The organism is Phocaeicola coprophilus DSM 18228 = JCM 13818, assembly GCF_000157915.1.
In the GTDB taxonomy this organism is placed as follows: domain Bacteria; phylum Bacteroidota; class Bacteroidia; order Bacteroidales; family Bacteroidaceae; genus Phocaeicola; species Phocaeicola coprophilus.
On record NZ_EQ973643.1, the window covers coordinates 600,652 to 647,838 of the forward strand.

Here is a 47,187-nt window from a genome sequence, read left to right on the forward strand (position 1 = left end):
ATAGAAGGAAAACCAATTTGTATTGTCGCACCCTGCGTGGGTGCGTGGATTGAAACAATACACGTGCGCCGAAAAAGACACGTAAGACAAGTCGCACCCTGCGTGGGTGCGTGGATTGAAACTTGTTTCATAAGTTAGCAAGTGTCTAGCTGTATGTCGCACCCTGCGTGGGTGCGTGGATTGAAACTCCGCCCAGCGACGGGTTGGCCCATCGCAGCAGGGTCGCACCCTGCGTGGGTGCGTGGATTGAAACTGATATTGGTGCTGTAAACTTTACGAGAGATAACCGTCGCACCCTGCGTGGGTGCGTGGATTGAAACTACCGCTGAGTTTTTCTTGTAAGGAACATTGCCTGTCGCACCCTGCGTGGGTGCGTGGATTGAAACAACATCAAAAAGCGCATAGCAAAGAAAGCTCTGGGTCGCACCCTGCGTGGGTGCGTGGATTGAAACCGGATGTTGTCAATATTGGAATAGCTGCATCCCAGGTCGCACCCTGCGTGGGTGCGTGGATTGAAACGATTAACAGGGCAGAAGTCCTGGGCGGCAACGTCTGGTCGCACCCTGCGTGGGTGCGTGGATTGAAACCTAACTTTGTATTGCAAGGTGAACTACCGCTAAACTAAAGATTTAGCGGCTTCGGAGATACCAATACCTCCTCTCTTTTCCTGCTTCTTCCTGCCATTGCTTTTTAGGACACGAGGTCGGTCATCCACAAGAGGACAGTCCACAGGCTTGACTTTCCCACGCTCCGTGGGTAGGGCTTTCAAGCCAAATTCCTTGATGTTGCAAGCGGCATTGAAGTCCCGGTCGTGATGTGTACCACATTCCGGGCATGTCCAACTGCGCTCGCTAAGATTCAATCCTTTGTACACATGGCCGCATTTGCCGCAGGTCTTCGAACTTGGGGCAAAGCGGTCTATCTTAATGAGGTTCACACCATACCAACTGCACTTGTATTCAAGCAAAGTTAGGAACATACCGAAAGAAGCATCTCCTACGGCTTGTGCCAAATGGTGGTTACGCTGCATCCCTTTCACGTTCAAATCTTCCATGCAGATAGTGCGCACTTGGCTGTCGTGCGTGAGTGCATGGGTGATTTTGTGAAGGCTGTCCTTACGGCTGTTAGCTATGTGTTCCTGTAGCCGGGCTACACGGATGCGTGCCTTGTTGCGGTTGGCAGAACCTTTCTGTTTGCGGCTCAACCGCTTTTGTAGCAACTTCAAGCGGTCTAAGCTTCTCTGCAAGTTCTTGGGATTGGCAAACGTGCGTCCGTCAGAACATACGGCAAGCGACTTGATGCCCAAGTCAATGCCGACGGTCGTGTCACGCATCGGTTCGGAAGGCTTCATTTCTTGCATGGACGTGTCCACCAGAACGGAAGCAAAGTATCTCCCCGAAGGGGTCATGCTGATAGTGACAGTCTTCACCGTACCCTTGAACCTGCGGTGCAGCACGGCAGGAATATCTTTCGCTTTGGGGATTGTGATTGTTCCTTTTTCAAAATCCACACGGCAATGCTGTGGGCAAAGGAAGCTCTGCTTGTCCTTGCGGCTCTTGAAGCGTGGGAAACCGACAGCCTTGGTGTTGCGAAAGAAATTGGTATAGGCTGTATCAAGATTACGCAAGGAACTCTGCAAGGACTGGGAGTTGACTTCAGAAAGCCACTCATGCTCCACCTTCAGCTCGCTCTTCATCAAATTGGTCAAGTATACGTTGCCGAGCGTTTCCTTGCGTTCCTTGTAGGCTGTGATTTTCAGGTTCAATGCCCAATTATAGACAAAACGGCAGCAGCCGAAGGTCTTTGCAAACAAAACCTTCTGCTCATCTGTCGGATAGATTCTATATTTGTAGGCACGTAACATATGGCAAAAGTAACGATTTAAAATGAGACCATGATACAGAAAGATTACATTTCAAAGAACCACTCGAAGTTTCTCATCAAATATCACGTGATATTTGTATGCAAATACAGGAAGAAGCTACTCATTGGAGCAGTGGAATATGACATGAAGCAAATCATGCAGAACATATCAGACCTGTCAGACTTTAACATTGAGGTCATGGAAACCGACAAAGACCATATTCACATGATGATATGCAGCGAACCAAAACTCTCTCCGCTGCAAATCGTAAGGAGGCTAAAACAAATGTCAACAACTGCCATTTGGAAAAGACATGAAAATTACCTTAGACATGTATTTTACTGGGAAAACACATTTTGGACGGATGGATATTTTGTGTTATCAGTCGGAAATGTCAGTCAGGAAACCATCAAAAAATACATCGAAAAACAAGGGTAGCTGCGCTACCCCACATTTTTCATCCCCTAAACTGAAGATTTAGGGGTTTTCAAATGCGAGTTCCTATAAAACAGATGTTTAGTCGCACCCTGCGTGGGTGCGTGGATTGAAACTCAACTGGATTGACAAAAGGAACCGGAAGTTTCGTCGCACCCTGCGTGGGTGCGTGGATTGAAACTGCAAAAAGTAGAGGCATTGGCTGATTTCTTTGAGTCGCACCCTGCGTGGGTGCGTGGATTGAAACATGTCATGGGGCGATATGGATGAAAATGGGAAACGTCGCACCCTGCGTGGGTGCGTGGATTGAAACAGGAAGCCGGAGTCAATCCGGAAGTGATCATCAAGTCGCACCCTGCGTGGGTGCGTGGATTGAAACAAGACTTATCCCAAATTGAGGATCGGTAAATACAGTCGCACCCTGCGTGGGTGCGTGGATTGAAACAGTGTAGCCAGCGTGACAAACAACAACACGCAGAGTCGCACCCTGCGTGGGTGCGTGGATTGAAACATAATTCTATGGCATAACTGTACCCGCATGGGTGGTCGCACCCTGCGTGGGTGCGTGGATTGAAACGTTGAAAAGTACAAGTACCAGTATATTGACAAGGTCGCACCCTGCGTGGGTGCGTGGATTGAAACATATAGATTTGGTCAGGATAATCCGGTTAATATAGTCGCACCCTGCGTGGGTGCGTGGATTGAAACATATAGATTTGGTCAGGATAATCCGGTTAATATAGTCGCACCCTGCGTGGGTGCGTGGATTGAAACACTAAAACCTACTATATCGGCGAAGCTAAAAAGCGTCGCACCCTGCGTGGGTGCGTGGATTGAAACGCCATCTTGTCCTTCACCTGCGTGTCGATGTCGGTGTCGCACCCTGCGTGGGTGCGTGGATTGAAACGCCATCTTGTCCTTCACCTGCGTGTCGATGTCGGTGTCGCACCCTGCGTGGGTGCGTGGATTGAAACTTTACTCTTTTGATTATTTTTTGTTACATTTGCGTCGCACCCTGCGTGGGTGCGTGGATTGAAACTTTTGTATATAGGTTTTTCACGAAGGATATCCAGCGTCGCACCCTGCGTGGGTGCGCGGGTTAAAACAATTTAATGGTACTCATATTTACTGATAGTCTGCTTCCACCGGTATTATCTCTTGAATCAGGCACGACAGATCCATCATTCCGGCTTCCTCCGGCACTTCCTCCGTTATCAGATCCTCGCTGCTCTTGAACAGGTTCAACGCTTCCTGCATCTGGTCTGTCTGCATTATCCACCTTGTCAGCTTTTTCTTCTGCTGTGGATCGTTCAGCTTGTTCTGGTCCGGATACGGTAGTATTACCGGTGCTTCCCATGTCATTGTCAGATCCGACTTTTTTGTCTGATCGTACGGATTTTCCCCGTTCTCCAGACTTAGGTCTATTGCTGACATTATTGTTTGCTCCACTTCCTTCTGTGTCAGTGGTCCGGGCTCCTCCTTTTGCACCGTTAAAGAGATTCCCCATTTGCTGTAATGAACGTATATCATCTTGAACTCGGCTATATAATTCTTCAAAGCTGTTTACCTGTTTCGCTCTGGCTTTGCTCTTAACCAGTGGAGCTATGAGTTTAAACAGACTAGGTTTTCTTCAATTGATAAAAATATACTTAATACCATTTCTTTCATATATCCTCATTGAGGTTGATAACATCAACCTCATTATAATGCGAGTAAAAATACGCAAAAAAGTTTTATAACTTACTCTGATTAACTTATATATGAAGTAATCCACCTATGACAACCACTGCTCTTTCGTCACCTTTCATAGATTTCTGATTATGAATAGTCATAAATACTTTAAACTACATTTTTAGACTATGCAAAGAAAGCGACAGCTTATTACAGGAGGATGAATACCAGATTACTTTTCGATGTAATCTGCCGGAACAGAAAAAACACGGACAGACAGCCGAAGTTTTTCCTTCGCACCATCTGTCCGTGCTTCCTGCCGAAAGCCGGAATTCGTTATTTCCGGATGGCAGCAATCAGTTCTTCCGGTGTCACCAGAGTCTGTTCACCGGTAGTCATATTTTTCAGGGTTACCTTGCCTTCGTTCATTTCCGTTTCTCCTACCAGAGCAACAAACGGAATGTTCTTGCTGTTGGCATAGCCCATCTGTTTCTTCATCTTCGCACTGTCCGGATAAATTTCCGCACGGATACCGGCTTCTCTTGCCTGCATCAGAACCGGAAGTACATAGGCTGCTTCCGCTTCACCGAAGTTGACAAACAGCAGCTGCGTACCATTAACGGCTTCTTTCGGATACAGATCCAGCTGGTTCAGCACGTCATAGATACGGTCAGCACCAAACGAGATTCCGACTCCCGACATGCCGTCCATACCGAATACACCGGTCAGGTTGTCGTAACGTCCTCCTCCGCTGATACTTCCGATCTGCACGTCGAGCGCTTTCACTTCAAAGATTGCACCCGTATAATAGTTCAGTCCGCGCGCCAGAGTCAGATCCAGTTCCACTTCCGACTTCACATGAAGACCTTCCACTGCATGCAGAATGAATTCGCTTTCTTCCACACCCTTCAGACCGGTTTCGCTGCCGGCCAGCACCTGTTTCAAAGTGGCCAGCTTCTCAGCGTTCGTACCTTTCAGCTGAATGATCGGCTGCAGCTTGGCAATGGCTTCTTCCGAAATACCCTTCGATGCCAGTTCAGCATTGACATTATCCAGCCCGATCTTGTCAAGTTTGTCAATGGCCACGGTGATATCCACTATCTTGTCTGCTTCACCGATAATCTCAGCAATACCGGTCAGGATCTTACGGTTGTTCACCTTAATGGAAACGCGGATGCCGAAACGGTTGAACACCGTGTCAATCATCTGCACCAGTTCCACTTCATTCAGCAGGGAATTGCTGCCTACAACGTCTGCATCACACTGGTAGAACTCGCGGTAACGTCCTTTCTGGGGACGGTCGGCACGCCATACCGGCTGTATCTGGAAACGCTTGAAGGGGAATGTGATCTCATCCCGATGCATCACTACATAGCGTGCAAAAGGAACGGTCAGGTCATAACGAAGTCCTTTTTCACAGAACTTGCTGGCCAGCCTGGCTGCGTTACGGCTCAGCAGTTCTTCGTCAGTCAGTCCGGAAAAATAGTCTCCGGAATTCTGGATCTTGAACAGGAGCTTGTCACCTTCCTCACCGTATTTTCCCATCAGGGTTGACAGGTTTTCCATAGACGGGGTTTCGATCTGCTGGAATCCATACAGATAAAACACTTCACGAATAGTATCGAATATATAATTACGCTTCGCCATTTCTACCGGCGAAAAGTCGCGCGTACCTTTAGGTATTCCCGGTTTTGTTGCCATAATACTTTAAAATTTTGCCGCAAAAATACGGATTTTAACTGGAATAATCGCACAAAAACACCAGAAATCCGGCACACCTTTCCCATGCAGGCAGCCGGACTTTCCGCTTACTCGCGGCGATTGGTAAAGATCGTGATGTAATAGATCAGCGTTGCCAGTGAACCCAGTGCCGCTACCACATATGTATAGGCAGCCGACTTGAGCGCATCCTTTGCCTGACTGTGATTGTAGGAACTCGTCACACCGGCGTTGCTCAGCCAGGCCAGTGCCCGACGGCTGGCATCAATTTCCACCGGAAGAGTAATGAAGCTGAACAAGGTAGTCATGGCAAACAGACAAATGCCGATGAACAGCAGCTGCGGGAACGGTTTGATCATCAGAATGCCGGCAAGCAGAATCCACGACATGATGGACGAAGAAAACTGAACCACCGGAACCAGCGCCGAACGCATCTGCAGGGGAGCATAGGCACGGGCATGCTGGACAGCGTGTCCACATTCGTGGGCAGCAACCGCCGCAGCTGCTACACTGCACGTGTTGAAGACTCCTTCACTCAGATTGACGGTCTTGTTGGCCGGATTATAATGGTCGGTCAGCATTCCGCCCGTACTGACTACCCGCACATCATAGATTCCATTGTCGCGAAGCATCTTTTCCGCAACTTCACGTCCCGTCATCCCGTTGGACAAAGGAATCTGGGAATATTTCTCAAACTTACTCTGCAGGCTGCTCTGCACCAGATAACTGATAACTGCAATGCCTATAAATACAATCCAGATAAACATATTCTTTTTTTCTTAATGGTTTTAAACTGTCAAACAAATTCTTTGCCAAAATACACCAAAAGACATAAAACCACAAATATGACAGGCTGTTTTCATGTATATTAACGTCAGCTGCCGTTTTTTTCGTTACCTTTGCCCTGCTAAAACTCAGTATACGATATGATAGTCTGCATTGCCGAAAAGCCCAGTGTGGCCCATGACATCGCCGAAGTGCTCGGTGCGAAAGTAAGGAAGGAAGGATACTTCGAAGGAAACGGATACCAGGTGACCTGGACATTCGGACACCTCTGTACCCTGAAGGAACCGCATGAATACACGCCTTCCTGGAAGTCATGGAGTCTCGGCAGCCTTCCGATGATTCCTCCCCGCTTCGGTATCAAACTGATTGACGATCCGGGCATCGAGAAACAGTTCCATATCATCGAACGCCTGATGGGACAGGCCGAAATGATCATCAACTGCGGGGATGCCGGACAGGAAGGAGAACTGATCCAGCGGTGGGTGATGCAGAAAGCCGGAGCCAAATGCCCGGTCAAGCGCCTGTGGATTTCTTCCCTGACGGAAGAAGCCATCCGCGAAGGCTTTGCCCACCTGAAAGACCAGCAGGAATTCCAGCCTCTGTATGAGGCCGGACTGAGCCGGGCCATCGGCGACTGGACCCTGGGCATGAATGCAACCCGCCTGTATACCCTGAAATACGGACAGAACAAGCAGGTGCTTTCCATCGGACGCGTACAGACTCCGACACTGGCCCTCATCGTCAACCGCCAGAAAGAAATCGAGAATTTTGTTCCGAAACAATACTGGGAACTGAAAACCCTTTACCGCGATACGCTCTTTTCCGCCATCGTCCGCAAGAGTGATGAAGAACTGGCAGAGGAAGCAGCACAGGAAAAAGAGAACCCGGCTGCCCGCAAGAAAGCGGCTCCCAAAGAGGATGCCAACCGGGGAATTCCTCCCATTACCGACCGGAAAACCGGTGAGGAACTGCTGCAACGCATTCAGAATGCTCCTTTCACCATCACGGACATCACCGCCAAGAAAGGTACGGAAGCGCCGCCCCGCCTGTTCGACCTGACTTCCCTGCAGGTGGAGTGCAACAAGAAGTTCAGCTATTCGGCCGACATGACCTTGCAGCTTATCCAGTCGCTCTACGAAAAGAAGGTGGCTACTTATCCGCGTGTGGACACGACTTTCCTGAGTGATGACATCTACCCCAAATGTCCCAAGATTCTGGAAGGCATCAAGGATTACGCACGGTTCACTGCTCCGCTTGCCGGCAAGCAACTGCTCAAGTCGAAGAAAGTGTTCGACAACTCCAAGGTGACCGACCACCATGCCATCATCCCTACGGGCGTACAGCCGCAGGGACTTACGGATATGGAGAAACGGGTATTCGACCTGATTGCCCGCCGCTTCATTGCCGTATTCTATCCGGACTGCAAGTTCTCCACCACAACGGTGACGGGCGAAGCGGACAGCATCGAATTCAAGGTGAGCGGCAAGCAGATCCTGGATCCGGGATGGAGAGTCATTTTCGCCAAAGATACGGAAGAAGAAAGCAAGGAAGGGGAAGAAGAAAGTGTACTGCCGGCCTTCAGCAAGGGAGAAAGTGGTCCGCACCAGCCTCAGTTGAATGAAAAATGGACCCAGCCCCCGCGTCCCTACACGGAAGCAACACTGCTGCGGGCCATGGAAACGGCAGGAAAGCTTGTCGACAACGACGAACTGCGCGATGCTCTCAAGGAGAACGGCATCGGCCGCCCTTCTACCCGTGCAGCCATCATCGAAACACTCTTCAAGAGACATTATATCCGTAAGGAGCGCAAGAACCTGATTGCCACTCCGACTGGAGTCGAACTGATCCAGCTCATCCGCGAGGAACTGCTGAAATCGGCCGAGCTGACCGGTATCTGGGAAAAGAAACTGCGGGAAATCGAACGGAGAAACTACGACGCAGCCACCTTCCTGTCTGAACTGAAACAGATGGTTACGGATATTGTCTACACGGTGTTGAGAGACAATTCCAACCGCCGGGTAACGGTCATGCCGGAAGAACCGAAGACTCCTGCTGCGAAGCCAGCTGCCCGGGAGAAAAAAACCGAGAAGAAAACAACCACGCGCAAAAAGAAGGATGCACCGTCTCCTGCACCGGCAAACAGCCTGCCGGAAGGTGACGCCATCGTGGGACAGCCCTGCCCTCTCTGCGGAAAAGGAACTATACTGAAAGGAAAAACTGCCTACGGATGTTCGGAATGGAAGAACGGATGTACCTTCCGCAAACCGTTCGATCCGGCTCCCGAATCCCAGGCTTAAACTTCAAAAACGGATGGAAACAGTTATCAGTCACATGCGGTCACTCTATCCTCTGTCCGACAAAACGGTCGAGGAGCTGAAAGCCTGCGTCACGCCCTGCCATTTTCCCAAGCGGCATCTGCTGGTTCGGGAAAACATCTTCTGCAAGTATGCGTATTTCATCGAGAAGGGAATCACACGCTCTTACTGGCTGGTGGACGGACAGGAGATTACCACTTCCTTTGCCGGCGAAGGGGCTATCGTATTCAGTATGGACGAACTCTATTATAATAAGGTAAGCGAAGAGTTCGTCGAGACACTGGAAGATACGGAGGCTTACCGCATTCTGCTGACCGATCTGATCCGCCTGTTCGAAACCAACATCGAGCTGTGTAACTGGGGACGCATCATCCACCAGAACGAATACCGCCGGCTGCACCGCAGTCACAAAGAGCGGCTGACTCTTCCGGCAAAAGAACGTTATGAAGCCTTCGTCAGCCAGTTTCCCGATGTCTGCCAGCGGGTGAATCTGGGATACATTGCCTCTTATCTGGGCATTACCATTTCCACACTCAGCCGTCTGCGCTCCGGGAAATAACCTTCAGCGCAGACTGCCTGCCTTACTGCCATCCGACAAGCCGGAGTTCTTCGGGAAGATATCCGCTCCGGATCCGCCATTCAGCCGGATAGAGATTGTTGGCACGGTTGCCGATATTCTTCGCAAAGCCCAAAGGATGGCCCTGATAGGTGAGCAGCACATAGCCGCGCGGCACATCGGGTTCCAACGTTACGGCCTCCTTGCGCAGATAAGCCACTGCCTGCGTGTAGTCGAGTGAGGCTTCCGGAAAGACACCCCGGTTCAGACGCGTACTCATGGCCAGGGAATGATGCGGCTGCCAGTCGCGTCCTTTCAGTTCGCCCAGTGTGACTCCGGCATGAAGAATCCGGAGACGGGAACGCAGATAATCATACAAACCGGACCATTGCTGCGGGATCGCCAGGCAGCGGTCGTCCTCCACGCGGAAATCCCAGGCCTCGTCAGCCAAAGCTTGCAGCCAGCCTTTCATTTCTTCGGGTACGGCCAGGGAAGCAGCTCCCTTTCCTCCCTTCTGCTTGCCTTTCTTTGTGCGTTCAGGCTTTCCTCCTTCCGTCCGGAACGGCACTTCATCGTCTTCCACGCTTCCTTCCTTGCGGAGTACCGCGAGGAAAAGCCCTTCTCCACAGGTCTTGTGCGGCAGGAAACGGCAAACCGGGAAGTCCTGTCCCGTAAGGTTTCCGGTGATCTGCCAGCTTTCCTCCACCGGTACCGGAAGAATTTCCGCTCCCAGTTCGCGGGCAATCCAGGCCACATTGTCTTCGTTTTCTTCCCGATTATAAGTACATGTGCTGTAAATCAGCAGACCGCCCGGCTTGAGACAAGGCCAGATGTCACGCAGAATGCGCTGCTGACGCTGCCAGCACAGACCGACATTGTCCACGCTCCATTCTTCAACGGCCACGGGATCTTTACGGAACATTCCTTCACCCGAACAGGGAACATCGGTAAGGATGACGTCGAACACCGGTCCCAGCGGCGTGAAGTCTGCCGGATCATTGCTGGTCACAATTCCGGCAGGGTTTCCCCATTTCACCAGATTCTCGGCCAGCACTTGCGAGCGGTTCCGCATGACTTCGTTGGAAACAAGCAGGCTTCCCTGCGGCAAAGCGGCCGCAGCCAGTGTAGACTTTCCCCCGGGAGCAGCACACAAGTCGAGCATGACTGACGGACGGCCGACATACCGGCGCATCACCAGATCCAGGCTCATCGAAGCAGCTTCCTGTACATAATAGACTCCGGCATGAAACAGCGGATCAAACGTAAAGGCCGGACGTTCGGACAGGTAATAACCGTCGCGGCACCAGGCCACAGGTTTGCTTCCGGCAGGAATGCCGGATGATTTCAGCGGATTCAGGCGGATACTGACCGGTGATTCCTGCTGCAATGCTTCACATAAAGCCGTACAAGCCTCCTCGCCCATCAGCTGACGGGTGCGTGCCATAAACTCAGCGGGTAAATTCATCATCTATAATCGGATTAGATTGTTTTCATTTCCGACAAAGGTACGGCTTTTCCCCGGTATTCCCAAGCCCTTCCGGAGGGTTTGCAGCATCGTGCGGTCGTTGCTTTTGCATTGACTGGTCGTTGCGGCTCAATCGTGCGGTCGTTGCGGCCCAATCGAGCGGTCGTTGAAGCCCCATCGTGCGGTCGTTTTTTTTGCATTGACCAGCCAATGCGAAGAGATCATGCAGTCGTCCCGGCAAGGCTTTCAAAAAGCCCGAGAGCTTTTTAAAAAACGTTTCGGGCTTTCAGACAAAAGACTTCGGCGTATGAAGGAAAACGTGCCGGCGTTTTTTCCATTTCCGTTTTCCGCAAAAAATCCCTACCTTTGCGAGGAGTAAAGCAAACGAATTAATCTAGCAAAACGAATATGAAACAATATCTTGATCTGCTCCACCGCATCCGGACGGAAGGAGTGAGAAAGGATGACCGCACGGGAACGGGCACAATCAGTGTGTTCGGCCACCAGATGCGCTTCAATCTGGAGGAAGGTTTCCCGTTGGTAACCACCAAAAAACTGCATCTGAAATCCATCATCCACGAACTGCTCTGGTTCCTGAAAGGAGATACGAACGTGAAATACCTGCAGGAAAACGGAGTACGCATCTGGAATGAATGGGCAGACGAAAACGGAGACCTGGGTCACATATACGGATATCAGTGGCGCTCATGGCCGGACTATGAAGGAGGATTCATCGACCAGATTTCCGAGGCTGTGGAAACCATCCGCAAGAATCCGGATTCCAGACGAATCATCGTCAATGCCTGGAACGTGGCCGACCTGAAGAATATGAACCTGCCGCCCTGCCACATGTTTTTCCAGTTCTATGTAGCCGACGGACAACTGAGCCTGCAAATGTACCAGCGCAGTGCGGACAGTTTCCTGGGAGTGCCGTTCAACATCGCTTCCTATGCCCTGCTGCTGCAGATGATGGCACAGGTAACCGGTCTGAAACCGGGCGATTTCATCCACACACTGGGCGATGCACATATCTATCTGAATCATCTGGAACAAGTAGATCTGCAGCTTTCACGCGAGCCCCGTCCCCTGCCCCGCATGATCCTGAATCCGGACGTAAAGAATATCTTCGACTTCAAGTATGAGGATTTCCAGCTGGAAGGATACGATCCCTGGCCGCACATTGCCGGAAAAGTTTCTGTGTAACCCCTTGTCAAACCAACCTTGCTGAAGAATATGTTATCCATTATCGTAGCCATCAATCAGAACCGGGGAATCGGACATGAAAACAAACTGCTCTACTGGCTCCCCAACGATCTGAAGCGCTTCAAGGCGCTGACCACCGGACATACCATCATCATGGGACGGAAAACGTTTGAATCCTTGCCCAAAGGTGCTCTGCCCAACCGCCGGAATATCGTATTGAGCCGCAGCTGCCGGGAGTTTGAAGGAGCCGAATGTTTCCACACCCTGGAAGAAGCCCTGAAAGCCTGTGCGAACGAAGAGGAAGTATTTATCATCGGAGGTGCCAGCCTCTATGCGGAAGCGCTCCCGCTTACCGACCGTCTCTACGTGACGGAAGTGGAAGACAGACTGGCAGAAGCCGATGCCTTCTTCCCTGCTCTGGACCCGGCACAATGGCAAGAAAAAAGTAGAGAATGTCATTCGCAGGACGAAAAACATCTCTACTCTTATACCTTTATAGACTACGACCGCCTCCGTCCGGCCACTGCCGGAAACGGGAATGTCTGATCTTACGCTCAGTCTTCATCCGCCAGATTCATGATCGGCATCTGGCGCTTGATGGCTTCGCGGAAAGAAATAATTGTTTCCGAGCGGGAAAGTCCAAGCGGCTGGAGCTTGTCGTGAATGATGTCCAGCAGGTGATGGTTGTTTCTCGCGTAAATCTTGATAAACATGTCGTACTGACCGGTCGTAAAATGACACTCCACTACCTCGGGAATCTGTTTCAGTCCTTCAGTCACGGCGTCAAACTGCTCCGGATCTTTCAGATACAAACCGATGTATGCACAGGTTTCATACCCCACCTTCTCCGGATCGATGACAAATTCCGAGCCTTTCAGAATTCCCAGGTTCGTCAACTTCTGTATGCGCTGGTGAATGGCCGCGCCAGATACATTGCATGCACGAGCTACTTCCAGAAACGGAATGCGCGCATTGTCAGCAATCAATTTCAAAATCTGTTCGTCTAAGCTGTCTAGTTGATGATGTCCCATTGGCAAGTATTTAAATTCAAGCAAAGATAGCACTTTTAATCCATAAAATAATCGCATTTGTAACTTTTATTCCATACGGAACTTTAATTGGACAGTTTGTTATATCTTTGTGAAAACAATCATCAGAAACTATGAAGAAAACAGTATGCTCTATCGCGCTTTTTTGCGCTTGCCTGGCTGCCCACGGGCAGAACTTCGGGGACTGGTTTACCGACCGGACTCTACGCGTGGACTATGTGTTCACGGGAGATTATCAACACCAGGATATCTGCCTGGACGAGCTGAGCTCGTTGCCTCAGTGGGCCGGACGCCGCCACCATCTGAGTGAACTTCCACTGGCAGGAAACGGTGACATCGAAATGAAGGACAAGGCTACAGGAAAGGTGATCTACCGTACTTCGTTCTCCAGCCTGTTCCAGGAATGGCTGGGAGAAGCGGAAGCAAAGGAGGTAAAAAGAAGCTTTGAAAACAGTTTCCTGCTGCCTTATCCGAAGGAAGCAGCCACCGTTACCGTGCGGTTGAAGAATGCCCGGCAGGAAGTATGTGCCTCACTCACCCACGAGGTCAATCCGAAGGATATCCTGATTCACCAGCGGGGCAACGAACGGATTACTCCGCACCGTTATCTGCTCCAAAGCGGAACAGCTGAAGACTGTATCGACGTAGCTATCCTGGCAGAAGGTTATACGCAAGCCGAAATGGATCTCTTCTACAAGGATGCTGAGATTGCCTGCGAAGCGTTGTTCGACCACGAACCGTTCAAACACCTGAAAGACCGCTTCAATATTGTTGCGGTGGCAAGTCCTTCTCAGGACAGCGGTGTGAGCGTTCCCCGGCGTGACGAATGGAAGAGTACGGCAGTCAGTTCACACTTCGACACGTTCTATTCCGACCGTTACCTGACAACCCGGAGCGTAAAGGCTATCCACAACTGGCTGGCAGGAATCCCTTATGAACATATCATCATTCTGGCCAATACGGATACTTACGGCGGAGGCGGTATCTATAATTCCTATACACTGACCACTACGCACAACCCGATGTTCCGGCCGGTAGTCGTGCATGAATTCGGCCACAGTTTCGCAGGACTGGCTGACGAATATGCCTACACCGAAGAGCCCAGTCCGCTTTATCCATATGACATCGAACCGTGGGAGCAGAACATTACCACACTGGTGAACTTTGAAAGCAAATGGAAAGACATGCTGCCTGAAGGAACTCCGGTGCCGACACCGGTGCAGAAGGATCCGGAAAAGATCTATACTCAGGTGGGTGTTTACGAAGGTGCGGGCTACAGCCTGAAAGGTATCTACCGCCCGACTACGGAATGCCGTATGAAGATCAACGAAGCTCCTCGCTTCTGCCCGGTCTGTGAACGTGCCATCGAACGGCTGATCAATTTCTATACCAAATAACTTCAAACAAACGATTACCATGCTGACACTTACGAAAATTAAAACGGATCATCCGGACTATTCCTTCGTGGAAGAACTGTTACATCTCTCTTTTCCGGAAGCAGAACGGCGGGATGACGATGCACAGCGCGAACAGACAGACCGGAATCCGCAATTCAACTGTCACCTGATAACCGATGAAACGGAAAAGGGAACTGTCCGGGTCGGGCTTATTACGACCTGGAATCTGAATGGATTTACTTACGTGGAACATCTGGCAACTTCGCCGGACGTGCGCAACCAGGGCTATGGACGGAAGATCATGGAGGAGCTGAAACAGCATTTCCCGGGGCTGATCGTGCTGGAAGTGGAGAAGCCAGAAACCGACCTGAGCATCCGACGGATCGGTTTCTACCGCCGCTGCGGCTTTTCCCTGTGCGAAAAGGAATATATCCAGCCGGCGTATCGGAAAGGGGGCGAAGAACTGCCGCTCTTTCTGATGTACACAGGTACCGATGCCCTTGATCCGCAATTTGAAACTGTCCGTGACAATATTCACCGGGAAGTGTACGGAGTAGTACGGTAAACATTTCCCGGCCGGCAAGAAACAAACAGGCATAAAAAAAGTCGTCTTCCCGAAGGAGACGACTTTTTTTTATTGCTTATATGAGAACTATTACTGACGTTGAGTTGCAGAATAGTTGATCTTCAAAGCGTATGCCTGACGAAGAGCCTGTTTTACTTCTGTTACGATACCCATCTTGGTCTTAGAATCAACCTTCAGAGATACAGTCATAAATGGCTTGTCTTCCTCTTTCATGTTTTCACGTTCCTGATAGATGTAGTCCTGAACTTCAGAAGCTTCAGCGAACTTATCGTTCAACTGAATACGGTCTGTAGTACCCATCGTTTTCTGGAACTCCTTCATCGGCTTACCGATATAGATGAATGAAACCAGAGATTTCTGTTCCAATTTTTCCAATTCGGTAGCAGCAGGCACCTTAAACTGAACCTTCAAAGTAACTTCACGCATTGTTGTTACGATCATGAAGAAGAACAACATGGTAAAGATCAGGTCAGGCAATGATGAAGTATTCAGTTCCGGCATCTCGCGCTTACCGCTCTTATTAAATTTTCCCATTGTTTATTTTCCTCCATATTTTTTAGGTTCAGCTTCAGAAATCTTCTGCGGATAGTATTCGATGATAGCATTCTTTTCATCCTCAGAACATTCAGCGAAGCTCTTTCCAAACTGTGAGTTAGCCAATTCGTCACGCAATTCATTGTATGCAGCTACGAGTTCGTTCTGCACCTGAATATACATATCGTAACTTGTACCCACGTCGTTCTGCACGGAAATTACATGCTTGTCAGGAATCATCACGTCACCGAAGAAAGGCAAATGCTTTGCATGTTTTTCCGGCATATTCGGATCATCATTCGGATTAGAGATAAATTCCTTAGCCTTTTCTCTCAGCTGCTTAATATCGAACCATTCTCCACCAACCATCAACTGGTCGTCCTTATTAATACGAACCTGAAGAATGTTACGTTCCTTAATGATAACGTCATCTTTCTGCTGATCGTTTTCTGGGGGAGGCGGAAGACGTCTCGCCAAACCACGGTCAGTATCCATTGATGTTGTAATAAGGAAGAAAATAAGCAACATGAAGGCAATATCGGCCGTAGAACTTGCATTGATTCCGGGCACTTTTCTATTTCTTTTTGCCATTTTACTTACTTCGTTTTAATTATCAAACTCAATGAATATTTATTTCTTAAAGATTCCAGACATATTTACCAATGTACCTACTGCAGCGATAACAGCCAATACATAAGTTGAATACAAGAACATATCTGTAATCTTCAACCACATTGTATCGCTATAAACTTCGCCACCGCCCTGTACAACCGGTTCGCTAGATCCGATATTATAAGTTACAACCAACAGAACGATTAACAGAATCAATCCCAGCAGAGACTTGATTGCGCCTTTCGGATTATCTTTCAAAGCACCACCGAACTGAGCAATCGCTCCTATGAGAGTCACTATCACAGTCACGGCAAACATTCCGTACATCAAGTACATCAGCGCCGGTGTATTAGCAGGTTCAACCTGACCTGCTGCATTGGTTTCACCGTATCCTACTCCGTAGAACATGCCCAGCACTACCAAGATCAAGGCAACGCAGACATAAAATACGTAGTAAGAAACTTTGTATGATAATTTAGCCATTGTTCTAATTATTTTTTGTATTTCAAGTTATACTTCATGATCATATCAAGCAGAGTGATAGAAGAATCTTCCATCTGGCTTGTAATAGCTTCGATCTTAGACAGGATGTAGTTATAGAACACCTGAAGGATCAATGCAACGATCAAACCGAAGATAGTAGTGATCAACGCAACTTTCATACCACCGGCAACAACTGTCGGAGAAATATCACCAGCCTGCTGGATATCATCGAACGCCATAACCATACCAATTACAGTACCCAAGAATCCCAAAGACGGAGCCATTGCGATGAACAGAGTGATCCAAGAGCAACCTTTTTCCAGGTAACCTGCCTGAACACCACCGTAAGATACTACAGAACGTTCAACAACGTCCAGACCTTCATCGATTCTCATCAGACCCTGATAGCAGATAGAAGCAACAGGACCGCGAGTGTTACGGCAGATAGTCTTAGCACCTTCTACATCACCTTTTTCCAAAGCAGCTTCCAGTTTAGCCATCAATTTCTTAACGTCAACTTCAGCCAAGCTCAAATAAATGATACGTTCAATACAGAAAGCCAAACCAAGAACCAATGCGATAGCAACCAATGACATGAAGCCTGCATCACCTTCAATAAATTTGGTTTTCAACTCTTTGTGCATACCACCTTCTTCAACTACAGCAGGAGCTGCTGCGTCATCGGTTGCTGCTACTTGTTCCGTTGCAGGAGCTGCTGCGTCCTGAGCCATAACTGTCTGAGTCATTCCAAACGAGAGGACTCCCATCACTGCAAGAATTGCAAATAACTTTTTCATTGTGTGTCTAATTTTTAAGATTAATTAATTAATAGTTTATAAATTGTTTTAGTTGTTTCTCCAAAAATTTCCTTTGCGGAGAGAACGGGATTCGAACCCGTGATACGCTTTTGACGTATACACGCTTTCCAGGCGTGCCTCTTCAACCACTCGAGCACCTCTCCAATGTCTCTATTCAAAGACCCCTTTCTGAAATCGGCTGCAAATTACAAATAAAATAGAAAACCGCAAGCGATTTCAGTCACAAATGTATTCTTTTTTTTCGTCTTACGTCATATTCATCCGGCAAAAGTTTATTTATTAACGCAAAATTAATAAACTTTAAAAACTTCTCCCCGCGATTTTGAAGAGTTTTAAGGCATTTTCCGTCGTTTCTGCGGCAATCTTCTCCAACGGAAGCCCGTAAACATCTCCCAATTTCTCGGCCACCTTCACCAGGTAAGCACTTTCGTTCCGTTTTCCCCGATAAGGCACAGGAGCCAGATAAGGCGAGTCTGTTTCCAGGACAAGCCGGCTCAGAGGTACCTCTTTCAGCACTTCCGGCAGCGAAGACTTCTTGAAGGTTACTACACCGTTAATACCCAGCATAAAACCGGAATACTCCAGCAGACGGGCTGCGTCATCAGCCGTTCCGGTAAAACTGTGGAAGATTCCTGTCAGCCCGCTTGTCCGATAGGGTTCCAGCACTTCCAGCAATTCGGGATAAGCTTCACGGCAATGAATGATCAGAGGCAGGCTGTAATCCAAAGCCCAGCGAACTTGTTCATCAAGCACTTTCATCTGCTCCAGACGATAGGTTTTATCCCAGTAAAGATCCATACCTACCTCACCGATACCATAAAAGCGTTCTCCGGAAAGCAACCATTCTTTCACTCTGGCCAGACGGTTCATCCAGTCCGTATCGACAGAAGTCGGATGAAAACCGATCATCGGATAACATTCCTCATGCTTCCGGCAGAGTGCCAGTAAGGACTCTACCGTCGTATCGTCGATATTCGGCATGAACAGTCGCGTCACGCCTGCCTCACCGGCGCGTAACACAGCGAGCTCCCTGTCTTCGTCAAATTCTTCGGCGAAAAGATGAGTATGTGTATCAATCAGGCTTATCATTCCGTTACAGTTTCCGCTCCATTAAATGATGGACAAATATACGAAGATTTTCCTTACGAGCATCATCCACATCAACTTCATTTAGCAACTGCAGACCTTCCTGATAATATTTTTCGATCTGCGCATCGCAATACCCGGCAATTCCCACCTTATTATATATAGCAGTCACCGCAGCAATCTTTTCTTCCGGAACGAACTCTGCCGCATTCAGCCAGCGCAACAGTTCCTCACGGTTCTCTCCCTTCGCCTGCTCCAGTGCAGTAATGAGCATGTAGGTTTTCTTGTTGCACAGGATATCTCCTCCGATCTTCTTGCCGAAGACAGCCGGATTGCCATAAACATCCAGGTAATCATCCTGCAACTGGAAAGCCAGTCCCATCCGGATACCAAAGTCGTAAAGCTTCTGTGCATCGGCAGAAGATGCTCCGCCCAGTACGGCACCGATCTTCAGGGCTGCAGCCAGCAGAACCGATGTCTTCAGCCGGATCATCTCAATGTATTCACCGACAGTCACATCGTTGCGGCTTTCAAATTCCATATCCCACTGCTGTCCCTCGCATACTTCAAGTGCTGTCCGGCCAAAGATTTCCATCACTTCCTGTACATGCTCCGGCGGACACTGATTCATCATAAACTGATAAGAAAGAATCAGCATGGCATCTCCGGAAAGAATGGCCGTATTCTCATTCCATTTCTTATGAACGACCGGCTTTCCCCGACGCATGTCTGCATTATCCATCAAGTCATCATGCAAGAGCGTAAAGTTATGATAGGTCTCGATTCCTGCCGCCTGAGAGAAGATACTTTCCACATCTTCGCGGTACAGGTTATAGGCAAGCAGCATCAACACAGGGCGGAGACGTTTTCCTCCCAAAGCCAATACATATTCAATAGGATCATACAATCCTTTCGGTTCACGCGAATAAGAAAGCTGTTCGATGTACGCATGAATCCGCTTCATCAGTTCTTCACTATCCAGTTGCTTCATACAAAATTCCGTTAATAAAACATGAGTCAGGTTCTTTCCTGTAAAGAGAAAGGAAAGCCTTAAAAAAACAAATTCCACCGATTTCACGGGTCTCTGCCTGAGAGAACCTGTGAAACCCGTGGAATCACTATTTCCAAGGAAAGGAATCGCGGAACTTCCCGCAAAGGATGTTCCGCAGATCCTTTTACTGCAATCTAAATCTAACCGGCAAGGTAAACATACAACGTACGGCCTTACCACGCTGTTTACCCGGATTCCACTTCGGCATCAGCTTCACAACGCGAAGTGCTTCCTTATCCAGATACGGGTCAACAGAACGAACAACTACCGGGTCTACGATAGAACCGTCCTTATTAACGACGAAACGTACAACTACCTGTCCCTGTACACCGTTTTCCTGTGCAATCTGCGGATAGTTCATGTTCTTCTGCAACCATTTCAAACATTCACCATAACCGCCCGGGAAAGAAGCCTGCTCTTCTACAACCTGGAAGATTTCTTCTTCTTCCGGTTCTTCCTCTTCTACCTCAACCGGAGTGTACTTGATTTCCACTGCCTGTCCGGTTTCTTCACTGGAAGCAATGTCAGTTTCCTGTACATTGGCGTCGTTATCTGCAATCTGCAGAACTTCTTCTACCTTCGGAGCCTCGGGAGGAGGTGCCTGTTCGGGTTGTTTTTCTTCCTGTTCTGTGATAGGAATCATTTCCTCTTCAAAGATCGGTCCTACGATACCAGTATCGGTAGTTACCTGTTTGTCACGATCTGTCCATTCGAAAGCAACAAACATCACTGCCAAGATCAGCACGTAACCAATCAGCAATCCTGTGGTTTTTTTACCCTCAAGATCCGCTTTCGGCGATTTCTTAACTTCCATAAAATAGTTTTTATTGGTTAATAATTCTCTGTTCGGCAAATGTAGCACAAATCTCCGAAACCGCAACACTTCCTCCGTGAAAAATATGCAAAAGCGTGAACAATTTTCCCACTTCCTATGCAGGTGCGTAAAAAATCCCTATCTTTGAGGCTCAAACAGACATTATTTATGAAGAAAATAATCATTGCCATAGACGGCTTTTCATCGTGCGGAAAAAGCACAATGGCCAAAGATCTGGCCCGGGAGATAGGATACATTTATATAGACAGCGGAGCCATGTACCGTGCAGTCACCCTTTACTGTATGGAACACGGACTGTTCAATGCAGACGGAAGCATCCGGGAAAAGGATTTACAGGATCAGATGGACGACATACACATTTCGTTCCGCCTCGACGCCGACAGCCAGCGACCGCAGACGTATCTGAACGATGTCTGCGTGGAAGACCGCATCCGCAGTCTGGAAGTTTCGTCTCACGTAAGCCCGGTTGCCGCCCTGGGATTTGTCCGCCAGGCACTGGTCAGACAGCAGCAGGCCATGGGTAAGGAAAAAGGCATTGTCATGGACGGACGTGACATAGGAACTGCCGTCTTCCTCGATGCCGAACTGAAAATCTTCGTTACGGCATCGGCCGAAATCCGTGCCCGCCGCCGCTACGATGAACTGAAAGCAAAAGGACAGGAAGCTTCCTTCGAAGACATTCTGCACAATGTAGAAGAGCGGGACCGCATCGACCAGACGCGTGAAGTGAGCCCGCTTCGCAAGGCCGACGATGCCATCCTGCTTGACAACAGCCTGATGAGCATTGCCGAACAAAAAGAATGGTTAAAAGAACAATTTGAAAAAGCAATCCATGCATCACGTTGAAATCGACGAAGGCTCCGGCTTCTGCTTCGGAGTCACTACCGCTATCCGGAAAGCCGAAGAAGAACTGGCCAAAGGCGAACCGCTGTATTGTCTGGGTGACATTGTGCACAACGGACAAGAATGCGAGCGCCTGAAACAGCTGGGACTGATTACCATCAATCACGACGAATTTGCCCGGCTGAAAAATGCAAAAGTGCTGCTCCGTGCCCACGGCGAGCCGCCCCAGACCTATGAGACAGCCCGACTGAACAACATCGAGATCATCGATGCAACCTGTCCCGTCGTACTGCGTCTGCAGAAACGCATCAAGCAGGAATTCGATTCGACACCGGCCGATACGGAAAAACAGATTGTCATCTACGGCAAGAACGGACATGCCGAAGTGCTGGGCCTCGTGGGACAGACCAACGGAAAAGCCATTGTCATCGAGAAACTGGAAGAAGTGACCCGGCTCGATTTCACCAAGGACATCCGTCTGTACTCACAGACCACCAAGTCACTGGACGAATTCCGCCAGATTGTGTCATACATCGAAGCACACATTGCCCCGCAGGCCAGCTTCCAGTATTTCGACACCATCTGCCGCCAGGTGGCCAACCGCATGCCCAACATCCGGGAATTCGCCGCTTCCCACGACCTGGTGTTCTTTGTCTGCGGACACAAGAGCTCCAACGGAAAGATACTTTTCCAGGAATGCCGCAAGGTCAACCCGAACACGTGGCAGATTGACCGTCCGGAAGAAATCAACAAGGAACTGCTTCGCCAGGCACGGTCCATCGGTATCTGTGGAGCCACGTCCACTCCGAAGTGGCTGATGGAAGCCTGTCGGAAAGTCATCATGGAAGACTGAGCAACTAACAAAATTTAAACCCGGTTTCCTGCTGTAAAAGCACTTTATTTTGTACATTTGCAGCAGAAATCATAACAAACAGAATCATTATGGGAACGATTAAATGCATCGGTATTCTGACTTCCGGTGGCGATGCTCCGGGTATGAATGCCGCAATCCGCGCCGTAACACGTTCGGCTATCTACAACGGATTAAAAGTGAAAGGTATTTACAGAGGTTACAAAGGACTGATCACAGGCGAAATCAAGGAATTCAAAACTGAAAACGTCAGCAATATCATACAATTGGGCGGTACCATCCTGAAGACGGCAAGATGTCAGGAATTCAAGACTCCGGAAGGACGACAGATTGCATACGAGACCATGCAGAAGGAAGGAATCGACGCACTGATCGTTATCGGAGGTGATGGTTCACTGACAGGTGCGCGTCTGCTGGCCCAGGAATACGACGTTCCCTGTATCGGACTTCCGGGAACCATCGACAACGATTTGTTCGGAACAGATACAACCATCGGTTACGACACCGCCCTGAATACCATTCTGGATGCAGTCGACAAGATCCGCGACACCGCAACTTCTCACGAACGTCTGTTCTTCGTGGAGGTCATGGGTCGTGACGCCGGCTTCCTGGCCCTGAACGGAGCCATCGCTTCCGGTGCCGAAGCAGCCATCATTCCGGAGTTCAATACCGAAGTAGACCAGCTGGAAGAATTCATCAACAACGGTTTCCGTAAATCCAAGAACAGTTCCATCGTTCTGGTAGCCGAAAGTGAAATCACCGGAGGTGCCATGCATTATGCAGAACGTGTGAAGAACGAATTCCCGCAATACGACGTACGTGTTTCCATCCTCGGACACTTGCAGCGCGGCGGACGCCCGACCGCACACGACCGTATCATTGCCAGCCGCATGGGAGTAGCCAGCATCGAGGCACTGATGGAAGGCCAGCGTAACGTGATGATCGGTATTGAAAACGACCAGATCGTATATGTTCCGTTTACCAAAGCAATCAAGAACGACAAGCCGATTGACCGCGAACTGGTAAACGTTCTGCACGAATTATCCATTTAACTGACAGCATTCTGTCAAGGCAAAGCGCCGGCTGTACGGGACTTCCCCGCTACAGACCGGCGCTTTGCCTTGACTGCCTCCGAAGCCGCATGACTTATTTTCCGGCAGACAAGCCTTTCAGATCATATCTCACAATCGCATCCGAATCGGTCACGGCGTACAGATATCTTTGCTGCTCATCCACCGCAAACGTCCTGACACGTTCGTCAAAATCATACTTATACAACGGAGTGCCTTCCCAGTCATAGATCCGGAGCGTATTCCTGTCCTTATACCGCGGATCGTCTTCCAGCTTCACACTCAGTCCGCCTGCGTACAGACCGAACACATAATCATCCGTACATCTTCCCATTTTATAATAAAGGCAGCGGCGGTCCACGTCCTGAACCTCAGCCGGACTCAGAGACTTTCCCTCCGGCAGGAACTGGGTCACACGGCCCGAGGAAAGGTCGGCAACCGTAACCAGATCAAAGAAACGATAGAACACAGCTACTCTGGAGCGGTCGGGACTGATGGCCCGGAAAGACTCTTTCAGGAAAGATTCCATCCACGGAAAATCCTCATATTTCAGCTGGCGGGTAACCTTGTCACCCGGACAATCATAAAACTCCCAGAAGAAATTATTGTTTCCTTCCACTCCTGAACGCAAAGGATCCTTTGTCATCATCAGATGATCCGGATCAAGGACATAAACACTGTGAGAAGCCTGATAAAGCTTTTTCCCTAAAGGAGTATCGAACTTATACTGCCGGTCATACACGGTCTGTCCGGCTTTCAAGGACTCCCGTACATTCAGAATCCCTAAATAATTGGGATACGACTGGATAACGACCTTGGGATCTCCATTCTCCATGTACCATTGGGAAACCAGCCCGAAAGTTACCACCTCGTTCGGTCCGCCGCCTTTCTTCAGGAAACTTCCCAAATGTTTCAAAGATTCCGTTCCATACACCTGTATCATATTCTCCTCATGGTGCTGAAAGACCAGCAGAAAGGTATCGACCGCCAGAAGATCGGTCGGATAAAGAACGTCAATGGGCAGCTTCTCCTTCCCGCAGGAAAGTGTCGCACAGGAATCCTTTACGAAGCACCGGGCAATGGAAGAAGAACGGGCTGCTTCTTTTCCGCAAGAACTCATTCCCAGCAGAAAGCATGCAGAAAGCAGAGAGGCCGAAGCCATACGAGTCAAAACAAATGCAATTCGGTTCATAACTGTTTATTTCATCTCATGTACCACTAATAATCTGTTTCCTTCATCCAATGCTTTGACCAGGCTGTCCGGAAGTATTTTAAAATCGTAACATTTACCGGCTATCATCTGATCCAGATAACTGATAACCTGATTTTCCTGATCAGACTTATACGGCATTATCACATCATACACCGACATATTATCCGCAAATTTCAAAACTTTACGAATTCCATCTGCCGGATTCAGGGTTATAGTATAAGTTCCTTCATTGGTATAGTCAGTCACTTCCATCAAACAAGTGCCATCAGACAGTTCGACAGGATTATCAAGCAAATGCATGCCTCCCGTAATAAGGCCTTTTTCTTCCGCAGCAATGAAATTAATCCTGGCGGACTCATGAATCGGTCCATTTTCAAATTTAAGCAAGCGTTTGCCCGTCAGATTACCATCATAGTCCAGACGATATATCGTATCAGCCGGAGAGCAATAATAAGAGATTCCGTTTTTATTCTTTTGGAAAGCATTGTTTGTAACCCATCCTCCAACGTATCCATCCGGATAATGCAGCATATATTTCAGAGGAGTCAGCATCGAGTCGGTAACACAAAGCTGATAATTGGTTTCTTTCGAAGGTTCAAGCTTAAATAATATTTTGCCATCTTTCAAAAGGGTAAATCCTTTACTTTCAAACGGGATCTCCTTGCTGTCAATGAATACTCCCTGATGGTCATACTTGATTAATTTCCGCTGGGATATATCCTGAATATATACATATTCGGCACTCACGTCTACATTCCAGGGAAGAGCATACTCCCCAGGTCCATTCCCTCTTCTTCCATATGAAGCGAAAGGCTTGCCATCGTGATCAAATGAAACGACTCTGCGACTGCTATAAGAATCAACTACAAAATATTTTCCAAAAGCATCTATCAGCTGATTCATGTCTGAAAACATTGTCTGATCATCCTCATGCAAGATAACAAAGCGCACCGCAGACATATTACGACTCATGCTTTCAGAATTACCATATTCGCTTGAAATAAAAAGAGTATCATCCACAGGTACTTCACAAGAGTCACAGGATTCCTTTGAGGAACCACCTGTACATGCTGTTGCAAGAATTATATTCAGGATAACAAGCAGGGATTGATTACTTTTACCAAAGAAAGACATTCGGATAAAACTTTAATTCAGTGATCTAAAATCTTACTCTTTTCATCGGGGTATTCACACAACATACAAACTGCTGTCTGAATATGACAAAGGTATAATTTTTTCTTTAGAGAAGTAAACTTTACGTCCGGATTTTACCGGGAATTCAAGCAAAATCAAAACGAAAGCTAATCAGACGAATAACTAAAAATAAGACACAAAATAAAGGAATATGCTAACTTACCCTTTTAAACAGATGCCTGATCCGGCACATGAAACGGATAAAAAAAGAGAGTTTTTCGGAGGAAACCGCATAATTATACCAAATTGAGCGCTCTTTCGGCCTGCATTGTCCGGCCAATTCCCCGAAACTGACAGCACAAATCAACTGAAACGTGCCGACGTTTCTCCCCATTCGTCTAAGGAAATCCCCAAAATGCTTCGGCAGATTTCCGATCATCCCGAAAAAAGGGAATTCTGAGTGTTCTTTCATTCCGGAACGAGTCGTCCGGAAATGTTAAAAAAGGAGTCATTCCCTTGAGAATCACTCCTTCACACGAAAAATAAGTTTCAAAATCCAATCCCTCTGCACAACAGTACGCAAAGAAGCGATTCTCAGAGGTCCGGATATACAAAATGTCATTTTGATTCTGCCTGACAGGCACTTCAGCACCCCGGCTTTCTCCGTTGTCTTCTTCTCCGTTTCCGGTGCAGATTGCGGCGCTTGTAAGCCATCCAGCGGCGGCGTATCTGCCAGATGCACAACAGGCCGGCCACCACCAGAATCAGGGCAACGATACTTCCGTTCAGGTTATCGCCTTTCACCCGCGACCAGATTTCAAGTACATCCACCGTACGGTCGCCAAAATCCCGGATCATGGCACAGCGGGCCACAACGGACCTGTCAGGATACTGCGTGTTGCGTAACTTCACAGCCCTGGCATCCGGACCGAAAAAGTAGCTGGCGTCCACCGGCTCCGTCAAGGTCGTGTCAATACACGCTTCCATAATTTCGGGAGCAGCAATCGAACTGACATAACCGTTTTCTTCCATGTTGCGCAAGGCAATATCCGGACGACACAGGAAGTTGATGAAGTAACTGGCTGCCTTGCGGTTGCGCGCATACTTCGGTATTACCCATCCGTCATACCAGATGTTGCTGCCTTCTTCGGGAACGGTATAGGCCAGCTCCACTCCTACCGTACGGGCTTCTTCTATGGCCCACTGGGCGTCACCGCTCCAGGTCATGTTCATCCAGGCCTTTCCCTTGGTCATCATTTCCTTTCCGAAATCGGCTTCCCATCCGGCCACGTTCGGCTTCAGAAGCTTCAGATACTTTTCTACCGAGTCCATGGAGGCCGGCGAGTAATCGTTCATCAGTTCGGGCACCGTTACCCGTCCTTCCGCCAGATCCCGGCGACGGGCATAAAGCAATGCCATTCCGTAGGCATCCCGGTAAGCATCTTTCATCAGAATCTTTCCGGCAAAGCGCTTATCCCACAAGCATCCCCAGGACTTCAGATCCGATTCGCTGACGTAAGCCCGGTTATACAACAGGCCGGCCGTTCCCCACATGTAACACACGGCATAACGGCTGGCAGGATTGTCGGGAGTACCCAGTTTGTCGATCTGTTCCCGGATATAGGGCGCCACTCCGTTCATGTAATTGGGAGAATGGGCAAAAACCGTATCAATGGGCAGCAGCAGGTCTTTGCGGAGCATACGCTCGATGATGTATTCCGAAGGACAGACCACATCGAAATCCTCATGCCCCTTTTCGATTTTGGTCAGCATGATTTCATTGATGTCAAAGGTCTGATAAACGATCCGGATCTCTTCTCCCGTCTGTTCTTTGTAGTACTGCTGGAAATCTTCCAGAACACCTTCGCCGATATAGTCGGCCCAGTTATATACTTTCAGCACATGCTCGCGCGAGTCTTCCTCGTTATAACAGCCGGTCAGCAGACCAGCCAGCAGTGCCAGATACAATACATATTTTCTCATATTCCTTTCTTCTCTTTGCCCGCTCTGCGGTTAATGATGATCAGCAACGCCAGGATGACGATAAAGATGACAGCCGACAAGGGACGCAGTTCGGGCGTCAGTCCTCCCTTGCGCGCATCGGCATAAATGTAGGTAGACAAGGTTTCAAGCCCCTGATTACCGATGGTGAACACCGTCACCGCAAAGTCGTCGATTGAAATGGTCAGGGCCAGCAGGAAGCCGCTGAGCATTCCCGGACGGATCTCCGGCAGGATAACCTTGCGGAGAGCCTGCATCGGAGTGGCTCCCAGATCGAGAGCCGCTTCATACAGATTCGGGTTCATCTGCTTCAGACGCGGCAGGACACTCAGCACCACATAAGGCGTGCAGAAGGTGATGTGGGCGAGCACGACGGTCGTAAATCCCTGCGTAATGCCCAGCGACACGAAAAGAAGGAAGAGCGAGATACCGGTAATGATGTCTCCGTTCAGAATCGGAATGGAGTTCACAAAACCGACGGCCTTCCGGCTCCGTGCCTTCAGGTTATAGATTCCTATCGCCGCTATGCTTCCCAGCAAAGTGGATGCCGTGGCAGCTATCAGGGCGATGAGCACCGTATTGACAAACGCATTCATCAGAGAATGATGGGCTCCCGTGTTGAGCAACGATTTATAGAGGTCAAGCGAAAAGCCCGTCCAGTTGCCCAGCACCTTGGCATCCGTAAACGAATAGATGACAATGATCGCAATGGGTGCATACAGCATCAGCAACAGAACCCAGAGATAGGTCTGCATGATGATCTTCTTTACCATACGTTTCCTCCTCCTTTCTCCGAATCGTCGGAATTTTCAGTGCTGAACAGCGAAGTGACGGCAATCAGGAACAGCATGATCAGCGACAGGGCCGCACCGTAGTTCCACAGACTGTTGTTGATGTTTTCCTGAATGGTCGTACCAAAGAGCTTGATGTTGTTCATCGTAAGCAGCTCCGCAATGGCAAAGGTGGAGATGGTCGGCATGAAAACCATCATGATGCCGCTCACCACTCCCGGCATGGAAAGCGGAAAAACCACCTTCCAGAATACCTGGGAAGAGCCGGCTCCCAGATCCTGGGCTGCCTCAATGTAACTGCGGTCCATCTTCTGCAACGTATTGTAGATGGGGTAAATCATAAACGGAAGGTAATTGTAGATCATTCCGAAGATCAGTGCTCCTTCGCCCAGCGGCAGGCGGAGGAAATCAAACAGAGCCACGGTAGCCAGCGTACGGATCAGGATGTTTACCCACATGGGAAGGATAAACAGCAGGATCAGCGTCCGCGAATAGCTCATTTTGCTCTGGCTGAGTATCCAGGCTGCCGGATAACCCAGCAGGATACAGCCGATGGTTGTCAGGATGGCGATACCGATGGAATAGACAAACGTGTTGACAGCCTCGGGATGGGCAAAGAACTTCCGGAAGTTCTCCAGAGTCAGATGGCCGGCATCGTCGGTAAAGGCATAAACCAGGATCAGAATCAGCGGAATGATGACAAACACCGCTGAAAAGATCAGATAAGGCAAAGTCCAGCTCTTGCGTGAAGAGAAAAAGATTCGCAAATTGTTCATTTTCCTGTTTCAGTCCGTTTATAGAGTTATAGAATCACACGGATGGCGTCTGCCGGAATGCTGATACCCACCCGGTCACCATCGTCCCACACATCGTTGGTATCGACGAACACATCTTCTTCCCAGTCGGAAAGAACCGTCAGATGATAATGGTCACCCTTGTAGAGGATGAACTTCACTTCACCGGTGAGCATGCCGTCTTCTTCATTGTCCAGCAGGACTACCCGGTCGAAACCGACCGCCACCTGTGCCTTCGTTCCCTCTGCGGGACAGTTTTTCAGGGGCAGACATTCAAAGCGGCATCCCAGGAATTCCACATGGGTTTCGTCCACAATGGTTGCTTCAAACGTGTTTTCCGTACGTTCCTTCTTCATGATATGAATGTCGAAAGGCTTCACCAGCAGGCCTACTTCATCTCCCACCGGGAAGCAATGATAGTCCTGCACCACCAGTTCGTAGTTCCCGCAAAGTACGGTCATTTCGTAGTGTACGCCCTTGAAAATGCACGACTGTACTACGCCGCGCAGCTGGGCTGCATCCGACACCGGGAAGATATACAAGTCTTCCGGACGGACCACTACATCCACAGGCTTGTTCTCTCCAAAGCCTTTGTCCACACATTCGAAATCGTGTCCGCAGAAGTTCACCAGTCCGTCCCGGATCATGGTTCCGTTCAGGATGTTGCTTTCGCCGATAAAATCGGCTACAAACGAATTGACCGGTTCGTTGTAGATGTCAGTCGGCGTGCCGATCTGCTGGATCTTTCCTTCGCTCATCACCACAATGCGGTCGCTCAGTGTAAGGGCCTCTTCCTGATCGTGAGTGACATACACGAAGGTAATGCCCAGCGACTTGTGCATTTCCTTCAGTTCCATCTGCATGTCCTTGCGCATCTTCAGGTCGAGAGCAGCCAGCGGCTCGTCGAGCAGCAGCACTTCCGGTTCGTTGACAATGGCACGGGCTATCGCTACACGCTGTTGCTGACCGCCCGACAGGGAATTGACGTCACGGTATTCGTAGTCGGTCATGCCCACCATCTTCAGGGCAGCCTTGACCTTACGTTCCATTTCGGGCTTGGGCATTTTTTTCAGCTTCAGTCCGAAAGCGATATTGTCAAAGACATTCAGATGAGGGAAAAGTGCATATTTCTGAAACACCGTATTGACCGGACGCTTATGGGGAGGAGTCTGCGTCACTTCCTTTCCGGCAATACAGAGACTGCCTTCCGAAGCGGTCTGAAAGCCTGCAATCAGACGCAGCAAAGTGGTCTTTCCGCATCCGGAAGGACCCAGTATGGTAACAAACTCTCCTTTATTGACTGTGAGGTTGATATGGTCAAGAGCTGTTTTTTCTCCAAAAAACTTCGAAACGTTTTTAATCTCAATAATCGGTCTGTTTTCGCTTTGCATATTTTCATTGAACAAAATTCGTGTGCAAAGGTACATATATATTCAATGTCATCCTGCATTTCCTCCGTTTTTTCTCGTTCCTTTTCGTAAAAAGGAGAATTTCATCGGATATTTATGCAGGAAATAAATGCAAAGTTATTACATTCCTGCAAAAATCCGATGTATTTCAGGCCACCAGCCTGCGGGTCAGGCGGCTGGCAAAGAACAGACGTACCAGCAGTCCGCTCACCAGGAAGGCGGTCACGGCCATACACACGATGCGTACAACGGAAGGAGTTCCTTCCGGCAGCAGGGCGGCAAAGAGGTCATATCCCATCTGTACAAAAACGAAATGGCAAAGATAAATGCCGAACGTCATCGAAGCCAGGCGTGACAGGAAAGGAGAAGTCCGGGGATTCCATTTCTGTACAATCACAAACACCGGGAAGGTCATCATAAAGACATTGATACCTCCAAACAGCCATACAATCTCCAGATAGGCATAATTGCCGGGGAAATATTCCTGCATCACGAGATAGCCGCCGAAGGTAACGGCATAGCCCGCCAGAAACATCGGGATGCCTGTCCACAGCGTCTTCTTCCAGCTCCATGCGAGCGGATAAGTTTTCAGATAATAGGCCAGCACCAGATAACCGATGAATCCGGACACGTAATAGAAGGTGCCGAAAGCATTCCAGTCACATCCGCCCAGAATATCCATGTTACCCCAGTTTCCGATGTATCCCAGCGCAGGGGCCAGCATCTTCAGATAAGGCAGGAAGAGAGAAATGCCCCATACTTTCAGGAAAAGAAGAATATCCTTGCGGGAAGCTTTCTCCAGCCAGGCACCGAAGACGGGAATCACCAGATACAGACCGGCCAGCATGTAGAGATACCAGAGGGGGGTCGTATCATAGTTGAAGTTGAAGATACAGGTATAGATCTTGGTCAGTGTCATGCCGGGCGTAAAAGTCTGCATGTCGACCGTAGGGTTATCAGTCGTTACGACATAGTTCAGATGAAAGAAGAACAGCAGCGGAAGGGCCACCGACCAGAAAAGCAGGGGGACGACAATGCGGCCGATACGCTTGCGGTAAAAGTCTCCCATTCCTGCCGGACGGACCGGGAAAAGGAGTACACCGGTCATCATGACAAACAACGGTACGCAGCAGCGCACGGCACTTCCCAGCGCACATCCCTGCAGGAAAGCAGAGCGGTCGGAATCAAAACGCGCAACGAAGGGATCACAACAATGGGCGAACACAACCAGAAAACAGGCCATGATGCGCAGCACGTCCACCCATCCGACAGTATGCTTGGATTCTATTCCCATGACGGCAAATGTTTAAAATATGTATCCAACAGTTTGCGGGCTGCCGTGAAGGAGGTTGTCCGTCCTTCCAGCACCTCCCGTTCTTTCTCCAACAGCATGGAAGCTATGTCGGGATTGTTATAGAAACTGTTGCGGAGATGTTCATTGATGGTTTCATACATCCAGTATTTGGACTGTTCGTTCCGGCGGTGTTCGAAATAGCCGTTGGCCTTGACGAAATCAATATAGCGGAACACCATGTCCCAGATTTCTTCAATTCCGATTCCGTAGAAGCCGGAATAAGTAAGTACCTGCGGAGTCCATCCCGATTCCGGAGCCGGAAACAGATGAAGAGCGTTGCGGAAATGAGCTGCGGCCAGCTTGGCTTTCTCGATATTATTTCCGTCAGCCTTGTTGATGATGATGCCGTCGGCCATTTCCATAATGCCGCGCTTGATGCCTTGCAGTTCGTCACCCGTACCTGCAAGCTGGATCAGCAGGAAGAAATCGACCATGGAATGTACGGCCGTTTCACTCTGTCCCACACCGACTGTCTCAACAAAGATCTTGTCGAAACCGGCTGCTTCACACAGGATGATGGTCTCACGGGTCTTACGTGCTACCCCACCCAACGATCCGGCTGAAGGACTGGGACGGATAAATGACTTCGGATGAACGGAAAGCTTCTCCATACGGGTCTTGTCGCCGAGGATACTTCCCTTGGAACGTTCGCTGCTCGGGTCTATGGCCAGCACCGCCAGCTTACCTCCTTTCTTTTCGAGTACATGCAGGCCAAAGACGTCGATGGACGTACTCTTTCCTGCACCCGGCACACCACTGATTCCGATTCGAACCGAATTGCCGGAATAAGGCAAGCATTTCTCAATCACTTCCTGAGCTATGGTCTGGTGTTCGGGTTTCACACTCTCCACCAGCGTCACAGCCTGACTAAGCACGGTGACATCGCCCTTGACAATGCCTTCCACATATTCGCCCACCGAAAACTGGCGGCGTTTGGGTTTCTTTCGTAGTTTCAGATAAGGATTAACAATTGAGGGCTGTTCGATACCCTTGTTTACAGTTAACCCCTTGTAAGCATCACTATTTTCGGGGTGTTCCATAATTTATTCTTTTACGGTTGCTTTTACTCGGATGGTTACTTTCGGATGTTTCGGATCGTTGGTCAGCATCAGCACACGAGGCGTTCCCTTGACACGCGGCAGGTTTTCTGCCAGCACGGTAATCTTCATCTTGGTTGACTCACCGGGTTTGAGGACACGTTTCTTCAAGCGTACGGCCAGTGCGATGTTCAACACCTGCATATCCTGAATCGTCAGATCAGACTTACCCGTATTGGTAATGATGATGTTCTGCGATTTCTTCTGTTTCGGGTTCAACGGCGGGAATTCCAGACTCGTTGCTGACAGGGTCAGTACGGGCGGATTATTCTTCACCCATTCAGATTCATGCGAGAAATCGGGCAGCAAGGCTACTGATACCGGGATCTCATTCTCGCTTCCTACCTTGTCACCCGGAAAGCGGGCCAGGTAGACGGAAGTACGCGTAATGCCGAGTTTCGGCAGTTTCTCCGAATCCAGTGTCACTTCAATGCGTCCGTTCTTTCCGCGTCCCAGCACTTCGGGAACAGCTTTCGCCGTCAGATACGGAGGAAGGTGCATCAGCACAGGCGAGTAGGCCTTGTTGGATGTATTGGCTACCAGAATTTCAAATACCGGATTGTCTCCCTTATTGACATCATCAAACTCGATTTCTTCCTTGTCCAGCCGGATAGAGCCAAACGCATAAGGATGGGTAAAGGTATAGTTCTTGGGATCGGCAGTTACTTCACCGTTGAATCCAAGGTAAATGGGAGTGGAAGAGGCATTGCAATACACGCCGACTTCCTTGTAGAACCGGCCGATGGCCTCAGCGTCGAAGATGGCAGTCACTTCGCCCTTACCGCTGGCGGGAATCGGATCTTCGGTCCATTTCGCTTCCGTACAACCGCACGAAGTGGTGACATTCGAAATGACCAGCGGCTTGTCGCCGTCGTTCGTAAAATGATAGGTTACGGTAACCGGGTTACGCCAGAGGACGTAACCCAGTTCCTGTGTTTCTTTCTCGAATTTTATCTTAGGCTGTGCCTGAAGTACCGACGACACGGCAATCAATATTCCTGCAAGAAGTAATATGCGCTTCATCTATTTTTATCTGTTTTTACGGAAACAAAGATAGAGAGAATATTTCAGTAACGCAACTTTTACCTTATTCAATCGTCAGTTCCACACCGTCCGTATGTCCGTTGAACTCGGGGGCATAAGCCGACTGTATAGTGGCAATGCCTGCCTGATAAGTTCCCGGACGGTCCAGATAAACGGTATACTCCAGTACATAAGTGCCTTTCCGCATCTGATCGATGAAGAATTCGGTGGAAGCATCCTTGTTCACCTGATAATATCCGATGCCGCCGTTCCAGTGATAACCAGACAGCTGGACAGCAGGTTCCATGCAGGAGGCACGTTCGTCCTTGATCTGTACGAAATCCATATCCCGGTCGGCCTTCACCGTCAGGCGTACAGTCAGCTTGTCACCGGGTTTCAACCGGGTTGAAGCCGAAACCTGTTCATCACCCAGCCAGTACTCGCGGACGATTCCCAGTCCGTTGGTCCGGAACGGACGGACACGAATCATGTCTTCCAGATACTGGGCATAGACAGCTCCCCACGACAAACCTTCACCCGACTTGACTACTGCAATCCGGGATACTTCCGTGTCAGCACCGGTATAAGTCTGACGGACATATCCCAACGCGTCGTCGGGAGTGACCAGTGTCTTCAAACCGATCCGGGCTTTCAGGCTTCCGCTTACCTGCAGACGGTTGCCTCCCATACCCAGAAAAGCATAGACAGCATCTGCGGTAGCCAGCGGAGTATCCCACACCTGTACCTGCTTCTGCTTCAGCAGCCATTGCTTCATGTCGCCCAACAAATGCTGGTCGGGAGCTATTCTCCAGATAGCTTCCATGGCAGCGACCTGTGTCGGTATCTTATAACTGTTCCAGGAATATCCTGCCTTCGAAGTATCGAAATATCTGCCCATTTCCGGAGTTGCAAGCATATATTCCTTCACAGACTGCAACAACAGTTCGGCCTGCCGCTTCTGTCCGTATGCATGCATGATGACCGCCAGCAGGGATTTTTCGTAAATGGAACATTCGGCAGAACAGTTGGTCAGCCGGGCCAGGAAGTAAGTATTGATTTCCTTATCAGCCTGTTTCCGTGCCGTTTCGTCCAAAGCACAGATATAAAGGTATTTCACAATCTGCTCATCCGGGCGTACCTGAATGTTGTTTTCCCGCTCCTGTATGCGCATCTGTTCATAAACCTTCTTCACCTCTTTTCGCAAATATCCCAGTGCACGTCCATATTGTGCTTCCATTCCGTCCGTCAGGGAAATATTCATTGCTTTCAGACGAGCCATCAGTTCCACAGTCTGAGTGGTGATGTAACGGCTGCCTTTCATTCCCTTATACCAGCTCCAGGATCCGTCCGTCAGCTGAAGTGTCCGTAACTTGTCCGCAGCCTGCTGCAAACGGGAACTCATGCCGTTCAGATCAAACAGCAGGGCTATGCGCCGTTTCTGCTCAGCCTCATCAGCAGCTTCAGCCACCCAGGGTGTTTCGGTCAGCAGCAGATCTTTCAGATCACTGTTTTTCCCCAGATTGCTCATCAGTGTTTCCTGATCCTTTCCGGACTTCTTCCAGGATTCAAATACACGGCTGATAGCCGGATTGGCTTCCACCAGCACACCGGCAAGCCGGTTGGCATAATATGCCGTTGCCCAGGCCACAGCATCATCGGTTGAAGGATTTCCGACCACCGGCAAAGCCTGAACAGCATACCAGTCGGGGTTAGCCGTCAGTTCCACAGTCAGTCTCTTTCCGGAGGCTGTCCGGCTCCGACCGTTGAAAAGGTTTTCAGTTTTCACTGTCACCCCTTCCTTGCCATTCAACTGCAAGGACAAGGTTTCGGTTATCCACTGCTTGTCTGTCAGCACAGGAAGATAATGCTGCTCGCCATCGCTGAACTTACCTGCATCGGCAGTTATCTTGCAAACCAGTACATCGTAACGGTCATTCACATGATAGGTAAAGGAAGCTGCACTGCTCTGTCCCTCCTTAACCGAAAACTTCTGTGTCGAGAAGAATACCAGACGGTCCGTTACCGGATCGTACATACGCAACGTCAAGGTTCCGCTGACATCTTCCATAGACAGATTGACCAGAGACACCGGAATCTTCGCCTCATCGCCCATTCGCAGGAAGCGGGGCAGATTGGGCTGCACCATGAAATCTTTGCTCGTTCGGGCTGAACCTGAGATCTGGCCATAATCCATTTCCTGAGTATGTGCAAATCCTTGGAAGCGCCATTCGGTCAAAGCTTCCGGAGAAACGAATGAGAAACTTACCTTTCCCAACGAATCGGTACGCAAATAAGGATAGAAAAAGGCTGTTTCCGAGAAGTTATTTCGCAAAGCCGTTCCGGCTGTCTGTGCAGTCCCTTCTCCGAAAGTGGCATCAGTCGGCAGAGCAGCCTGATCCATACTTATCAGTTCTTCTTCGAACACTACGTCGGAAACAGAACCGGATGCCGCATTACGGGCGCTTTCTTCCACACTGGCCAATACGGGTACGGCCTGTGCCTTGTACATCCGTGTCGGATACAGATAAGACTGACCGAAGAGAGAGGAACGATACAAACGGCTGTACTCTTCCTCACCCAGCAAGTTAAATCCGCGACCAGGATACTTTACAGGCAGGCTGCTGTGCAGATAAGCCTGATGTCTGATGCCCGCCATCGCCGGCCATGTGCCCGGCAAGATACGGTTGAAGGAAAGACTGAAAGCCCAATTATGTGCAAACAGTTTATCCAATGATGCGTCATACATAGAAGCCAGGAAGGCTGCACGTACCGGATTACCTTCCGCATCGGCTACTGACAGGCTCCATTCTCCCTGCCCGCCCGGAACAAGTCTATCGCGGAATGTTTCCCACTTCAACTGTAGTTTTTTCTCCGGACGGGGGCGGAGCAAGGCTACCTGATGAGTATATAATTGTCCCTTGCGCAAGAAAGTGAATACAACCTGCAAGCCGTCACCGTATTCGGGTTTCCAGGAATACGTGAACTTTCTGATTTCCCGGTTCAGCGGAATGCACTGCGTTTCAATCCGCTTTTCACTAGAATATACATTGACAAACAGCCGGACATCGGACTCACTGCTGCCTATATACAACGCAGCCTCCTTACCTTCTTCCCAGCCTGAAGTATCTTCATAGAACCAGTCTGTGGTTTCCACCGGCAGACGGACATCACTCAACGAGAAGAGAATGAAGTCTTGTTCGGCACTACAGGGACGACCCTGAGAGTCCGTTGCACTGATTTTCATCCGGTAACGTCCTGAAGGCAAGGCCAGCAAGTCTTCAGGAACAAAGGAATGCTGAGCTTCCTGCTTTCCTTCGCAAACCAACGTTCCCGTTTCTTTTTCTTCGTTCAGGGTAAATATCTGATAAGTCACTTCCAGCTGTACGGGCTGATGGTTCAGGTTCAATGCCTGGAACTGGATCTTCTCCCGTTTCTCACGGGCTACCCGTTCCGTAAGCCCCTTGACCAGCAAGCCTACAGACTGTTCACCGACCGGCAAAGCCAGTTCGCCCACCTGTGTTTCTCCAGCTCCGTCAGTTACCGCAGCCGATACCTTATATATATAGTACGGACGTTCTATGTTCTGATTATCCATTTCAGGACGCTTCAGACAAATCTGCAAAGAGAATGTTCCGTCGGCAGATGTCTCAACTTCTCCCGACATCAAATCCAATTCTCCGGAAAAAGCACGCCACAACCACGCTCTGGAACACGTCAGCTGATAACGGACTTTGGCCAGACGTACCGGTGCTCCGGCAAAAGTCTTGGCCGTTCCCTTTACCGTCAGCGTATCACCCATGCGATAAGAAGCGGTGTAGGGTTCAAAGACAACATCAAATGTGGGGCGCTTGTATTCTTCCACCCGGATGTAACGCGCGGAAAGCCCCTTTACGGACACGGAGAAATTTCCCGGAAGTACTTGCTGAGGAAGTACAAATTCTGCGGAGAAGGTTCCGAATTCATCGGTTCTGACTACAGCTTCCGAAACTTTACGGGTGTGTGAATCCGAAAGTATCACTTCACATTCCTCATCTTTCAGTACCCGGACAGAGTCTCCGGTCTGTCCATACAAAATACCTGAAACCTGCACGGTCTGTCCGGGACGATACAAAGAACGGTCGGTAAACAGAGTTGCCTGCCGCTTCATTTCCCCCTGCTTTTTCTCCGGGAAATAAAGAACAGACCGGGACAAACTTATCGGCATATAGTCATTTCCCGGCGTACGGACATTGCAAAAGAAGCCGGAACCGAGGGTATCAGGAATAAGCACACGTCCGTCACTACCGGTCCGGTAAGCTGTCATTTCCTCGTAGCCGCCCTCTTTTGACCGGTAAATTACAATTTCAGCTTCCGGTACAGGATGCCCGCTCAACTGATCAACGGCTGTCAGTTCCAGAGTCTTTCCGGATACAGGAGTCAGCAGACAGGCATAAGGTGAAACATAAAGTAATGTATAATCCGGTTCCAGTTTTCCTTCAGGTACCTGCTTGAGCATATAAATACCGGGACCGGGAGTATGAAAGCGAAGTGTATCTGTCTTTTCCTTGTAGTCGGGAGTCGCCTGCAATACATACGTGCGGGAAGCAACCTTCCGGCCATATTGATTTATCAATACTTTTTCTTTCAGACTCCCGTTCAACACCGGTGAAGCAGGAGACAGTTTCAGACGATAAAGCTCGAAGCTTACCTTTTTCAGATTCCGATAACAAACTGTCAGATCCACATCCTGATTGGGATAGACAAAAGGAAGTCTGGCGTACAAAGAAGGAACCAGAACCTCATCAATCTGACATTGCAGATTTTCAGCTGCCTGCGAACGAGGGTAAAGCCGAAGTCCTTCACGGGCCGTTTCCAGCTGACGTACCCGATCTCCCTGCTGGCCATAACTGTCAGCCAGCTTCACATACACATCTGCACAAGCTTCCAGACCTTTATATTCTTCGGCCCACGCTTTCAACTGTTTCTGAACTTCCTGAAGGGACACCCCATACAGGCCCGTAAGCCGTTCCTGCTGATACATCAGCCGGGCCAGTCTGGTCAACAGAACTCCCGAACGGTTGCTGTTCTCTTTCTCATAAAAAGCAATCAGCCGGTCATACAAAGCCAGAATTTCTCTCTGTATATCGGAATTTCTGCCGGCATTCGTCCATGTCCATTCATCAGCAAGGCTCCGGACAGCTCTTCGGGTCAGCAGATCGAACATGTTATCCAGCTGAAAGGTCTCACTCAGCTGACCGGATTCTGTCATCGGACGATAGTCTTTGGCTGAAGTACGTCCCAGCACCTCCACATCGTGCAACGATTTGCGGAAGTACGAAATGGCTTCATCGACATCATCCTGAAATACATTCTGTACTTTGTTTCCCAATAAACTATAAAGCACGGCACGCGTCACCGTATCGGTTTCCGTTTCTGCCCATATCTTCAGGCTGTCCCGTTCAGCCTGAAGACTGTCACGTGACAAAGCAACACGATACTCCGCACGAACCAGCCAGGCTTTCATCATCTGCGGACGATTTTCCTCCTTCCGGGCTAAAGCATAGATACGGTCTACCGCATCGATCACGGAACGGGGCAAGTCTTTCTCCTGCAGTTCTTCTACTTCCTTCCACAATCGGTCATAGTTCTGCGCCTGTACAGACGTCAGTCCAAAGCTGAATAAAATCATCAGCCCGACCAGGCAAACTATCTTCTTCATAACTTCTTCGCTTTAGTTTCTGATACTTTGATTTTATAAAATAACAAAAAAAAACTCAGATTACTGCATGGAAAGCTATTAAAGAATTGAAAACGAAAGGATTTATCACAAAATAGAGCATCTTTCCCCTAAGAAGAATACGGACAACCGTCTGACAGGAAATACAAGTATTAACGGAATCATGCGGTCATTGGCCCGAACCGTGCAGCCGTTTCCACACATCGTACCGTTCAGGCCAGGATAAAAAAAAGGAGTACCGCTGTACTCCAACCTTTATTAACCTTAAATCTAATACTATGAAAAACACGATGCAAAGGTAGGTGTTTTTCGGATATCTGCAATACCCTCCCTGCTATTTCCGATGTTTTATAACATATTTTTAGAACCTTTACATCCCTTAATAAAAAAATCCCGGTTATTCTCTCTGGAATAAAAAGAATAACCGGGTATCTGTTTTTCCGTAGAAAATTATTTCAACGGTGTATTTTCCAATGTTGCAATCAGGAATTCATAGAACTTGGTAACAGACGGAATCAGGCAGCGTTCTTCCGGAGTATGCGGACACTGAAGTGTCGGTCCGAAAGAAATCATATCCAAACCTGGAACTACCGCACCAATGATACCGCATTCCAAACCGGCATGAATTACTTTTACAGAAGGAATTTCACCGAACTGTGCCTTATAAGATTCTTTCATGGCATGAAGAATCGGAGAGTTGACATCCGGCTCCCAACCAGAATAACCGCCGGAACGAACTACCTGCATACCTGCCATTGAGAAGCAGCTTTCGATGGCTGTATTGCGATAATCTTTCATTGACTCACGAGAGCTGCGGGTCAGCACCTTGATGGCAGCTTTTCCATTGCCGATTTCTACGATGGCCAGATTGGAAGATGTTTCCACTGTATCCGGAATAGTCGGAATAAAACGTTCCACTCCGTTCGGACAAGCAAAGATAGCATCTACCAGATTGTCCCGAATTTCATCAGGAACCATCATCTTAGGCAGTTCAACCCGTTCAGCGGTAAAGCTCAGTCCGTCTTCAATGGTAGCGAACTCATCGCGCCAAACCTGTTCGCACTCACCAACAAAAGCCAATACATCGTCAACTTCCGATGCCGGCACCGTGATGACAGCTTCACACTCGCGAGGAATGGCATTACGCATGTTGCCACCTTCCCAGGAAACCAGACAAGCCTCATCGTATGTGATAACCTGATTCATGAAACGCGCCATCAGCTTATTGGCATTGGCATGTCCCCAGCCGATCTGAATACCGGAGTGACCTCCACGCAGCCCCTTCAATGTAACTTTCAGCGCTACGTCTTCAGGATCGGTTTCTTCTTCCTTATATTCCAAAGTAGCCGTCAGATCTTCACCTCCGGCGCATCCTATATACAGTTCACCTTCTTCTTCCGAGTCAAGATTCAGCAGGATTTCGCCTTCCACCGTACCAGGTTTCAGACCAAAGGCTCCATACATTCCGGTTTCTTCGTCAGCAGTGATCAATGCCTGCAGCGGACCATGCTTCAGAGTCTTGTCTTCCATAACAGTCATGATGGCGGCAACACCCATACCATTATCCGCACCGAGTGTTGTTCCTTTGGCTCTTACCCATTCACCGTCCACGTAAGTCTGAATCGGATCATTCTCAAAATCATGCTGTGTGTCCTTGTTTTTCTGTGGAACCATATCCATGTGAGCCTGCAAAATCACAGTCTTGCGGTTTTCCATGCCCGGAGTTGCCGGTTTGCGGTAAATGATATTTCCGGCTTCATCCTGGAAAGTTTCAACACCTGCATTCTTACCAAACTCCAACAAGAATGCCTGAATTTTCTTCAAATGTCCCGACGGACGGGGAATCTGAGTCAATGAATAGAAATGCTTCCACACATTCTGTGGAGCCAAAGAAAGAATTTCACTCATAAAGTTTTGGTTTGTTAATCAATGTTTTCTATTTATCAGCGGCAAAGCCACCAGTCCATAAATACCTAACAAAATTAATAAAAAGGTTTGAATTCCATGCACAAGTAAGGCAAATATTCCGGCATCTCCCTTATTTACCCCATACATCATCATCATTGTGATGACCGCAAAATGCCAGGGACCCGCCCCGTTAGGAGTAGGAACAGCCACAGCAATACTGCCAACGACGAACATGACCAGGGCCGGCATCAGTCCCAGATCTGCAGAAAAATCAAAACTGAAAAGACTGACATAGAACTGCAAAAAGTAACTGGCCCAGATTCCGACCGTATAGAGTATGAAAAGCGGCGGATTCTTCACCTTCCGCAAGGAAAGACATCCCTGCCAGATATCTCCCATAATGCCGCGTACCCGGGCAAAGACGGTCAGATTACGCAAAAGGAAATAAGCCAGTACACACGCTGCCAGCAGACAAAGCAAGGTGATGTAGAAGTTGGTGGACGTAAACAAATGGGTAAAGAAAGCCGCATTGGTACCCGTCTTTTCAAAGAAAGCAGCAAATACCTTGGTCTGCATCAGGAGAGTCACTCCAGTTATCAGCAGGACACAGACCGTATCAATGAGACGTTCCGTAACGACCGTTCCCAAAGACTTGGAAAAGGAAACTCCGTCATACTTAGCCAGAATTCCACAACGAGAAACTTCACCGACGCGGGGCAGAACCAGATTGGCAGCATACGACACAAAGATGGCGTACACGCTGTTTGCCCTGCGGGGATATTCTCCCAAAGGAGCCAGAGCCAGATTCCAGCGCCAGCCTCTGAACAAATGGCCGGTCACTCCAAAAACAAGAGAAAACAACAGCCATCCATAATTCACGCCTCCATTCATGACTTCCCACACGTGCCGAAAGTCAAAGCCATGATAAGTCCAGATCAGAATAACCGCTCCCAATCCTAAAGGGAGCACCACCTGCAAGACTTTATTAAATCGTTTTTTTAAACCAGTTCGTTCCAAAATCAATCTATATATAAAGATTAATGCTTAACTTTGCACGATGCAAAGATAATATTTACTGCAAACAATCTCGGTTAATCGCCAGAATAATTATAAAACGAAATGAAATCAGTCAAGCCTAAGAAGTTTTTGGGACAACACTTCCTGAAAGACCTGCAAGTAGCCCAAGACATTGCCAACACCGTAGATGCATGCCCTGAGCTTCCGATCCTGGAAGTCGGACCGGGTATGGGAGTACTCACCCAGTTCCTCATGACCAAGGAAAGACCGCTCAAAGTGGTGGAACTCGACTTTGAATCCGTGGCCTATCTGCGCGAAAACTTTCCTGCTTTGGGAAACAACATCATTGAACAAGACTTTCTAAAAATGGACCTGGCTCAACTGTTCGAAGGAAAACCTTTCGTGCTGACGGGTAATTATCCATACAATATCTCCAGTCAGATTTTTTTCAAGATGCTGGATTATAAAGACCTGATCCCCTGTTGTACGGGAATGATCCAGAAAGAAGTGGCCGAACGCATGGCAGCTGGTCCCGGCAGCAAGACTTATGGTATCCTGAGCGTACTGATCCAGGCCTGGTACCGGGTGGAATATCTGTTTACAGTCCACGAACATGTTTTCAATCCGCCTCCCAAAGTGAAAAGTGCAGTCATCCGCATGACACGCAACGAGACTCAGGAACTGGGATGCAATGAGAAACTGTTCAAGCAAATCGTCAAGACGACATTCAACCAGCGACGAAAAACCTTGCGCAATTCGATTTCACCCATTCTGGACAAGACCAATCCGCTGATGGCTGATCCCATTTTCAATAAGAGACCGGAACAATTGTCCGTACAGGAATTCATTGACCTGACCAACCGGGTGGAACAAGCTCTGAACACCGAACCAACTGAATAAAATAACCCCACGCTCCGCGTGCCTAACCAAGAAAGCAAGCCTTATGGAAAACGAAGAATTGAAAAACGTTTCCGAACTGATTGAAAACAAGGAATCGGACAAACTAAAGGAACTGCTGAAGAACCTGCACCCTGCAGATATCGCTGAATTGTGCAATGAACTCGATGCCGAAGAGGCGCGTTTCGTCTACCTGTTGCTAGACAACGAAACGGCAGCCGACGTGCTCATTGAAATGGACGAAGACGTACGAAAGCGTTTTCTGGAACTTCTTCCTTCGGAAACCATTGCCAAACGTTTTGTAGACTACATGGATTCGGACGATGCCGTAGACATCATCCGGGAAATGGACGAAGACAAACAGGAGGAAGTACTTTCGCACATTGAGGACATCGAACAGGCCGGTGACATTGTTGACTTGCTGAAATACGACGAAGATACGGCCGGCGGTCTCATGGGTACGGAAATGGTGATCGTTAACGAAAACTGGAGTATGCCCGAATGTCTTCGCGAAATGCGTATCCAGGCAGAAGAAATGGATGAGATCTATTATGTGTACGTGGTGGACGACGACGAACGGTTGCGCGGTGTATTTCCGCTCAAGAAAATGATTACCAGCCCTTCTGTTTCGAAGGTCAAGCACGTCATGAAAAAAGATCCGATCTCCGTGCATGTGGACATGCCCGTTGAAGAAGTAGTTCAGACCATTGAAAAATATGACCTGGTGGCCGTTCCGGTTGTGGACAGCATCGGGCGTCTGGTGGGAAGAATTACCGTTGATGACGTGATGGATGAAGTTCGTGAACAGGCAGAACGTGACTATCAGTTGGCATCCGGTTTGTCACAGGACGTAGAATCCGACGATAATGTTTTCCGTCAGACCACAGCACGTTTGCCATGGCTGCTCATCGGAATGCTGGGCGGAATAGGCAACTCCATGATTCTCGGAAACTTCGATACGACCTTTGCCGCCCATCCTGAAATGGCACTTTACATTCCGCTGATCGGTGGTACGGGAGGAAATGTGGGAACGCAGTCATCGGCTCTCGTCGTACAAGGACTGGCCAACAGCTCCCTCGACGCAGGAAATACATTCAAGCAGGTACTGAAAGAAAGCGTTGTAGCCCTGATTAATGCAACCATCATTTCCATGCTGGTATACATTTATAATTTTATCCGTTTCGGAGCCAGTGCAACCGTCAGTTATTCGGTATCGATCAGTCTTTTTGCCGTAGTCATGTTCGCATCCATCTTCGGAACTCTTGTTCCCATGACACTGGAAAAACTGAAAATAGACCCGGCCATTGCTACCGGTCCGTTTATCTCCATTACCAATGACATCATTGGCATGCTGATGTATATGGGAATTACCGTATTGCTTTCCTAAACAAAAGCACTTCGCACCCGGCAGGTTATAACCTCCTTCCCGTCTGATTTCACTGAGAAGACAGAAGGTTAGTTATACTTGCCGGGTGCGATTTTATTTTTATGCTTTTAAACATCTTTATTAACCTTTTAAGCAGAAGGAAGAAAAATAACTTGCAAAAAAATATGAAAATAAGATTTTATTCTTTTAATTTGTGGGTATTCTAGTAAAATTAAAAGATTATTCATTCAAAATCTACATACGATGGAACTAAATGAAAACAACCGCCCACTAACTGAAGTGCCAGCCAATGAAATGCCTGAAACTTCGGTCCAACCCGTTGCTGACGCCTCTCAAGCCAGATATCCTCAGCGAAAAAGCAAAGAAGAAGTTATAGAACGCTTGAAGGAAATCATTGCGGACAACTGCAATGCAGACAAACAGGAAATTGATTTACTCAAACAAACGTTTTACAAGTTGCATAAAGCCGAACAGGATGCCGCTCAAAAAGATTTTGTCAATAACGGAGGAAAAGCCGAGGCATTCATTCCGAAACCGGATTCACTGGAAGGCGAATTCAAAAGTCTCATGGGTTCCATCAAGGAGAAACGTAATGAACTGATGGCCGCACAGGAAGAAGAAAAAGAAAAGAACCTGGCCCGAAAACTTGAGATTCTGGAGAAGATTAAGAACATTGCGGAATCACCGGAAGAAGCAGGAAAAACATACAATGAATTCAAACAGCTCCAGCAGGAATGGAATGACATCAAACTGGTTCCCGCTACGAAAGTCAACGAACTCAGAAAGAATTACCAGCTCTATACAGAAAAGTTTTATGACATGCTGAAACTTAATTATGAGCTGAGAGAATATGATTTCAAAAAGAATCTGGAGCAGAAACAATATCTCTGTGAAGCAGCAGAAAAGCTGGCCGACTATCCGGATGCCATTTCAGCATTCCATCAGTTGCAGAAGCTGAGCCAGGAATTCCACAGCATCGGTCCCGTAGCAAAAGAACTGCGTGATTCGATCTGGAGCAGGTTCAAGGCTGCCTCAGCTGTCATCAACCGCCGTCATCAGCAATATTTCGAATTGCAGAAAGAAGCTGAACAGAACAACCTCGACCAAAAGACTGTTATCTGTGAGATCATAGAAGGTATGGAATATGATACCTTCAAGACATTTGCGGACTGGGAAGACAAGACTAAGGAAATACTTGCCTTGCAAGCTAAATGGAAGACCATCGGCCCTACCCCGCAGAAAATGAACACAAAGATTTTCGAACGTTTCCGTGCTGCGTGCGACAATTTCTTTAAGCAGAAGGCTGCTTTCTATAAGTATATCAAAGAAAACATGGCCAAGAATCTGGAAAAGAAAAAAGCCTTGTGCGAGAAAGCTGAATCGCTGAAAGACAGTACAGACTGGAAAGAAACGGCACAGATCCTTACCCAATTGCAGAAAGAATGGAAAACGATCGGTCCTGTGGGACAGAAACATTCCGAATCTGTCTGGAAACGTTTCATCGGCGCCTGTGACTATTTCTTCAGTCAGAAGAACAAAGCTAATTCTTCCCAGCGTTCCGAAGAAGTAGAGAACCTGACGAAAAAAGAAAATATCATCAAACAGCTTGAAGAACTGAATGCTGCAGGCACAACAGATGACGGAACGGCAGAACAGGTCAGAGCACTCATGAAAGAATGGAACAAGGTAGGTCACGTTCCGTTCAAGGAAAAAGACCGGCTGTATAACGCCTACCACACAGCAGTGGATAAGCTTTTTGAACGTTTAAACCTGTCTGCTTCAGAAAAGAAACTGAACAGCTTCAAATCAGGATTAAGCAACGAAAGGAACCTGTATAAAGAACGTGACAAACTGGTTCGTACATACGAAGGCCTGAAAAACGACATCAAGACGTATGAGAACAACCTGGGCTTCCTGAACTCTTCTTCACAGAAAGGAAGCTCACTCGTCACAGAAATCAACCGGAAGATTGAACGGCTGAGAGCTGACCTGTCACTTGTACAAAAGAAAATTGAAGCCATTGACGAAGCATTGAGAGGACAAAACTAAACTGCTCTCCGCCTGCCTTCTGCAAAGAAAGGTTTACCGCCGCTGGAAACGGAATTTCTTTTCCAGCAGCAAAACCAGAAAATCCGATAAAAAAACGTTTCGGCGTTTAAGAGAAAAGAACGAAATGTTTTCTCTTAAACGCCGAAAC

The 47,187-nt window shown here is 48.6% G+C and carries 38 protein-coding genes, 1 tRNA gene and 2 CRISPR repeat arrays; of the genes, 13 read left to right on the forward strand and 26 right to left on the reverse strand.

Annotation, left to right across the window (positions count from 1 at the left end):
* The first annotated feature begins 24 nt into the window (after positions 1 to 24).
* A CRISPR array of direct repeats spans positions 25 to 587; the repeat unit is 32 nt; unit sequence GTCGCACCCTGCGTGGGTGCGTGGATTGAAAC.
* Between the two features lie 29 nt (positions 588 to 616).
* Positions 617 to 1,864 (reverse strand): RNA-guided endonuclease TnpB family protein, encoded by a 1,248-nt coding sequence (locus BACCOPRO_RS10510; protein ID WP_081446929.1) that lies wholly within the window; start codon positions 1,862 to 1,864, stop codon positions 617 to 619.
* Positions 1,865 to 1,894: 30 nt separating this feature from the next.
* Between BACCOPRO_RS10510 and tnpA the strand changes: the two genes are divergently transcribed.
* On the forward strand, positions 1,895 to 2,302 hold the full coding sequence (tnpA, locus tag BACCOPRO_RS10515; protein ID WP_008143471.1) for an IS200/IS605 family transposase: 408 nt from the start codon (positions 1,895 to 1,897) through the stop codon (positions 2,300 to 2,302).
* A gap of 81 nt (positions 2,303 to 2,383) precedes the next feature.
* Positions 2,384 to 3,405: direct repeats of the CRISPR family, unit length 32 nt; unit sequence GTCGCACCCTGCGTGGGTGCGTGGATTGAAAC.
* 19 nt (positions 3,406 to 3,424) lie between these two features.
* On the opposite strand, the gene BACCOPRO_RS10520 is transcribed toward tnpA, so the two are convergent.
* The 3 genes from BACCOPRO_RS10520 to BACCOPRO_RS10530 form a co-directional block, all read right to left on the reverse strand.
* On the reverse strand, positions 3,425 to 3,733 hold the full coding sequence (locus BACCOPRO_RS10520) for a hypothetical protein (RefSeq protein WP_155819161.1): 309 nt from the start codon (positions 3,731 to 3,733) through the stop codon (positions 3,425 to 3,427).
* A gap of 573 nt (positions 3,734 to 4,306) precedes the next feature.
* Positions 4,307 to 5,671: a histidine--tRNA ligase gene (gene hisS / locus BACCOPRO_RS10525; RefSeq protein WP_008143486.1), complete on the reverse strand. Its 1,365-nt coding sequence runs from the start codon at positions 5,669 to 5,671 to the stop codon at positions 4,307 to 4,309.
* A 107-nt stretch (positions 5,672 to 5,778) separates the two neighbouring features.
* Positions 5,779 to 6,456, reverse strand: a complete 678-nt coding sequence (locus BACCOPRO_RS10530) for a zinc metallopeptidase (RefSeq protein WP_008143487.1) — start codon at positions 6,454 to 6,456, stop codon at positions 5,779 to 5,781.
* 159 nt (positions 6,457 to 6,615) lie between these two features.
* Between BACCOPRO_RS10530 and BACCOPRO_RS10535 the strand changes: the two genes are divergently transcribed.
* Together BACCOPRO_RS10535 and BACCOPRO_RS10540 are read left to right on the forward strand one after the other, a co-directional pair.
* Entirely contained in the window at positions 6,616 to 8,772 is a 2,157-nt protein-coding gene (locus tag BACCOPRO_RS10535; RefSeq protein WP_008143492.1) for a DNA topoisomerase 3, read from the forward strand.
* 13 nt (positions 8,773 to 8,785) lie between these two features.
* A complete protein-coding gene (locus BACCOPRO_RS10540) occupies positions 8,786 to 9,349 on the forward strand; it encodes a Crp/Fnr family transcriptional regulator (RefSeq protein ID WP_008143493.1) in 564 nt (187 codons plus the stop codon).
* 22 nt (positions 9,350 to 9,371) lie between these two features.
* On the opposite strand, the gene BACCOPRO_RS10545 is transcribed toward BACCOPRO_RS10540, so the two are convergent.
* Positions 9,372 to 10,811, reverse strand: coding sequence for a methyltransferase RsmF C-terminal domain-like protein (locus BACCOPRO_RS10545; RefSeq protein WP_040311427.1), 1,440 nt, complete (start codon positions 10,809 to 10,811; stop codon positions 9,372 to 9,374).
* Positions 10,812 to 11,219: 408 nt separating this feature from the next.
* On the opposite strand from BACCOPRO_RS10545, the gene BACCOPRO_RS10555 reads away from it, so the two are divergent.
* Together BACCOPRO_RS10555 and BACCOPRO_RS10560 are read left to right on the forward strand one after the other, a co-directional pair.
* Positions 11,220 to 12,014, forward strand: coding sequence for a thymidylate synthase (locus BACCOPRO_RS10555; RefSeq protein ID WP_008143497.1), 795 nt, complete (start codon positions 11,220 to 11,222; stop codon positions 12,012 to 12,014).
* Positions 12,015 to 12,044: 30 nt separating this feature from the next.
* Positions 12,045 to 12,560 (forward strand): dihydrofolate reductase, encoded by a 516-nt coding sequence (locus BACCOPRO_RS10560; RefSeq protein ID WP_008143498.1) that lies wholly within the window; start codon positions 12,045 to 12,047, stop codon positions 12,558 to 12,560.
* 8 nt (positions 12,561 to 12,568) lie between these two features.
* On the opposite strand, the gene BACCOPRO_RS10565 is transcribed toward BACCOPRO_RS10560, so the two are convergent.
* Positions 12,569 to 13,045: an Lrp/AsnC family transcriptional regulator gene (locus BACCOPRO_RS10565; protein WP_040311369.1), complete on the reverse strand. Its 477-nt coding sequence runs from the start codon at positions 13,043 to 13,045 to the stop codon at positions 12,569 to 12,571.
* Positions 13,046 to 13,176: 131 nt separating this feature from the next.
* Between BACCOPRO_RS10565 and BACCOPRO_RS10570 the strand changes: the two genes are divergently transcribed.
* Both BACCOPRO_RS10570 and BACCOPRO_RS10575 read left to right on the forward strand, forming a co-directional pair.
* Positions 13,177 to 14,460, forward strand: coding sequence for an IgA Peptidase M64 (locus BACCOPRO_RS10570; protein ID WP_008143500.1), 1,284 nt, complete (start codon positions 13,177 to 13,179; stop codon positions 14,458 to 14,460).
* A gap of 19 nt (positions 14,461 to 14,479) precedes the next feature.
* Positions 14,480 to 15,025, forward strand: coding sequence for a GNAT family N-acetyltransferase (locus BACCOPRO_RS10575; protein ID WP_008143503.1), 546 nt, complete (start codon positions 14,480 to 14,482; stop codon positions 15,023 to 15,025).
* Positions 15,026 to 15,115: 90 nt separating this feature from the next.
* Here the strand turns inward: BACCOPRO_RS10575 and BACCOPRO_RS10580 are convergent, their stop codons facing one another.
* The 8 genes from BACCOPRO_RS10580 to BACCOPRO_RS10615 all read right to left on the reverse strand — a co-directional run bounded on the left by BACCOPRO_RS10580 (position 15,116) and on the right by BACCOPRO_RS10615 (position 20,444).
* Positions 15,116 to 15,580 carry an ExbD/TolR family protein gene (locus BACCOPRO_RS10580; RefSeq protein ID WP_008143504.1) on the reverse strand — a complete coding sequence of 155 codons (465 nt, stop codon included), beginning with the start codon at positions 15,578 to 15,580 and terminating at the stop codon, positions 15,116 to 15,118.
* A 3-nt stretch (positions 15,581 to 15,583) separates the two neighbouring features.
* Positions 15,584 to 16,171 (reverse strand): ExbD/TolR family protein, encoded by a 588-nt coding sequence (locus BACCOPRO_RS10585; RefSeq protein WP_008143505.1) that lies wholly within the window; start codon positions 16,169 to 16,171, stop codon positions 15,584 to 15,586.
* A gap of 39 nt (positions 16,172 to 16,210) precedes the next feature.
* Positions 16,211 to 16,675, reverse strand: a complete 465-nt coding sequence (locus BACCOPRO_RS10590; protein WP_008143506.1) for a hypothetical protein — start codon at positions 16,673 to 16,675, stop codon at positions 16,211 to 16,213.
* 8 nt (positions 16,676 to 16,683) lie between these two features.
* Complete coding sequence (locus BACCOPRO_RS10595; protein ID WP_008143507.1) at positions 16,684 to 17,472, reverse strand: MotA/TolQ/ExbB proton channel family protein; 789 nt, start codon at positions 17,470 to 17,472, stop codon at positions 16,684 to 16,686.
* 76 nt (positions 17,473 to 17,548) lie between these two features.
* Positions 17,549 to 17,636, reverse strand: a tRNA-Ser gene (locus tag BACCOPRO_RS10600).
* A 157-nt stretch (positions 17,637 to 17,793) separates the two neighbouring features.
* A complete protein-coding gene (locus BACCOPRO_RS10605) occupies positions 17,794 to 18,582 on the reverse strand; it encodes a TatD family hydrolase (protein WP_008143508.1) in 789 nt (262 codons plus the stop codon).
* Positions 18,583 to 18,586: 4 nt separating this feature from the next.
* On the reverse strand, positions 18,587 to 19,543 hold the full coding sequence (locus BACCOPRO_RS10610) for a polyprenyl synthetase family protein (protein ID WP_373920405.1): 957 nt from the start codon (positions 19,541 to 19,543) through the stop codon (positions 18,587 to 18,589).
* 211 nt (positions 19,544 to 19,754) lie between these two features.
* The gene (locus tag BACCOPRO_RS10615; RefSeq protein ID WP_008143510.1) at positions 19,755 to 20,444 is read right to left on the reverse strand and encodes an energy transducer TonB; all 690 of its coding nucleotides are present in this window, start codon (positions 20,442 to 20,444) and stop codon (positions 19,755 to 19,757) included.
* 168 nt (positions 20,445 to 20,612) lie between these two features.
* Here BACCOPRO_RS10615 and cmk point away from each other — a divergent pair, with 168 nt between their 5' ends.
* The 3 genes from cmk to pfkA all read left to right on the forward strand — a co-directional run bounded on the left by cmk (position 20,613) and on the right by pfkA (position 23,231).
* Positions 20,613 to 21,311 carry a (d)CMP kinase gene (gene cmk, locus BACCOPRO_RS10620; RefSeq protein WP_040311370.1) on the forward strand — a complete coding sequence of 233 codons (699 nt, stop codon included), beginning with the start codon at positions 20,613 to 20,615 and terminating at the stop codon, positions 21,309 to 21,311.
* Positions 21,298 to 22,161 carry a 4-hydroxy-3-methylbut-2-enyl diphosphate reductase gene (locus BACCOPRO_RS10625; RefSeq protein ID WP_008143517.1) on the forward strand — a complete coding sequence of 288 codons (864 nt, stop codon included), beginning with the start codon at positions 21,298 to 21,300 and terminating at the stop codon, positions 22,159 to 22,161. The genes cmk and BACCOPRO_RS10625 overlap by 14 nt, the downstream gene beginning before the upstream one ends.
* Before the next feature lie 89 nt (positions 22,162 to 22,250).
* A complete protein-coding gene (pfkA, locus tag BACCOPRO_RS10630) occupies positions 22,251 to 23,231 on the forward strand; it encodes a 6-phosphofructokinase (RefSeq protein ID WP_008143518.1) in 981 nt (326 codons plus the stop codon).
* 94 nt (positions 23,232 to 23,325) lie between these two features.
* On the opposite strand, the gene BACCOPRO_RS10635 is transcribed toward pfkA, so the two are convergent.
* The 12 genes from BACCOPRO_RS10635 to BACCOPRO_RS10700 all read right to left on the reverse strand — a co-directional run bounded on the left by BACCOPRO_RS10635 (position 23,326) and on the right by BACCOPRO_RS10700 (position 42,706).
* Positions 23,326 to 24,441, reverse strand: coding sequence for a BF3164 family lipoprotein (locus BACCOPRO_RS10635; RefSeq protein WP_008143519.1), 1,116 nt, complete (start codon positions 24,439 to 24,441; stop codon positions 23,326 to 23,328).
* Positions 24,442 to 24,447: 6 nt separating this feature from the next.
* On the reverse strand, positions 24,448 to 25,596 hold the full coding sequence (locus tag BACCOPRO_RS10640; RefSeq protein WP_008143521.1) for a DUF4934 domain-containing protein: 1,149 nt from the start codon (positions 25,594 to 25,596) through the stop codon (positions 24,448 to 24,450).
* Positions 25,597 to 26,241: 645 nt separating this feature from the next.
* A complete protein-coding gene (locus BACCOPRO_RS10655; RefSeq protein ID WP_008143524.1) occupies positions 26,242 to 27,579 on the reverse strand; it encodes an ABC transporter substrate-binding protein in 1,338 nt (445 codons plus the stop codon).
* Positions 27,576 to 28,370 carry an ABC transporter permease gene (locus tag BACCOPRO_RS10660; protein ID WP_008143525.1) on the reverse strand — a complete coding sequence of 265 codons (795 nt, stop codon included), beginning with the start codon at positions 28,368 to 28,370 and terminating at the stop codon, positions 27,576 to 27,578. Before BACCOPRO_RS10660 ends, BACCOPRO_RS10655 begins: the two co-directional genes overlap by 4 nt.
* Complete coding sequence (locus BACCOPRO_RS10665) at positions 28,364 to 29,164, reverse strand: ABC transporter permease (protein WP_008143526.1); 801 nt, start codon at positions 29,162 to 29,164, stop codon at positions 28,364 to 28,366. The genes BACCOPRO_RS10660 and BACCOPRO_RS10665 overlap by 7 nt, the downstream gene beginning before the upstream one ends.
* A gap of 26 nt (positions 29,165 to 29,190) precedes the next feature.
* Entirely contained in the window at positions 29,191 to 30,573 is a 1,383-nt protein-coding gene (locus BACCOPRO_RS10670) for a polyamine ABC transporter ATP-binding protein (protein ID WP_008143527.1), read from the reverse strand.
* Between the two features lie 166 nt (positions 30,574 to 30,739).
* Positions 30,740 to 31,885 (reverse strand): acyltransferase, encoded by a 1,146-nt coding sequence (locus BACCOPRO_RS10675; protein ID WP_008143528.1) that lies wholly within the window; start codon positions 31,883 to 31,885, stop codon positions 30,740 to 30,742.
* Positions 31,876 to 32,985 carry a methylmalonyl Co-A mutase-associated GTPase MeaB gene (gene meaB, locus BACCOPRO_RS10680; protein ID WP_008143529.1) on the reverse strand — a complete coding sequence of 370 codons (1,110 nt, stop codon included), beginning with the start codon at positions 32,983 to 32,985 and terminating at the stop codon, positions 31,876 to 31,878. Before meaB ends, BACCOPRO_RS10675 begins: the two co-directional genes overlap by 10 nt.
* 3 nt (positions 32,986 to 32,988) lie before the next feature.
* Entirely contained in the window at positions 32,989 to 34,065 is a 1,077-nt protein-coding gene (locus BACCOPRO_RS10685) for a DUF1573 domain-containing protein (RefSeq protein WP_008143530.1), read from the reverse strand.
* 64 nt (positions 34,066 to 34,129) lie between these two features.
* Positions 34,130 to 39,763, reverse strand: a complete 5,634-nt coding sequence (locus BACCOPRO_RS10690) for an alpha-2-macroglobulin family protein (RefSeq protein WP_008143531.1) — start codon at positions 39,761 to 39,763, stop codon at positions 34,130 to 34,132.
* 468 nt (positions 39,764 to 40,231) lie between these two features.
* On the reverse strand, positions 40,232 to 41,689 hold the full coding sequence (locus tag BACCOPRO_RS10695; protein ID WP_008143540.1) for an aminoacyl-histidine dipeptidase: 1,458 nt from the start codon (positions 41,687 to 41,689) through the stop codon (positions 40,232 to 40,234).
* 18 nt (positions 41,690 to 41,707) lie between these two features.
* On the reverse strand, positions 41,708 to 42,706 hold the full coding sequence (locus tag BACCOPRO_RS10700; protein ID WP_040311431.1) for a lysylphosphatidylglycerol synthase transmembrane domain-containing protein: 999 nt from the start codon (positions 42,704 to 42,706) through the stop codon (positions 41,708 to 41,710).
* A gap of 102 nt (positions 42,707 to 42,808) precedes the next feature.
* On the opposite strand from BACCOPRO_RS10700, the gene rsmA reads away from it, so the two are divergent.
* The 3 genes from rsmA (at position 42,809) to BACCOPRO_RS10715 (ending at position 47,039) form a co-directional block, all read left to right on the forward strand.
* Positions 42,809 to 43,606 carry a 16S rRNA (adenine(1518)-N(6)/adenine(1519)-N(6))-dimethyltransferase RsmA gene (rsmA, locus tag BACCOPRO_RS10705; protein WP_008143542.1) on the forward strand — a complete coding sequence of 266 codons (798 nt, stop codon included), beginning with the start codon at positions 42,809 to 42,811 and terminating at the stop codon, positions 43,604 to 43,606.
* Positions 43,607 to 43,649: 43 nt separating this feature from the next.
* Positions 43,650 to 44,990 carry a magnesium transporter gene (gene mgtE, locus BACCOPRO_RS10710; RefSeq protein WP_008143543.1) on the forward strand — a complete coding sequence of 447 codons (1,341 nt, stop codon included), beginning with the start codon at positions 43,650 to 43,652 and terminating at the stop codon, positions 44,988 to 44,990.
* Between the two features lie 243 nt (positions 44,991 to 45,233).
* Entirely contained in the window at positions 45,234 to 47,039 is a 1,806-nt protein-coding gene (locus BACCOPRO_RS10715; RefSeq protein ID WP_008143544.1) for a DUF349 domain-containing protein, read from the forward strand.
* Positions 47,040 to 47,187 lie beyond the last annotated feature (148 nt).

Bases quoted from the DNA above. Each gene is read 5' to 3' on its own strand.
- tnpA (WP_008143471.1), top strand. From the start codon at position 1,895: ATGATACAGAAAGATTACATTTCAAAGAACCACTCGAAGTTTCTCATC.
- cmk (WP_040311370.1), top strand. From the start codon at position 20,613: ATGAAGAAAATAATCATTGCCATAGACGGCTTTTCATCGTGCGGAAAA.
- BACCOPRO_RS10610 (WP_373920405.1), bottom strand. From the start codon at position 19,543: ATGAAGCGGATTCATGCGTACATCGAACAGCTTTCTTATTCGCGTGAA.
- mgtE (WP_008143543.1), top strand. From the start codon at position 43,650: ATGGAAAACGAAGAATTGAAAAACGTTTCCGAACTGATTGAAAACAAG.
- BACCOPRO_RS10655 (WP_008143524.1), bottom strand. From the start codon at position 27,579: ATGAGAAAATATGTATTGTATCTGGCACTGCTGGCTGGTCTGCTGACC.
- BACCOPRO_RS10660 (WP_008143525.1), bottom strand. From the start codon at position 28,370: ATGGTAAAGAAGATCATCATGCAGACCTATCTCTGGGTTCTGTTGCTG.
- pfkA (WP_008143518.1), top strand. From the start codon at position 22,251: ATGGGAACGATTAAATGCATCGGTATTCTGACTTCCGGTGGCGATGCT.
- BACCOPRO_RS10545 (WP_040311427.1), bottom strand. From the start codon at position 10,811: ATGAATTTACCCGCTGAGTTTATGGCACGCACCCGTCAGCTGATGGGC.
- BACCOPRO_RS10670 (WP_008143527.1), bottom strand. From the start codon at position 30,573: ATGCAAAGCGAAAACAGACCGATTATTGAGATTAAAAACGTTTCGAAG.
- BACCOPRO_RS10675 (WP_008143528.1), bottom strand. From the start codon at position 31,885: ATGGGAATAGAATCCAAGCATACTGTCGGATGGGTGGACGTGCTGCGC.
- BACCOPRO_RS10695 (WP_008143540.1), bottom strand. From the start codon at position 41,689: ATGAGTGAAATTCTTTCTTTGGCTCCACAGAATGTGTGGAAGCATTTC.
- BACCOPRO_RS10635 (WP_008143519.1), bottom strand. From the start codon at position 24,441: ATGAACCGAATTGCATTTGTTTTGACTCGTATGGCTTCGGCCTCTCTG.
- BACCOPRO_RS10560 (WP_008143498.1), top strand. From the start codon at position 12,045: ATGTTATCCATTATCGTAGCCATCAATCAGAACCGGGGAATCGGACAT.
- BACCOPRO_RS10510 (WP_081446929.1), bottom strand. From the start codon at position 1,864: ATGTTACGTGCCTACAAATATAGAATCTATCCGACAGATGAGCAGAAG.
- BACCOPRO_RS10595 (WP_008143507.1), bottom strand. From the start codon at position 17,472: ATGAAAAAGTTATTTGCAATTCTTGCAGTGATGGGAGTCCTCTCGTTT.
- meaB (WP_008143529.1), bottom strand. From the start codon at position 32,985: ATGGAACACCCCGAAAATAGTGATGCTTACAAGGGGTTAACTGTAAAC.
- BACCOPRO_RS10530 (WP_008143487.1), bottom strand. From the start codon at position 6,456: ATGTTTATCTGGATTGTATTTATAGGCATTGCAGTTATCAGTTATCTG.
- BACCOPRO_RS10640 (WP_008143521.1), bottom strand. From the start codon at position 25,596: ATGTCTTTCTTTGGTAAAAGTAATCAATCCCTGCTTGTTATCCTGAAT.
- hisS (WP_008143486.1), bottom strand. From the start codon at position 5,671: ATGGCAACAAAACCGGGAATACCTAAAGGTACGCGCGACTTTTCGCCG.
- BACCOPRO_RS10605 (WP_008143508.1), bottom strand. From the start codon at position 18,582: ATGATAAGCCTGATTGATACACATACTCATCTTTTCGCCGAAGAATTT.
- rsmA (WP_008143542.1), top strand. From the start codon at position 42,809: ATGAAATCAGTCAAGCCTAAGAAGTTTTTGGGACAACACTTCCTGAAA.
- BACCOPRO_RS10555 (WP_008143497.1), top strand. From the start codon at position 11,220: ATGAAACAATATCTTGATCTGCTCCACCGCATCCGGACGGAAGGAGTG.
- BACCOPRO_RS10625 (WP_008143517.1), top strand. From the start codon at position 21,298: ATGCATCACGTTGAAATCGACGAAGGCTCCGGCTTCTGCTTCGGAGTC.
- BACCOPRO_RS10615 (WP_008143510.1), bottom strand. From the start codon at position 20,444: ATGGAAGTTAAGAAATCGCCGAAAGCGGATCTTGAGGGTAAAAAAACC.
- BACCOPRO_RS10580 (WP_008143504.1), bottom strand. From the start codon at position 15,580: ATGGGAAAATTTAATAAGAGCGGTAAGCGCGAGATGCCGGAACTGAAT.
- BACCOPRO_RS10570 (WP_008143500.1), top strand. From the start codon at position 13,177: ATGAAGAAAACAGTATGCTCTATCGCGCTTTTTTGCGCTTGCCTGGCT.
- BACCOPRO_RS10685 (WP_008143530.1), bottom strand. From the start codon at position 34,065: ATGAAGCGCATATTACTTCTTGCAGGAATATTGATTGCCGTGTCGTCG.
- BACCOPRO_RS10575 (WP_008143503.1), top strand. From the start codon at position 14,480: ATGCTGACACTTACGAAAATTAAAACGGATCATCCGGACTATTCCTTC.
- BACCOPRO_RS10715 (WP_008143544.1), top strand. From the start codon at position 45,234: ATGGAACTAAATGAAAACAACCGCCCACTAACTGAAGTGCCAGCCAAT.
- BACCOPRO_RS10585 (WP_008143505.1), bottom strand. From the start codon at position 16,171: ATGGCAAAAAGAAATAGAAAAGTGCCCGGAATCAATGCAAGTTCTACG.
- BACCOPRO_RS10520 (WP_155819161.1), bottom strand. From the start codon at position 3,733: ATGTCAGCAATAGACCTAAGTCTGGAGAACGGGGAAAATCCGTACGAT.
- BACCOPRO_RS10665 (WP_008143526.1), bottom strand. From the start codon at position 29,164: ATGAACAATTTGCGAATCTTTTTCTCTTCACGCAAGAGCTGGACTTTG.
- BACCOPRO_RS10690 (WP_008143531.1), bottom strand. From the start codon at position 39,763: ATGAAGAAGATAGTTTGCCTGGTCGGGCTGATGATTTTATTCAGCTTT.
- BACCOPRO_RS10535 (WP_008143492.1), top strand. From the start codon at position 6,616: ATGATAGTCTGCATTGCCGAAAAGCCCAGTGTGGCCCATGACATCGCC.
- BACCOPRO_RS10565 (WP_040311369.1), bottom strand. From the start codon at position 13,045: ATGGGACATCATCAACTAGACAGCTTAGACGAACAGATTTTGAAATTG.
- BACCOPRO_RS10540 (WP_008143493.1), top strand. From the start codon at position 8,786: ATGGAAACAGTTATCAGTCACATGCGGTCACTCTATCCTCTGTCCGAC.
- BACCOPRO_RS10590 (WP_008143506.1), bottom strand. From the start codon at position 16,675: ATGGCTAAATTATCATACAAAGTTTCTTACTACGTATTTTATGTCTGC.